Genomic DNA, 42,776 nt, shown 5'->3' with positions numbered 1-42,776 from the left:
TTGCGATACACGTAAGTCCAAAACTCATCAACCTCTAAGCGTTCATAATAGCGCTTCTTAGGCGCAATCTTATAAACAGATGAGCCTATGGTGCTAAGCACTTTACCAATGCTAACTGAGGCTATAATAGCAATGTCTCTGACGCCACAGCCTCTCACTGTCATTAGCCGTATTTTATCTTCTATTCTAGAGTGACAGCCGTTATAAGTTAGGGCATGATCGCCAATAAACTGGCGTTTGCAGTCCTTACATTGATAGTTCTGCTTGCCATAGCTTTTTTTGCCGTTTTTCTTTAAACTGGGACTGTGACAGTCGGGGCAATTGATCTGTATTTGTGTCTTCATAACCTCAAATATATCATCTTGCTTCGGCTGTCACCCTTCTTTTATTACTCCAGCATACTTTTTGATACACCACCTAATATTTATATTTACTTACCTCTCATTTATTTATTTTTTTCATCAATTTTAGGAGGTTTTATGTCATTACAACAAATCATCGAACAAGCCTTTGAAAGCCGCAATGAATATAGCCCCTCTACCATGCCGCCAGATATTCGTGATGCCATCGAGCAAGTGCTTGAGCAACTCGATAACGGTCGCTTACGTGTTGCGGAAAAAAAGGATGGCGAATGGGTCGTCAACCAGTGGGCAAAAAAAGCGGTATTACTATCGTTCCGTTTAAACGACAATTACGTACAAGCAGCTGGCGAACACCTGCAATTTTATGACAAAGTACCGACTAAGTTTGCTGACTGGACTGAAGCGCAATTTAAAGAAGCCGGCGTACGTGTTGTACCACCAGCTGTGGCTCGTAAAGGCTCATACATTGCAGCAGGCGCAGTATTGATGCCGTCGTATGTCAATATCGGTGCTTATATTGATCAAGGTGCCATGGTAGATACGTGGGCAACGGTTGGTTCGTGCGCTCAAATCGGTAAAAACGTCCATTTATCAGGTGGTGTTGGTATCGGCGGTGTTTTAGAGCCGCTACAAGCTAACCCGACGATTATCGAAGACAACTGCTTCATCGGCGCGCGCTCTGAAATCGTTGAAGGCGTTATCGTCGAAGAAGGTGCAGTCATCTCCATGGGTGTCTATATCGGCCAATCAACCCGTATTTATGACCGCGAAACAGGCGAAATTCATCGCGGCCGTGTACCAGCTGGTTCAGTCGTCGTTCCTGGTACTTTACCTTCAAAAGATGGCACCCATAGCTTGTATGCTGCTATTATTGTGAAAAAAGTTGATGCGCAAACGCGTGCGAAAACTGCAGTTAATGAGCTACTACGTTTAGACTAAACACTTCATAGTGACGCGAGGGCGTGTCTTCATTTTGAAAACATTGGGGACGCCCCCTAATCATGGTAAGAAAATAAGATGCTGGGGTTTATTCCAGCGTCTTTTTTGTCGCTTAATAGCAGCTTAATAACAGACATTACGTTATAATTCACTTTTTTATTTTCGCATCTTTTCGTATCGCTTAGCCTTCGCGCTATTCATACCATCACACTGTCTTTTATTTGATATATGCTTGTTCGCATTATCAATCTTCTAACTGTATTTGAAATATTATGAGTGAGTTATCTTTACGCAGCGCGGCCATTCCTGTCACTGACCCTGAAGCAGGGTTACGTTTGACTGAGATCTTTTATTCCCTACAAGGCGAAGCGCTTACCTCAGGCTTGCCGACGATATTTGTGCGCTTGACTGGTTGTCCGCTACGCTGTGTCTACTGCGATACTGAATATGCTTTTAGCGGTGGCGAGCGGCAGTCGCTTGAGACCATCATGGCAACCATCGCAAGTTTTCCCTGTAAGCGCATCTGCCTCACAGGTGGCGAACCTTTAGCACAGCCAAATGCTATCGAGTTGATGAAGCGTCTACTAAACGATGGTTATGAGATTTCGCTTGAAACGGCAGGCGCGCTCACGGTCGAAAACGTACCGACAGCGGTCAGTAAAGTCATGGATCTTAAAACCCCAAGCTCAGGTGAAGCCGATAAAAATCTTTGGTCGAATTTGGATTATTTGACTCAACATGACCAAATTAAATTTGTCATTATGAACCGCGAAGATTATGACTGGTCGAAGACAAAACTGATTGAGCATAATCTCAATGAATTGGTCGGTACAGTTTGGTTTTCACCGATGTTCAATGTCGCGGACGATATCGATGCAGATGCTAGTAAAGAGATGAGCATCTCCGATGTACCCGTACTGGCGCGTGAACTGGCTGAATGGATACTGGCCGATGCCCTACCGGTACGTTTTCAGTTGCAACTGCACAAAATCATTTGGGCGGATGCTAAAGGTAAATAAACAATCAAAATTCTAAAATAAAAAAATCAGATAGTCTGCACCAACCATTTGAAAAAACGAAACAAACAAATCGCAAGCTGACGGTAAGGACACAGGGATGGTCAAATTAATTTTATTGGGCTTATTGGCGGGCGCGTTTTTTAGCTCCACCTTTATTTTAAATGAGCTCATGAGTGACGCCGGTGGTCATTGGTTTTGGTCAGCGAGCCTGCGCTACATTTTTATGTGGCTCATCATTACCGTCATTATCACCATGCAGCATGGCTTTGGTCGTATCAAAGAATTGACGACTATTTTTCGGCAACACTGGGGCTTTTGGTGTGTCACCGGCAGTATCGGTTTTGGGCTATTTTATACCGGAATTTGTTATGCTGGTGACCATGTTGCAGGCTGGGTAGTCGCCGCGACCTTTATGTTTACCGTGGTTACCAGTTTATTGGTACTACTGGCATTTGGGCAACGCTTCGACAAAAAGTTCATTATTTATGCTTTTCTAGTCTTTATTGGGGTGGTATTGGTCAACCTCAGCGAGGGTTTACGTGCCTCTGCTCTAGCCGATGCCAATACTGTACCAATGAGAGATATGATACTATATGGTGCACTGCCTGCGCTGGTTGCTGCTTTTAGTTATCCAATCGGTAATCAGCTGGTTTGGCAAGTGTCTCACAACTCCCGTAAGCATAGCGCCGAGCAACAACAGGCGAGAGAAAATGCGGCTCATAAAAATGCAGCTCATAAAAACAGTATCGACGATCATAGCCAACCGCTCATATCAGAAGCTTACGATTTACCTGCCGCCAGCTATGATACAGCTAACACCAATGCTAACGACGTTAACAGTGAAACCAATGCAGCTATAGCTGAGCCGACATCCGCCTTACAAAACCTCATCGCTCGCATTCCTGCTATCGAAACCACACTACTGCAAAATGCCTTTAATAAAGTATGGCTTATGACCCTCGGTAGTTTGCCATTTTGGCTTATTTTAGGCGTGATAGTGCGCCCTGAGCAACCCGATACTGCCCAAATCTTTAACACCTTGCTAGTGGCTATACTGGCAGGGGTGGCAGCGACGAGTATATTCTTATATGCGCGTGAGAAAGCGGTTACTTCTAGTGAGGTGGCTGGGGTCGACTCTACCCAAGCCAGTGAGGTGATATTTGCGTTAATCGGTGGCATATTATTGCTTAATAATGCCGTACCTTCTGCCTTGGGATTGGTCGGTATCGGGCTGATTATGCTCGGGCTGATATTATTTGCGAAAGATGGTTGAGGCTAGCAGATAGCAATGATGAACAATTTTATCTTTCCTGATATTTTGCTATATCTCTTAGATATGGTTGGCGTCATTGCTTGCGCTATCGCCGGCACTTTGCTGGCGCAGCACAAAGGCTTTGATATTGCAGGCTGTATCTTGGTATCAATGGTCAACGCCATTGGTGGCGGTACACTACGTGACATGGCACTTGATCGCCATCCGCTATTTTGGATGACCGATCTCAACTATATTATCGTGATTACTGTCACCTCGCTTGTTTTACAGATATTCTTTCATCTGTACCATAAGATTGATAATGCGCTCAAACTCTTTGATGCCATTGGACTTGCGGCTTTCAGTGTTATTGGATTTAACGTCGCGCTGGCACAAGATATGTCACCGGTCATTGCTATGATGATGGCCGTTTGGACTGCCATTATTGGTGGGTTACTACGTGATATCATCTGCAATGAAATACCTTTATTGCTCCAGCGTGAGATTTATATTACCGCCAGTATTGTAGGATCGTTGACTTACCTAGTGCTCGATCACTGGGGTGTTGATACTGTTATTAATGAATTTATAATGCTGTTTGTCATTTTTACCGTGCGCATGTTGGCACTCAAATTTGACTGGCATCTTCCCTCCATACGCTTAGTGGATTAACAGGTGCCTAACCTCTTAGCTGCCTGAGCACATTTTCTATGTGAATCTTTATGATCAGTTTTATTAGCGTCGATGTTATTAGCGTCAGTGTCTATGCGTGGCTAAATGCCTGTTGTGTGACTTTATTTGGTCAACCTTTTGACATGTTATTCGCCTCATCTTTAAACGTTATGGCCTCCTCTAGCGTTGCTGCCTCTGTGAGTCCAGCTGTTGATACTGTGGTGCAGAGTCCACTCGTTCTAACGCCCGAGTTTGTGACGCGATTTGAGCCAACCTCGTTTATGTTTTGGCTTGAGATGTTTGGTATTTTTGCCTGTAGTGTCTCAGGAACCATTTTAGCCAAACATAAGAACTTTGATGTATTTGGCTGTATTTTAGTGGCGATGATTGCCGCTATCAGTGGCCCTACCGCGCGTGATATTATTCTTGATCGCTATCCACTATTTTGGATGGTGAATATGAACTACTTACTTATTATTACGATCACTTCAGTTGGCTTTCAGATGTTTTGTAATCCAAAAGCACGACATGTGGACGGCTTATTAAAGCTTTTTGATGGCTTGGCGCTGGCTATTTTCACCTTAATCGGTATCCAAGTCGCACAAGAAATGGGCGCAAATATTCCTGTTTGTATCCTACTTGGGGTGTTGAATATTTTGTTTGGAACAGTCATTCGTGACATGCTATGTAATGAGATTCCATTGGTATTGCAGCGCGAGATTTATGTGACCGCAGCGATTCTTGGCGGGATATTATATTTTGTCATGGAAGGTATGGGTTTTACGCCTTGGATAAAAGAATCCGTGACGATGATTACTATTTTCGTCATCCGCATGTTAGCAGTACGCTATGATTGGCATTTTCCAGATATTAGTTTGATGAAGAAAAATCATATTTAAGATCGAATATAAGCGTGCATTTTTATATTGAATTGGTACTACAATCGATAGTAAACACAACGTGTAAAATCAAAAAAAAGGGCGTCAATCATCAAGATTAACGCCCTTTTAAATCAATAATCATGAGCAATACTTTTAGGTCTCAGTAATAACCGCCAAATCCTTAACCATTAATTGCAGACTTTGTTTGCCATTCCATTCATTAATATCTAACTCAAATAGAATATGTACGTTTTCGGCGCGATAGTCCCAAGCGTTGCTATCAAAATTAAATTGAATGGCCTCAATCGGATACTGGACCTCAGGATAACGCAGCGACAGCTTAAGGTGCTTGTCTTTTAATATCTTAAAGCTTAGCACTTCAAATACGCCATCAAATATCGGTGGCGCAAAGCCATGACCCCAGATACTGGCATCGGCTAAATGCTCAGCGAACCATAAGCTAAAGTCACTCGCTTGTAATGCTCCATCGGTAAATTTTTGCTCAGCAAACACTTCATCATCCATTTGTGCCATGACTTCGTTAAATGCTGACACAAAACCCTCAAAGTTACGGCGTTTAATAGTCAAGCCAGCTGCCATGGCATGACCACCAAAATGGCTGATTAAATCAGGGTGCTGTTCGGCAACTTGTTCAATCGCATCACGAATATGCACGCCAGCGATAGAGCGAGCTGAGCCTTTAATCGCATCGTCGTCACCAGTACGCTCTGTATCTGCTGGGGCAAAGACGATACTCGGCAGATAATGGCTTTCTTTTAAACGTCCTGCGACGATACCGATAACGCCTTGATGCCAATCATCTTGATATAAAACGATGCTACGATTGCGATCGTCAATTATCTTTTTTTCAGGCTTATTCTGGACAATAAGCTCACTACTTTCATCACTATCACTATCTGTATTAGTAGTAGCTAGCGCTTGCACAATACTATCCGCTTGCGTACGCATCTCGCCTTCGACATGACGACGAGTACGATTAAGCTGCTCAAGCTCTTGCGCCAGTCGTTGTGCGGTTGGCCAATCATCCGTTAATAAGCACTCGATACCTATACGCATGTTATCCATACGCCCAGCGGCATTGATACGCGGTCCTAAGACAAAACCAAAGTCTTGCGCATGTAACTGCTTGGGGTCGCGTCCTGCCTGCTCAAGTAACGCTAATATTCCTAGCGAGCAGCGCCCTTGACGAATAGCTGCCAGTCCATGATGTACGAGAATACGATTGTTTTTATCGAGTACACCCACATCAGCAATCGTACCAAGTGCCACCAAATCCAAATACTGGCTGACTTGGACGGTAGACTTGCTTGCTTCACGGCGTAATTTTGCCAATCGACCGAGGACATAAAACGCTACTCCAACCCCTACTAAAGCCTTACTAGTAAAGTGGCAACCAAGCTGATTGGGATTGACCACAGCTTCAGCAGGTGGCGTTTCTTTAGTCGTGAGGTGATGGTCTGTAATAATGACGGTGATACCATCGGCTTGCGCGCGTGCCACACCTTCATGGCTTGAAATGCCATTGTCTACCGTGACAATCAAGTCAGGTCGATAGGTTTCGATACCCAATTCGACGATTTCTGGCGTCAAACCATAACCATATTTAAAGCGGTCAGGCACCAAGAAATCGACCACCGCGCCCATCGCTGTCAGTGCACGCATCATCAGCGCCGTGCTGGTCGCCCCATCACAATCAAAGTCACCAACGATAAGAATACGTTGCCCTTCATCAATAGCGACGTCCAATAAACGCACCGCTTCAGTGACACCCTGTAGCATCTCAGCAGGCAATAAACCGGACAGCTGAGTTTCAAGCTCATCAGGCTGCACGATTCCTCGACCCGCATATAGGCGAGCAAGGGTTAAGGATTGGGCGGCAAGCGGTTGCAACGCGGCGGGCAACTCGTCGATGCGAGTGCTGGTATAACGGGAGGTTAATTTTAGCATGCCAGTATTCTACTGACTTTGGTAAGCGGTCACAATGGTAATTTTTAATACTGCCGTATAAGGTTATCGATTGCTTACGGGCTCAGCATGACATAATTTATATTCAGGCGGGCTATTTACAAAAACGGTGCATAGCGACTGTATTTTTCTGCATTTTGCTACAAAGCAATGATTGTATGCCGCTTATAAATCCATAAAATAGGTAACAACTGAGATATTCGCTATCTATTGGCCTATTTATACTTGAGACGTTATATCGTTTTTAATAAATTTGTTAACTTATAAGGAAACTTTATGAAAACCACGCCAGTCGCTGAAAAACTACCCAACACTATTGATCCTAATCTAGACCTCGAAAAAGTCAAAAAAGAATGTCTGGGTCTGGTTAAAAAGCGCGCCAAGCTCTCAGCTGGTGTTGCTATCGTTCCTGTGCCATTTTTCGATGTGGCCGTTGATGCCGGTATGCTAACCATGCTGTTACCTGAAATCAGTGAACGCTTTGGGCTGTTAAAAGATCGTCAAGGCGCTGTTGATTTAGAGTCACGTGAAGTACATTGGGGTGCGCTAAAAGACCGTACTGTTGATTTTGCCGGTTTGATGGCGACACGTGGTATCGTTAAAAAAACGGTTCAAGGCTTTGGTGGTCGTATCGCGGCTAAGCAAGTCACTAAATTTATTCCACTTGGCGGGCAATTGGTCGCGGCAACTATGGGTTATATGATTTTTAAGAAAATCGCCACTGACCATATCAACGAATGCTATAAATTGGCCAAAGACATTCAAACCAAACAGCATGGTAAAAATGTTTAAAACCATTCAATATTAGATAATGCCATTTATTCGAGACAGTCGTCTATTACTAGCCAGCTAAACATATTTGTCTTAGCTGGTTTTTTATGTTTACTGATACAGTCTGAGCCAATCATGGTTAATGGTGTCATTGATAGGCTTTACTGATAATATACCGCTTGTTTGGCAAAAACACCTTTCGACTAGAGCCTGTCCTCATTTTGAAAATAGTGATAAAAATGAGATAAATAATAGCCAAACATAAACTTCAAAAATAAATAAAGACGTTAAAGGACTAACTTATGAAAAAACGCTTGGCTTCAACCATAATGCTTGCCACTTTTGCTTTGGCTGGATGCACAACCACTGGCGGTATGAATAATAATGCAGACAATGCGATAGGTACTGCAAATGAGATTGGCATGAATGTTTTTAAATCTGCCATCGATAATCAGTGCCGTAGCCAAATTGAAAAACAAAATGCTTGGCGTGTTGCGAGCATGGCGATGACTGAGACACAACAAGAGACTGTGAAGAGCAATGTTTGTGGCTGCGTTAGTGAGCAAGCGCCGCAGCAAGTCACTATCGTTGAACTGGGCAATGCCGCAATAGATGCACAATATCGCACCCAACTGGTCACCAGAGTCGTCGCCAAATCCCTACAAAGCTGCTATGCAAGTTTCGCCAAATAAAACCTGCATACTGTCTATAGCTGATACAGTTCAAACAATACAGCGCTGCTTGAATGCTTGCTTTTAAAAAACTAAGAAGGGTGCGTTATATATAACGCACCCTTCTTTATTATTGATTATTGATTTCTTGCAGTATTTTCTACAATCGCATTAATCTAAACTGGTTTACAGTTCATTTGTAGTATGCGGCTTGGACATTAAAGATGCGGTAGGCGCTAATGTTTTGTTATGCCGAAAGTACGTTGATTTACCATCAAGTATTTTACTTACCTCTTTGATTAAATCATGAATAATATCATCATAAACGCCATGATATAGCTCAGTTTCGAACGCCGTAAATGGATGCTTACGTGCTGCCGAGCTGACCTCTGTCACACCTTGCTTGGTATAAAAAATATCAACTCGACCATCGCTATTGAGTACACAATTTAATAGACCGCCTTCTAGCTCCATCTCTACACGCTCAGGCATGAAAATGTAGTCATCCACATTAATGAGCTTTTTTTCTACTTCTCGTTTAAAAAATGATTTGATATCAAACATAACTATAATCACAACCTTAAAATCATAAAATACGTTAGCATGCCTGACTCTACGACTATTACTCAGCCTTGTTTACCTACTTAATAGAGCCTACTTTGTTAGCTTATCCTATAAGATGTATAGCTGGTTTTTAAGATGGAATATGTAAAACTACGTTTGAGGTTGGTAAAAGCCTATATCAACCTTATACATCAGACTAGGGGCTGTATAGAATTCAGCTAAGGAACTGACAGAGACTATTTTTTAGGCAATTCGACGCCAAAAATAGTAAGTTTAGTTATTCTAAGCGCGATAGTTTTGGCTATGAAGTGGCAAAAAATAGTCCTGTTCCTTCGGACTGATGCTAAAATCGCCCCAGACGTTGTTGTAAATCTAGCTAAGGTCTCGACATTACCTTCGATTTACGCCTAGTCTGGAATTATTTTAGCGATCAGCAGTCCTAATAGATGAATTCTATACAGCCCCTAAACGAAAAAAACGAGTCACCCTCGTAACCCGTCCTTATTTTTTCAAACTTTAGCTTTATCCATTAAATCAAATGTGCTTTTAACTCCAACACTTTATCACGAGTCTTCGCGGCTTCTTCAAACTTAAGATCACGTGACATCTGTTGCATTTGCTTTTCTAAACGCTTGATTTCTTTGGCAAGTAAATCAGGACTGCGTAGGATATTGATATCTACATCGGGCAGATTACTTTTGACCGGAATCGCTTGATTGTCATTGGCATCAAGGTCATCGCCTGTATCAATTTTATCAGTGATACTACGGCGCGCGCCTTTTGGTGTGATGTTATGCTCGATATTAAAGGCAATTTGCTTTTCGCGGCGGCGATCGGTCTCATCAATCGCTTTTTGCATACTGTTGGTGATGCGATCGGCATAAAGGATGGCTTTACCATTCAAGTGACGCGCAGCACGACCAATGGTCTGAATCAACGCACGCTCAGAACGCAAAAAGCCCTCTTTATCAGCATCAAATATCGCCACCAATGACACCTCAGGCATATCCAAGCCTTCACGCAACAGATTAATACCGACTAACACATCATGCACGCCAGTACGCAATTCATGGATAATTTGCGTGCGTTCAACGGTGTCAATATCTGAATGCAAATACGCAACTTTGACATCGTACTCTTTCAAATAACTGGTCAAATCCTCTGACATACGCTTGGTCAAGGTGGTGATTAGTACGCGCTCATCTTTTTCACGGCGTTTGGTAATCTCTGATAGCACATCATCGACCTGCGTTAATACTGGACGAATCTCAATCTCAGGGTCAATCAGTCCGGTTGGACGCACGACTTGCTCGACCACTTGCTCGCTGTGTTCAAGCTCATATAGTGCAGGCGTGGCACTGACATAAATAGTCTTTGGCTTGATACGCTCCCACTCTTCAAACTTCATTGGCCGATTATTCATCGCGCTCGGTAGACGAAAGCCATAATTGACCAAGTTTTCTTTACGCGATCTATCGCCTTTATACATCGCCCCAATTTGCGAAACGGTCACATGTGATTCATCGAGGAACAATAAAGCATCTTCTGGAATATAATCAAACAAAGTCGGCGGCGCTTCCCCCGATGGACGTCCAGAGAGATGCTGTGAGTAGTTTTCGATACCGTTACAGTAGCCGAGCTGTTGAATCATCTCCAAATCATACTGCGTACGTTCTTTGAGACGCTGGGCTTCAACCAGTTTATTATTATCGCGGAAATACTCCAAGCGTGGCTCAAGCTCAGCGCGAATGGTATGACTAGCAGCTTCTAATTTATTACGCGGTGTTACGTAATGCGATTTTGGATAAATGGTAATACGCGGCACGCTACGCACCGTTTTTCCTGTTAACGGATCAAACCAAGTGATTTTCTCGACTTCATTATCAAATAGATGCACACGTACCGCCAACTGTTCAGACTCAGCAGGATAAATATCCAATAGCTCGCCGCGTAATCGATACGTACCGCGCCCAAAGTCTAGCTCATTACGGGTATATTGCATTTCGACCAGACGCTTAATCGTCGCGGTACGGTCTATTTTGTCACCAACGACGACATGCAGTAGCATTTTAAGATAGCTTTCTGGATCGCCCAAACCATAGATACACGATACCGACGCGACGATAATCGCATCACGACGCTCAAGGAGTGCACGCGTCGCTGACAAGCGCATCTGATCAATATGATCGTTAATGGCGCTGTCTTTTTCAATAAAGGTATCACTAGCAGCAACGTAGGCTTCTGGCTGATAATAGTCGTAATAACTGACGAAGTATTCCACCGCATTATTGGGGAAAAACGACTTAAACTCACCATATAGCTGGGCAGCTAGGGTTTTATTATGCGCCATAATAATAGTCGGACGTTGGCACTCAGAGATGACCTTTGCCATCGTATAGGTCTTACCAGAGCCCGTCACCCCCAATAGCAACTGTTCGTCCATACCAGTATTGATACCCTTGACCAGTTTTTCGATTGCTTGCGGCTGATCACCAGCGGGCTCAAAATCAGTGACCATCTCAAAGGCACGGCTTGATATTTGCGTTCCAGACGCATTGACACCACTAATTTCAGCTTCACCCTGTAGCTGAGTGGCCAATTGGTTTAACTGACGCGACGAGCGCGGTTCAGGCATTCGCATAATGGCTTTCTTCTTATTAAGGTTTATAACAATGTGGGGTCTAACCATCTACTTTTAAAGGACAATTAAGCGTTATTATCTAGCCTACCACTGGCGAAACATGCATTCCTAAATATGCTAACGCCTACTTTATTTTTGATAAAAACATTAAAATAGTTATAAAAAATGCACACAGCATCCGCTAAAATTACAAAGTCTTTCACGGTTAACAAAGTCATTACACGAGCACCCAATAAAGCCTAACACTCAATGCTACCAACATCGATTTAAGCTGCTACTATTGATCATGAATTAACAAGTAGTACATAAGCAAAACACCAATAACAACACGTTAAACATTCAAATCAATAAAACAAACTTAATAAATAACGGAGCAAAATATGAGAGAACGTTACGCGAGTGGAATAGATAATGAAACTGCAAAAAAAATGGTAGATTTGTTAAACTCTAATTTAGCCAATCTGATTGATTTAAGTATGGACAGTAAACAATGCCATTGGAATCTACAAGGTACTGGTTTCATTGGCGTTCATCAATTATTAGATGAGACCTATGATCGTTTGACTGAGGCTTTTGACACGGTCGCTGAACGCATTGTTATCCTCGGCGGTAAAGCCAATGGTATCTCAAAACGTGTCGTTGAAGACTCTATTTTAGAGACCTACCCTACTGATATCACTAAAGTAGATGAGCACGTTCGTGAGCTTACCAATCGTTATAAAACCATTGCAGCTTCATTGCGTGAAGGAATCGATACTGCTGGTGACGCCGGTGACGAAGATACTGCGGACCTATTGACAGAAGTGAGCCGCACTATTGATAAAGATGCTTGGTTCATCGGTGCCAATGCGCCAAAGAAATAAGACGATGACTCATCGCTTGAAATAAAAAAGTCTTGAAACAATAAAGCCTTGAAATAAAAAAGTTTAGTAAAAAAATGGTCGTCTAATTAGACGACCGTTTTTTTTACGCGGGTAGAAGCGGCACTTTATAACAAGCGCGTCTCTTTTACTTTTAACCAATCATATTAGTGTTACTGGCTTGGCTATTAGGCAAATGCAGAACTTCGGCATTGGGCACTGACAGCGTCAAAATAGCTTCTTGAAATATTGGATTGTCACGGAACTGGTTTTCGATATCTTCGATTTTTTGTGCGATCTTTTGCTCTTGTTGGTTACCAGCAATATCAACTGCTGCCACCATAAATATCTTTTTAGGCCCAACCCACTCTAAGTGTAGATAAGAGACACTATCGATATCCGGATGATCGAGCAGTTCGGTTAATACATAACAATGCATTTTGTCTGAGACTCTATGTCCTACCAAAAAGTCACGGTTACGACTGATTAAGAATATTGCAACCACACCTAGCAATATTCCTACAATGATCGACCCAAGTGCATCCCAAAACGGCTGTCCAGTATAAGCATGCATCCCCATCGCTACTGCCGCTATGACCAAGCCAATCACTGCTGCCAAATCCTCAAAAAACACGCCGCGTAAGGTTGGATTGGACGTATCAATGACATAACCGATAGCACTAACATTAAGCGCTTCGCCTTGCTTTTTACTCTGTCGATAAGCTTGCACCAAAGAGAAGCCTTCAAGCAAAAATGCAACCGCTAAAACAATAAAGCCAATGGTATAATTAGTCTCGGCTTCAGGCGCATTCCATTCAGTAATACCGGTATAAATAGAGACAACTGAGCCTGCCATAAAGACACCAAAGGCGGCAATCATCGACCACACATACGACTCTTTGCCATAGCCTAATGGATGGCTTTTATCGGCGGGCTTGACAGCTTTCTTTTCTGCCACAATGAGTAAAGTGCCGTTGCCTGCATCTGCCCACGAGTGTGCTGATTCCGCAATCATAGAAGCAGAGCCGGTCATAAATGCAGCCACTGTTTTGGCGATGGCAATAAGAAGATTGGCACCCACTGCAATCATCACAGTGATTAGTGAACCAGATTTTTTACTATTATTATTAGGCGTAGGATCCGTATGAGGGGGAGTTTTAGTAGATGTATCGACTACAGCACTGAGGCTAATATCAGATTGAGAAGCACCCGTACCGCGAGTATAGCTACCACGCGGTATGGGTTGAGGTTTTGAATCGGGTTTTGGTTTTTTTAAACTCATGTAAGTCTCAATCCATAGTGTATAGAATGGATAAACACAATTTAACTTTTTAACTTTAAGCGTTAACTGTCTTTATCCATCTTAATAACCATTAAATTTAGTCGAAAACCCGTTTATTATCAGTAAGGTTTTCGTGAGACTTTGTTTAAGTTTTGGTTGCTTTAACTATTACAAAATTTCTTCTTAAAGTGTATCTTTTTTACTATTAGATTGATGAGTTGTCAGCTCTCCAACCATATATCCGTCAGCTGTGTCATGGTCAGTTTTATTTTTGCCGCCTAGGTCTTCACTAATCATTTCGTCGATACCACAACTGGGGCGATGTGAGTCTTCCATGCGCATTTTTTTACGCTCTAGGCCTGCATCAAAGCGGCATTGCTGCATGGGGTTTTTAATCTCAAGCTCAGGTATTGGTGTTGGTTTGCCGTTATCATCAATGGCCACCATGGTAAAATAGCAGCTGTTGGTATGGCGCACAGTACGAGCGCGGACGTCTTCTGCCTCGACACGTATACCCACTTCCATCGAGGTTTTACCAACATAATTGACACTTGCCGCAAAAGTGACTAATTCGCCAACGTAAACTGGCTCACGAAACATCACTTGATCGACTGATAACGTCACCACATAACTACCGCTATACCGGCTGGCACAAGCATAGGCGACCTGATCCAGCATCTTTAGCAAATCACCGCCATGCACATTACCAATGAAGTTGGCCATATCGGGCGTCATTAGCACCGACATATATAGCTCATGGTTTAAAGGTGCTTTTTTAGCTGTGGAGCTGGTGTTGTATTGCGACATAATATTCCTTACCGTTATCAAAAACCTATTTATTCAGAACCTTATTTATACAGTAGCTTTTGAGATAGCGCAAATAAGTAGCCGATAAAAATAGTTTTTATGGGGTAAATATAGAGTGTTCTATCAGACGACATGCCCTCAACTTAACCAGTGAAAACGGTATGCAAGCCAAGCCACAATTGTACTGACCGTTCCCGTTAATAACCCACCCCAGACAAAATCAACCAAGGCTGTATCTAAGGTATAGCCTTTATACAACGCCAAACTGGTAAAGTCATAAGTACCATAAGCCATCAGTCCTATTAGGCCACCTAATAAGAAAATATGACCCAATGAAGCGTTGGCTTTGATTTGTGGATAGAGAATAATGATACACAGCACCAGTAGATAAAACATATAAAACACGCCAGCTGCAATCATGTTAGGCTCATCGGCAAGCAAATGTCCGATACGCTTTTCATAAAAAAGACCGGTCATAGTCTTGAGCCAAACTGCATCAATACCCAAAAATATGGCAACGGCTGCAATATAAATAAATACATAACCCATAATAATATCCCCTTTTATAATGGTCGCTAAACATTAGGCACAGCGATGTAGATGTTTGGCTCAATTTAACGACTCAATGAAGTGGTTATCTACAATAATTAAATTGCCAATGGCAAGTCAGAGAAATGCATAATATCAATATTATCTGGCTTCACCGCTGTCAATTGCACCACACCAATCGTCCGCTCCAAAAACCCACCTTCGCAGTAACAGAAGTAAAAATCCCACAAGCGGATAAACGTCTCATCATAACCAAGCGCGACTATCTCTTCGCGCTGCCCCATGAAGGCAGCACGCCAATCCCGCAGCGTATGCGCGTAGTCAAAACCGTAATCATGTAGCTGCTTAATAACCATATCGGTCTGCTCAGTAAACTGATTGTTTAGCTCTTGATTGGACAGTAAGCAACCACCAGGAAAGATGTGCGTTTGAATAAAATCAACCGAATTTATATAATCTTGGTAGTTTTGGTCATTAAAAGTAATCGCTTGCAATACCATCAATCCCGTGGGCTTTAGGAGACTATTACATTTAGCAAAAAAAGTCGGCAAATACTCATGCCCAACCGCCTCAATCATCTCGATACTGACCAATTTGTCATACTGTCCTGTCAGCTCGCGATAGTCTTGTTTCAGCAAGGTTATTTTATCTGATAAACCTGCCGCTTTAACACGACTCTGTGCCTCTTCGTATTGGGCATCCGAGATAGTTGTTGTCGTTATTTGACAGCCATAATGTGTGGCGGCATAAATCGCAAAACCACCCCAACCTGTACCGATTTCGATGACATGATCATCAGCAGAGAGTTGCAACCGCTGACAAATGAGCGCCAATTTATGCTGCTGCGCTTCAGCCAATGTTGCTTCAGTGTTTTTATAAACTGCTGATGAATACATCATGGTATCGTCTAAAAAACGCTGATACATATCATTGCCCAAATCGTAATGCGCTAAGATATTGGACTTAGATCCAGATTTATCATTTTTACGCAGTTGATGCTTGGCTTTTTCGAACGCCTTACTCACCCCCGCAAAGCGGCTCTCAAGTTTATTAAGTACCGCCAAGTTACGCGCCGCCAACCGAATCAATCCGGTCAAGTCATCTGTATCCCACTCACCATTGATATAGCTGTCTGCCAAAGCAATAGAGCCCCCAAGTAGCAACTGACGATAGACAGCACTATCATAAATCATCAAAGTGACATTTAACGAATGGCGGCCCACTGCTGAACTGCTTGCTGTGCTAGTAGAGACGCTTCCAAAGTTATTTGTCTTAGGTGCTTGCTCGCCAAACGCTTCGATTATAGTCAGGCTACCAAACTGAATATGCTGTAACGCACGAAATATCAATTTTCTTGCGACTTGATTGATCCCGTCACTGACAGGTTGTAAGATAGCGCTTTCATTGATTTTTTGGCTGATGCTGGTAGTCATCTTGGCTAGTGTTGAAGCGGGTGCTCTATCGGTCGGTCGTACTGACATTGTCTACTTATCCTTGTTTAAATGGCATGTATTTCAATCTTAGGTGCTTAAACTTAGGTGCTTAAAGTTTTTTGATTTAGTGTTTATTTTTTTCAACATCAGGTTTTTTATCAGCTTGCTGCTGACTATCGGCTAGCTTTTCATCATAATTAATGTAGGGTACTTTTTTAATCGCATAAAGCTTAAAAGCATGCCAGTAAATACGCGTTAACGAAGTCACATTCATCAATGGGTTTTTACGTAGGCTGTTGCGAATCATCCTCGCAGTCATTGGGACGCCTGACATCTTTATCCCTGTTTTTAACACCTTACCGCGCTCATCACTGATATCGATAGCAATACGAACTTGCAAGCCGTTATCTGGCTGGTTTTTTATCTTAACTTGCCAACGATATAGCTGGTCAATCGGATTAAAGGGTGAGACATGGAAGTCTTTATCGTGACAGAACTCAGTACTCTCCCCTGCTAATAAAAACCCATAATAATGCCGCTTATCCCATGGCGTATTAGACACCTCAGCCAATAAATGAGTCGGCGTCTGCTGCTTATCAAAACCCAAATAAAAATTGACGGGGCTAAAATAAATACCTGCATTGCGGCACACAACCATGCCAATGATATCGCCTGTTGGCTCACTACCTGTTTGTTCAGTAAATGCTTGGCTCAAACGATGATTAAGTGCTTGGATAGGATTTGAACGGCTATCGTCGTTTTCATTATTACTTAGGCTATTTGGTTGTTGTACATTTCGCCTTTGTGAATTTAACCCTTGTGAATTTAGTCCTTGTAAATAATCATCAGGACAGAATTGCTGCAAAGCTTTTTTCTTCGCTGAGAATAACGGTAGCTCTTTTAACCATCTATTTTTAACAACATTAGCCTTACCAAAAATGGCTATACCCACCTCAGGAAGTACCTGCCCCGCTGCCAACGCGCTGATATTGATGCCCCAATAACGATACGGGTAGGCAAATTTATGCACACTTGGTAGCAGGCGACTGTGCCATGTTGTCCCATGAAATAGCTGATGGGGTAAGCAACTGTCAGATAAACCGTCTTCAGTAGACACAGCTTTCTCCTTATTATTTACTTTAGTGCTCATTGGTTTTACACCCAAATAAACCGCGCTTTTTCTGTGGTTCGTAATCCTTATATGTTTCGTTATCGTTAATAGCAGACTGTAAATTCTCAACGTACTCAACCAACTCTTGATTAGTAGTGGCCATCGTGACCTTGCGTTTATTGAGTTTGCGCGGCTTGCTATCTGCTTTAACTGGCAAATCTCTATAGCGAAACGGCGTATGTGTACTATCGACATCAGGCAGATGGCTTGGATCAACCTCATCTTTTATATCAATGTCATGTCCTAATGCCTGACAGACACGCAGGCCGCTACGCACACCATCTTCATGAAAGCCATTGAACCAATACGCGCCGCAAAAATGGGTGTGCAGACCACTGCCCGAGATACTCGACCATTTGGTTTGCGCCTCAATCATTGCCTTATCAAAAACAGGGTGGCTATAATCAATCTGCTTAATAATTTGATTCTTATCCACCTTGTGATTAAGCGTCACCAAATAGTTATGCTTTTTGGTCAAGCGTTGCAAGATATTCATATGATAGGTCAATACTGGCTTTACTGCGGTTTGCTGCTCTTTAGCATTTTTAGTAGAGCTCTCAATAGAACCTTCATCCTCTATCAGGTAATTCCAACTGGCCCATGCCAAGGGCTTTTTAGGCAAAACGCTGCTATCGGTATGCAATACTGCGGTGTTTTTGGTAAAGCGGAAATGACTTAGCACCTCAGTTTCATCATAACCGGCATCTTGTAAAATCTTCAACGCGGTATCTGCATGACAAGCAAAAACAACTTCATCAAATATAAGGCTTTCAACCTCACCGTTGATATTGTTTTTATCCTGAAGCGTTAGTATCACTTTGTCTTTATCCTGTACGGCGTTACGAATAACTGACTGCACTGGGCAATTTACCTTTATCTTGCCGCCAGCTTTAACAAATCGAGTGACCAGTTTATTCACATACTGTTTTGAGCCGCCCTGAATCGTGAACCATTGCGGGCGATTGACCACATCGAGCAAGCCATGGTTATCAAAGAACTGGGCAAAAAACACCAATGGAAAATCTTCTACCTCGCCTATGCTGGTTGACCAAATAGCAGAAACCATTGGCAGCAGATAGTTATCCATAAAAAGCGTACTGTAGCTTTGTTTGCTGAGATAACTACCCAGTGTTTGCTCAGTGAATTTGCTGGTATCTTGTCCTTGCGCACGAGTTTCTTCATAATCCTGGCGTAGCTGTTTGATATGCTTATTGAACTGTAGGATATCTTTGATAAATTGCCAAAACTTTGGGTTGAGCACATTCTTTCGCTGCGACAATAAAGTATTGAGCGTATGACCATTGTATTCAAAATGACGCGCGGTATTTTTTACCGAAAAACTCATGTCTGTTGCTTGAAAAGGTACTTGCAGCTCATAAAGCAGACGAAAAAAATTGGGATAGGTGCGCTCATTGAAGACGATAAAGCCAGTATCTATCGCACTTCTCTCTACTTTACTAGGTTTCGCCTTTTTACCATCTTGTAATGTCACGTCGATGGTGTTTACATGACCGCCAATATAATCATTGGCTTCAAACACCGTCACCTCATGTTGCTTGACCAAATAATGCGCACAAGTTAAACCTGAAACGCCTGAACCGATAATGGCAATACGCTTTTTCTCTTGGACAACGCTAGGCTTTTTTGACACACTACTAGCCTCAGTAGAGGCGGCTTTTGCATTTTTACGTTTACGGCGGATAAACGACATAAAGGCGTTCCTTATTGTTTTTTTAAAGCGCTATTCTTTACTCTATTTTCGGAACTATCACGATTGGCTATTTTTATTGATTTTTTCACTGACCTGTTGCCAGATTAAATCTGGTAACGTCCCTAGCGCCTTTAATGGCAAGGTCAATTTTTTGGGAAATTCAATCACCTCATGACCGTGTTCAATACCATGACGAATGGCTTGACTTGCCTGTTTTGGGGTTTGTAAAAACGGCATCGGAAAGTCGTTTTGTTTGGTCATTGGCGTTTCAACAAAGCCGGGAACGACTAAGCTTACCGATACATCATGCGGTGCAAGACTAATCTGTAGGGTTTTCATTAAATAATGAATGGCGGCTTTTGAGCTGCCATAGGCTTCGGCACGAGCAAACGGCACATAAGCAGACGCCGAGCCAATACCGACCAAGCGACCCTTCGAGGCGATGAGCTTTGGTAATACTCCTTCGATAGCGTGCGATAACGTGCCCATATTTACTGACATGACTTTCATAAAGGCGGCGCTATCAAAGTTTGGCATATCCAGATACTCACACATGCCAGCACCGCAAATCGCCAAATCAACGTCAGCAATCTCATCAAATGCCTCTATCACTTTTTCTCGATCCATGAGGTCTAAGTCAATGGTTTCTGCGCCCAATGATTTAAGTTCAGCCAATGCATCATCATCGCGGCCAACGGCATAAACATGCTGGCCTTCGAGTAAATAGTCTTTTGCTAACTGCTTGCCAATACCAGACGTCGCTCCAGTAATGAGAATGTTTAATTTTCTGGTAGAATCTGTCATGATAAACGTCCTTTTAGTTATTATGAATTTTATTGAGTTTACAATTTATCTCATCTTTAAATCTTGATTATTGTTTTTATTTAACTATTTGCATTGACTGCATTTAATTAACGTATCATCCGTTTTATTTATAAAATCTAAACAATCATAGCGCAAGATTATCAGCCTATTGTTGTGGTTTCGCAATCAACCAGTGTTTCAAACTGCTCAATATTTGGTCATAGCGCGCATAGAACGGCTGTTTCTCTCGTTATTTTAAATTACGAGCTCTAATAAGTTACGAGCCCTATAAGACAGCGTAATAGCTGCATGCTACAATAAAGCCAAAAGCGCTTTTGGTTGAGCGTCAATTATCTCTAAAAAGGTTTAAAGTGGCAGGTTTTCAATCTGCCTGAACTGTTTTTAAACTGTCTGATACACATTCTGATAACATCTAAACGCTATATAGCGAATATTATATTTTACCCACCCCACTCCATAAGAAAGGATTTCTCATGAGCGAACTGCAACTGTCTGACCGCGTCAATAACATCAAACCATCTCCTACGCTAGCGATTACCAATAAAGCCACAGAGCTAAAAGCAGCAGGTAAAGATATCATCGGTTTGGGCGCTGGCGAACCTGATTTTGATACACCAGAACACATCAAAAAAGCGGCTATTGATGCCATTAATGATGGTTTTACCAAATACACCGCTGTCGATGGCACACCAGAACTCAAAAAAGCCATCATTAAAAAGTTCAAACGCGACAATGACATCAGCTATGAGCCAAATGAGGTTTTAGTATCGGTCGGCGGTAAACAATCATTCTTTAACCTTGCCCAAGCCTTTATCAACTCAGGTGATGAAGTTATCATTCCAGCACCTTATTGGGTCAGCTACCCTGACATGGTCAAAATCGCAGAAGGCGTGCCAGTCATCGTAAAATGTCCAGCTGAGCAAGACTTCAAAATCACTGCCGAGCAATTAGAAGCCGCTATCACCGATAAAACCAAAATGTTGGTACTGAATAGCCCATCGAATCCAACTGGCATGATCTATACCTTAGATGAGCTAACAGCCATCGCTGAAGTATTGAAAAAACATCCAAAAATCTACGTTGCCTCAGATGATATGTACGAGCACATTCGCTGGACAGGTGATAAATTCTATAATATCTTGAATGCAGCGCCTGAGCTGAAAGACCGCGCCATTATTTTGAATGGCGTCTCTAAGGCCTATGCGATGACCGGTTGGCGTATCGGTTATGCGGGTGGCCCTGCCAAATTGATCGGAGCGATGAAAAAAATACAATCGCAGTCCACTTCATGCCCCACGTCTATCAGCCAAGTCGCAGCAGAAGCCGCTATCGATGGCGACCAAAGCGTACTCGAGCCTATGGTAGAAGCTTTTGAAAAGCGTTGTGATTTGGTCGTTGATGGTTTAAATGCGATTAAAGGGATTACTTGCCTGCGTCCTGATGGCGCGTTTTATGTTTATCCTGACATCAAACCTTTAATTAAAGCGGCGGGTTTATCATCCTGTACTGAGTTCTCGGAATGGTTGCTCGATAAGGTTGGCGTGGCTGTTGTACCGGGTGATGCATTCGGTCTTGGCGGCTATATGCGTATCTCTTACGCTACTGATGAAGCCACACTAAAAGATGCTTTGTCACGTATCGAAAAGGCGGTTGTTGATTTGGACGTGGCTGAATAAGTCTTTAAAAAATCATTCTAAACAACCTCTCTATAACAAGACGCTCCATAATATTTATGTGGGCGTTTTTTTATTCACCTCGCCATTGCTAAATTTTTGGTGAAAAACCGCGGATTGTGTTATTAATACAATAATCTTTACTAATTATGCAAAAAAGGCTTGACGTATTTTTTATCTTTGCTAGAATACGCCCCACTTAGCAAGAACTCGTTAGAGACTTCTAAGGCTCGTTATAAGGTTTTAAACGCTTATAGCTTATTCTCCAATAGCTCAGTTGGTAGAGCAACGGACTGTTAATCCGTGTGTCCCTGGTTCGAGCCCAGGTTGGAGAGCCACATTTTAGTTGTAAATTTTTTGAATTATATTTAATTCAATTATGGCATTTGCCAAGACCCTCATCACTTTGATGGGGGTTTTTTTATGGCTGCTGTTTTTTTTCATTTGGAATGAATTTTTTTGGCTGGCAGTGTCTATGCAAACAGAAGCTGCGGAACCTATAGTCAGTGAAAAGTAAAATCGATACATCACGTACTGCAGGTACCGTTTTTTCTAGCTTGCTGTGCCTACGCAGACAGAGGCTACAAAAAAACTATACCAGCAGTATCGTAGCGTTTTTAAAGTATTTTAATTATATGTTTAAAAACAAACATCCCAGCAGCACGGTATTATTTTGCAAGTGGATTCGCGGTATGGTTATCAGCAAACGCTAGGGTAAAAATATTGAAATATGCGCTTGCTCTTTGTTTTCTTGAATAACATTGTCGTATGCCGAGAGCTGCTCATTTGAAAAGCTATTGGTAAACTGCCACATGGTGGCAAATATCACGGTCAATAACACTGCCATGACGGCAAGGATAACCCATAATGGCGTCTCGCTAGTAAGCGTGTGCTTGATTTGGTCAGGAATCGCCCAAAACGGTGAGAACGCGTTTTTATTGCCGCGTAGATGCTCAATCTCATCGCCCAAACGCGAGATAAGATAGCGAATTTTCTCTGGTGCTTCTAAACGATACTTACCTTGAAAGCCAAGCAGCATCGCATAATGATACACCTCTAAAGCAGGTAGGCGCTTCTCTCCTTGCTCACGCAAACCATCTAAACGCTCAAAGAACTCATTGCCCGCGATTTGCGAACCAAACAAATCCAGTTGCAAAGGATTCATCTCCCAAGCATCTTTTAGGGTTTGAAACTCTGGGTCCTGCGTGGTCATGATGGTCTCATCAATCAGCGCACAGTAAGCGTATTTTGCCTCATGAATGTCTTCTGACAAAAAACCTTTTTTGCGAGCATCAACTTCGAACTTGTCCAAAAATGCGTATATCTTTTGCCGAAAACTACGCGGCTCACTACTAAAATAATGATTACGCAGCAGGAATACCAAATAAAAGCCGTCATACATAATATCGACCAGCGACTGGCTGCTGATACGTTTATCCAGTCCCGCTGCTGAGACTTTTGATGCTACCTCACCCGAATCCAATAGTGAGGGCGCAGAGCCCACTGAATTATTCCCTGACATGATTGTTCCTAATGCTTATTGTTTCAAATACTATTTAGTGTCTATTGATCTTTCAACCTTAGCACCACTAGAGACGCGGCATAACTACTGTACGATGGCCATCAGCTCAATTTTTAAATCATCAAAGCCATTTGGTACATAAATACAAATAGATTCAGACTTTAGCATCTCGTCATACAGCTCACCTACTGGCTCGATGGTAAAGTAGCTAAAGCCTGGCCTCACCGGTATCGCGCTAGGTACTTGGGTGACGTGCGAAACAGGAGAGCCTGGCAGCGCTGAGAGAACACGTTTTTCTACTGAGTCAGGGGTCGCAACCTTGAAGCGGCGTGGCACGATGTCGATTAACTCGTGCATCGGTAGCGATGAGCTAACAGACAGATACAGCTGTGAGCCGCGCGTGATTTTGTCACTACTGAGATCACCTGTGTAGTAAGACGGTTTGGTCTGACGTAATGGGATTGAGATAAAGTTGCTGGCAATCACCGTATTGAGCAGCTCACGTATGATCGAGATAATACCGACAAACGATTCGTTGGCATTGTCATGATGATAAGAAGGCAAATCCCCTACTTTATATAATGAGCTAAAAGTAGCCAATTGACTGGCAACATTTAATAGCGCCTCATAAAGCCGCTCTGGGTGTAGTTTGGCATTATTATATAAATGGCTGATCTGAGAGTATGCGGTATTCAGCGTATGCAGCAGCCAAAAAGACGCAATATCTGAAGAGCGAAACTCTAACAAGTCATTGTTAGATTGACGATGATGGTCATACAATGAGGTGGACTTGGTATTAATCATGGTCATCAAACGATAGACTTGCCCAACGAGCGCAGCGTTACTGGTAATATGCACACTCGGGACGATATAATCATTATCGACTTGATAAACGCCTTGGGTGGTACGCACGAGCTTAGCGATCAATAAAGACACCGTATCTTGACTGGGCACTTGCGCAGAATGGCTTAATTGCAGACTTGGCGACAGCTTAATCACATCGATGACCGCTTCAGCGGCTTGACTATATAGGTCTTGCGCCTCAACAGCACCTTTGACATAGCGCGCTGGATTATCACTGTGATCCGTCTGAATATTACTGCCACCGCTATGGACAATTTCTAAGCTTAAAAATACAAAAACCTCATCGCCATTATCTTGAGTATCTAAGGTAACTGCTTTTGGCAATGCATCGGTGCGAGGTGCTTGGTATATTGTACCATCGGGCAATACTGCATAAATACTCTGAAAACTTAATAAATGACTTTCTAATAATTGCTCATCGATCTGAACCTCAGATACCCCATAAGCATAAGGGTGCGCCAGCATCATACTTAATGCTCGCTGCGAGTCATGATACGTGTCTTGAATTTGAAAATGCTGAGGACGCAAAAACAGCCCTTCGCCCCACAATACTCTATGTTTGCTCAAGACAATCTCCTACGAACAGCTGACTAATGGCTGCTGATAATATTTAAGTTTGGTACTAAATGTAGGCGCCAGCGCCGGGTCGATACCCTCAGTAATACTGACATCGCATGCACCTATATTCAGCGTAAATGGCGTATCAAAATTGAGACTGGCAAGTGGAATAAGAAACTGTGAGCGCTTTTTGGTATACCTTAACCCCACTTTAACGGCGATAAAACGTGCATCTTGTGGAATATTTACCGTCAGACTGGAATCACGATTTGGAATCACGCTGATTTCTTTGGCAGCCAATTCTTCAATATCACTGAACTCACTTTCTTCTTCTAAGAACGCAATATAAGCGGTGCTTGCTGTCCCTAGTTTGGCACGTCCAGCATTAGCGTTGGCAGCGGGTTTAATATGGAGTGTTATCTGCTGACGCGTTAGTTTTTCTTGTAGTGCTTGCTGCTCGGCACTCATGGTCGCAAGCTGCTGTTGCTGCTGCTCTAACTGCGCTTGCAAGCTTTGCAAATCGGCACTGTTTTTGCCACTACCAACGATATTACTCATGGCATTTCCAATAGGAGATTCGCCTGCCAGTGCCGACACCTTGTCATTTGATTTGCTCAATTTATCAGTGCTACATCCAGCGAGCACACCGCTTAGCAAACAACCAGTGGCTATTAATGCCATCGGCAATGTCATACATCTGTCCATATTTTAAATTTACCTTAAATCTTATTGTCATTATTGACTGGTCAAAATCTCTGCCATTTCTGGGCGACCAAGCACCCCTTTTTTACGCAGCTCGACATGGCCAAGATCCATCATACGCCAATCACCACCCCACACAAGTCCAGCAGATTTGGCTACTTTACCATATAATTTATAGCCTCGCATCGCCCAAGGATCCTTTTCACTGATGACAATCTTACCATTTCTAATAAAGGCACTATCGCCTGCCAAACCAAACTGATGATAGCTTTTATACGACCCCGCCTTGGTTACGTGAGAGCCTTTTCTGAGCAGCCTTGCTTGCCTTGCTGGGCTACGATAGCCTTCTAAAAGCACCATGTCATAGCCATACTGATCACTCATTACTTTATACACAGTCAACAGCCGTTGAACAAACTCTGAGTTCATTTTTTTCCAATTACGGTCAGCATTTTTGATATTGATATGGCCATTATTTAGATGTGAGGCCAGCATATCACCCGAATAACCCGTACTGTGATCTTGCGTATTTAGCTCAGACAAGTCAGGCTCAGGCAGCATCAGCGGTCTGCCAGCTTGAGGCACATTCGTTTGATTTTCAGGCCAATAGCCTTCCTCCGCTTTATCGGCCTGATAGCTTGCAACTTCGGCCTCTAACTCAGCGAACAACGCCTCAGGCGGCGCTGGCGGCGGTCTCAGGCGCTCTCCTATTAACAGCTGGCTGATTTGTGCGCTTGTAGTGCTGGGCCGCGTATCTTTTGCATGATACACCTCAAGTGAATGACTAGTAATCAAGGCATAACACAGCCCAGCCGTCGCCATGATAATCAACAGTGATAATGCCGATATCACTGGGAGTCGCGAAACATCTATTTTTGCAATAAACCGCCCAAACTGCTTGATACGATAACTAAATGGCTGCTTAGGTGGTTCTGTTGATGAATGCTTGGGTAATGAATGCTTAGTTCTGGGGCTGAATAATCGTTGAAAATAGATCGCAATCTTGCCCAATAATCGCGCGCACAGCTGCCGATCAAAGAGCATGACAATCATCATAATCGATAGCAACGTAAAGAAAGAAACGATCACATACATCATAAGACGATAAAACCAAAACGACGAAAAAAGACAAACAGGCGTTGGTAATTACTATTTTGTCAGTATTATATAGATAAAACATCTTCGTTGGAAATAAAGCCGACTTAATTATGCTATTTTCTTATTCTCCTGCCTTGGTTTTATTAATGCTGACGGGCTTTATACGAACGATTTATTATTAATATTGACTTAATAACGTGATAGACCTTATTAGTTCAGCTATTTATTAAAAAAATATAAAATTATCATTTCTACTTATTGTTGAATACGATCTTAGTAAAATAATATTAGTAAAATAAAGTCATTAAATTTAGTAGAAAGAACCTTGTAAATGCCATAGAATACTGCCTATAAATTTTGTAAACATAGTCATAAATACAATAAAAAACCAAACAAACAAGAGGTTTAAATAAGTGGGCGCAAAAAAAATACTGTCTTATGGCCGCTTTGTTGTCGTGATGCTCTTAGTGGCTTACCTGATTTTGGTCTGGATGTACTTTAAAGACAATGCTCGACAGCTTACCTCGTCCGGTTTGTTACTGTGGTTTGTTGCTATCCCCCTATTATTTGTTGGCGTTATCATGATGCTGTTGTGGTGGCAAAAAAGATTAAACAGCCAAGAAAGAGAAGCGTTAGATAGCACTGGGGCAAAATCTGATAAAAAAGCCCCCGTCAAACTGCCTGATACTTATCAGTTGTTTATCTATAGCCGTGTTTGTTTGCCCGAGGGGGATAGCTGGTCTGATGTGGTAGACAACGATGAAGACCTGACAGTATTAAGCGAAGATCTGATGGATATGGATGGGCTGCCAATACTGACCAAACCCATCGCCAGACTCACCGATGCTGCCTCCTTACCCTATGCTTACCTTTATGATGATTCTTTAGCAGACTCGGATTTTGATGATAACGAAGATACGCATACAGAGCACATGCCAGCGTTAAATGATGTAACTTTACGCTTATGCTCATTGGTTTATGAGCATCTTGCGTCAAGCGATGAGATATTGTATATCCTCGCCGAGCACTTCCATCAGTACCATAAAAATAACAATACCCAACCCAACTCAGCCATTGATGTCCATCCTGAGTGGCAGCAGCATTATTTAGCGAGCGCCAGTGAAGAAAACAGCCAACCAGATAATGAGTCAGCCAATGACTCAAGCAACGATGACACGCTTTCTGTCTCTGCAGGTACATCGCTCGCCAAGCTACCCATTTATTTGTGCCTCCCTGCCAGCGCCGACTCAGCGTTACTTATTGCAGCCATCAAAGAGCAACTAGCGACCTACGGTATTCCTGAAGCACTACTCTCTATTGAAGTCATTCCGACTGATGATGTCACTATAAAAAATAACGTAGAAGATAGTATAGAAGATAACGTTGAGCTTGATGGTAGTCATGGTATTCATGGACCTAGCAAGTTTATTAACCGATATCTGATCCCATTGTCTCAGTCATCCGCCCCTGAGCTTTGCTTAATGCTCATTGCTGACTCACAGATAAATGAAGAATGGTTAGATGCTCATATGTACTCAAACTCTGCTTTTAATGTCATTCCTACCGAAGCTGGTGCGCTGTTGGTGTTTTCTAATCAAGCGGCTCAAGATGTACTCAATATCGATTCCAGTGCCAGTATTTTATTGACTGAGATTTGCGCCCCAAGTCCTAAAGATAGTGACGTTAAAAACAACAATAAACGCAGCTATTTCCAACACCTAACGGCTATCAAAAATCTATTGATAAACAATAACCTCTCACTGTCACCGACCGATACGACCGCGCTAAAAACCACTGATAAACCGACAACAAAACCAAAAAAAGAATCGTCTGACATCAAAGACAAAACTAATAACAAGACTAATGTCTCTCTAGCAGATATGAGTATTACCACTATTTCAGACATTAATCCATTAAAACAACCTTATGACCTATCAACGTATATGAACTTTCTCGAAGCATTTATAGCAAAAGGCGCTCTAGTAAATGAACATCATTTAGGGCATTATATGCCATTAAATAATTGGTTATCACCGTTTATCAGCTTATCACTGTTTGTTAATATGGTGGAAAAAAATCAACAAGAGTCAGATGAGATATTTTTAGTTACCCAACATAAGCACTGCTCTATGCTTTGGTTAGCAGACTTTTCTCAGACGCCTGAATCATAGCTTTGACAACTCTTTATCGTTGTAAATACTCGCTTTATTATCTTAAGACCACACTAGGTAGCACGCATGTTTTCAAGGTTTTTTCATCTTATCTACAACCCAAGGGTATTATTAGCATTGGGTATCATAGTCGCTCTGGTCTTTTTGTATGACTATGTGAGCATCAAAACCTTTTTTATTATTGTTGGCATTTTAATCACATGCACGGTGTTGGGGCTGCTGACCTATTATCTGTGGAAAAAACGCAAGGCTGCTTCAGATGAGCTGGCAAATTTGGTCGAAGACAACGGCACTGAAAGTCAAAGTGAAGATAGCACGCACCTAGCAAAAGATGAAAACGCCCAAGAGGTGCAAGCGCTACGACAGCAAATGCAAGATGCCATTAAAACCATTCGCAAATCAAAGATAGGCGATCAAACCGGTAAGGCAGCATTATACGAGCTACCGTGGTATATGGTGATCGGTAATCCAGCGGCAGGCAAAAGCTCAGCAGTATTACACTCTGGCTTAAAATTTCCATTCATGGATCAAACCAATAAGCTATCCGTTAAAGGCGTTGGCGGTACACGTAATTGTGATTGGTTTTTCTCCACTGAAGGTATTTTACTCGATACCGCAGGACGCTACTCCGTTTATGAAGAAGATCGCTCAGAATGGTTGTCGTTTTTAAACTTGCTCAAAAAGAATCGACCTAAAGCACCGATTAACGGCATTATTATCGCGGTCAGTATCGCTGAGCTTACCAAAAACGACCCAAACTATGCCTTGGATTTGGCCAAAAACCTACGCAGTCGTGTGCAGGACTTAACCGAACAGTTAGAAGTCTATGCGCCTGTCTATGTGGTCTTTACCAAAATGGATTTGATTTCAGGCTTTCGTGACTTCTTTAATGACTATGAGCAAGAAGAGCGCAGCCAAGTATGGGGCGCGACCATTCCCTACCCCGAAGACCCAGAAGACATCAATATTACTGACGTATTCGAAGAGCATTTTGGCGTCTTAGTCAACGGTCTAAAAGATTTGAGCACTACTAAGCTATCTTTGCGTCATCAGCGCACCGTATCTCCCAGTCTCATGACCTTTCCCATGGAGTTTCAGTCATTACGTCCGATGATACGGACGCTGATGCATGCTTTATTTGAAGACAATCCTTTTCAATTTAAGCCCATATTGCGTGGATTTTACTTTACTAGCGCCTTGCAAGATGGCCAAGTTAGTAGCCAAATGACGTTGCAAATGGTACAAAATTACGATTTGCACCCACCAGCTATACCACTTAACGCCCAGCAGGAATCCGCTGACAAGCCTTACTTTTTACAAGACCTATTTTCCAAGGTTATTTTAAAAGACAAGCATCTGGTTAAGCAGCACAAAAATCGAAACAAACGCAGTCATCGCGCACTTGCTACCCTAGCTGCTGTTGTCACTTTGTGCACGGTTGTCGGATTGTGGACTTGGTCGTATGCCAATAATAAACAGCTCACTGAACGCGTCGTGGCCGACTTACAACAAGTCGCAGCGCTGCAAAAAAACTCTAATGGAGATCTACAGTCCCAGCTTGAGTCACTCAGTATTTTACAAAGTCGAATCGAGCAGCTCGAAGGCTATCAAGACGACAAGCCGCTGTCTCTGAGATTTGGCCTTTACCAAGGCGATAAACTGAAGCAAAAACTGTTAGCAGAATACTATAACGGTATCCGCATCATCGTCTTAACACCGACCAAACAAAACATCGAAACGTTTTTGACCGAAGTAAACACCAACGCCGACCAATTAGAAGTGCGTACAGAGGATTCGACCACTGACAACACCTCTGATGCTGCCGTTAATGATGCTTATATTCAGTCAGACCCTACGGACGTCGAAGATGCTTATAATGCGCTCAAAGCTTATCTCATGCTTGGCAATCATGACAATTTAGAGACCAGTCATTTAAGCGATCAGATGACCCGGTTTTGGCGTAACTGGCTCGACGCCAATCGCGCTGATATGCCACGTGACAAAATGATTCGCCAAGCTGAGCGTATCTTGAGTTTTACGTTGGCTCATGTCGGCGACCCCACTTTTCCATTGATTCAAAATGACTTAGGGTTGATAGACAAAACACGCGGTAATTTATCAAAAGTTAGCAAAGGCCAGCCTGCTCGTGAGCGTGTTTACTCTGAGATTAAAATGCGTTCATCGGCCCGTTTCCCATCTGTCACAGTCGCTCAAATCACCCAAGGTACAGCCAACGAAGCGCTACTTGGTAGCCATGTCATTTCAGGCACCTTTACCAAACAAGCGTGGGAGTCGTTCGTCAGTGATGAGATTGATAAAGCTGCCACTACTAGAATAGTCGCCGATGACTGGGTATTGGCAACCAGTAGCCAAGATGACCTCACCTTGACAGGTAGTCCTGAACAGATACGGCAGTATTTGGTCAGTCGCTATAAGCAAGAATATATCAGTGAATGGAAGCGGTTTTTATCTCAAGTTTATGTTCGCGATAGTAAAGACTTCGATGACCATGCGATCTTATTAAATCAGCTGTCTAATGCCACAGAATCACCGCTAAAAACATTATTTGAGACGGTCGATCGCCAAACTCAGTGGGATAACAAAGCGGCCAATCAAGCGGTTGGCAATGGCGGGGAATCTCGTCGTTCATTTGTGAATTGGTTTAAGCAAACCATTCTGCGTCAGAGCCCCGCTGAGCTGCGCCAAGCAGAAGCGACCATGAATAACGGTCGTAGTGCTAGTAACACCGCTGCTGTAGCACCAGCAAGCTCAGGTGTGATTGCTCAAGAATTCTCTTCTATACATGCTTTAGTAACGCCGCGAGAAGACAACCAAGACCTGTCATTATTAGACAATTATTTAGCAAGCTTAGGCGACATTAGAACGCGATTTAATAATATCGCTCGTAGTGATGATATCGGCCCTGATGCACTGTTGTTTGCCTCGCAAACCCTCAGCCCCGAAGGCTCAGAACTGACTAAATCTCTACAGATATTAGATGAGCAAATACTCAGCCAAGCCAATTCTGAAATTAAACAGCTGGTTCGCCCCTTATTAAGTGAGCCTTTGACACGCTCCTTCAATATGCTACTGACCCCCACTAAAGCAGAGATTAATAAAGTCTGGAAAGCACAAGTACATAAGCCTTTCCTAGATAATTTAGAAAAAAAGTATCCCTTTACCGCCAATGCTAACCTAGAGGCGACGCCTGCTGAGATTGGTCAATTCTTTGGCGAAGATGGCTACGTGGCGCGATTCGTCAACGAAACATTATCGCCCTTTATCATTCGCCGCGGTGATCAAATCTCCAGTAAAATCTGGAATGGCGCAGGCATAGGTCTTAACCCGAAATTTGTCGCTGATTTTGGGCGCTACTTTACCAATTATACTGGTAGTAATAGTACTGGTGGTGCTGGTAGTAGCGCGGCCAATCAAACCACCTTTCAAATCATGCCCTTACCCGTCAGCGGCTTGACCGAATATACGATTGTGGTCGATGGTCAACAGCTACGTTATCGCATGGGTAGCCAAGCTTGGACAACGTTTGTATGGCCCAATCCAAGCAGCCAGCCTGGCGCCAGTATACGAGCCAAGGATTATGATGGCAGAGACTTTACTGTCTTTGAGGAAGCAGGTAGCTTTGGTGTAGAACGCCTTATCAATAGTGCACGTCGTACTGAACTTGGCAATGATATCTTTGAGATGGCATGGTCAGGTGATGATGTCACTATCTCTGTGCGCTTTAGAATCATCAGTGGCAGTGGTAGCACCACCACCGATCAAGGGCGCTCAAACAATCCATTTACTGGTATGAAATTACCAGATGAGGTTATCGCTCTGGGCGTTACACGTACAGCAAGGCCAATTTCTGATAGTAATGCAGTCGATGGCGAGGCTCCTACTGCCAATACCGGTTCTGACACCAATCAGACAGTACCAACTGTCGAGCAAGATGCAACTAATGCTACGCCACCAGCCAATGCAACCACTGTAGCTCCTAGTACTAATAGCATTGCCAATAATGAGAGCCTTCTACAAGCGCAACCGCCTACTGATAACGCGACGACAACTAATGACAATTCAGCCGTCACTGAGCAGCAGGAGCAAACACCATGATTCCTGACTCCTTACCTTTAGTTTATTTTGGCAAACTGCCTGCTCGCGGCGACTTTGTACGGGCGCGTGCTCATATCTCAGAGACCAATGCCATTGACGAATGGGTCAGCCAAGCACTAGCGGTGTCGGAAAGCATATTTAGTGAAAGCCTCGTAGATAAAGAAAATTCCAATAACATCGCTTTTTTGAATTTCAGTCATATCGATACTAGATCTAATGAGATTATCACTGGTGTCCTCATTCCCAGCCATGATAGTAGCCATAGAAACTATCCACTGATAGGCTTTGGCGTGATTCATCTCGATAAACCAAAAAACTGGATGAAATATCTGCCCGTCAAGTCAGCAGCGCTTTGGGATGACACTTATGAAATCTTAAGCATGGCCAAGTCCAAAACTGACAACGCCGATCTTATGGAGTATCTCAATGATAGCCAGCTCACCATCAATAACAACGCCAGCACTCACTATTACGACTTTATCAACACCACTACGTTGCATGATATAGCGGTATTAATGAACATCGACAAATCGCAACTGATACAGCAAGTCATCGCCACTGGCTTATTATTTTTGCCTACCTTTACCAAGGGTTTTAACGGTTTAAATAAGGCCATCTGTTGGTCACTCACCTCTGATAGAGAAAGCTCGATACACATGGCGACCTTTTGGCACGATCTCATCAATGGTTTTTATCAGCCGCATCAGCTCTCCCTGAATACTTACTTATACCGCGTTGCTAATTGCTATCGCCTGTTATTGAGTTTCAACAAACCCGATGGACGTATACTCGAGCAAATATCAGAAAGTGAAAAAACTTATCCTGAAGATTGGGTGGTCATCGCTAATAGCGACTGGACAAAAGGCTATATCGATGAAGATATTGGGCTGACCCGTTTCAATAAAGTATTGTTACAAGATAACTTATACCTGTATGATACTAGGCAATTGTTTAAAAAGACCTTTTTGGCACAGTAGTGGTTCATAATATAGTCAGTGAGAAGTAATATCGCTACATCACGCACTGCAGGTACCGTTTTTTCTAGCTTGCTGTGCCTACGCAGACAGAGGCTACAAAAAAACCATACCCGCAGTATCGTAGCGTTTTTAAAGTATTTTAACTATAACTACTGATTCATAATAGCTAATAGTAATCGCCATGCATCATATCTTTGCCACTAGTCACCGCTCAATAATATCAAGATTAAAAAGGTACTTGAATGAAAGTCCTCTCCAAAATATCCAAACCTAGGCCAACAAATCGCATGAAAAACCTGCTATTAGCCGTCGCTATGACCCTTCCTATCAGCGCCGTTGTCTTTGCAGCACATAACGATGCTCATGTGACCAATGACGCACAAAATATCCCCGTGGTCATCAAAGGTGTGGTCGCCACTAGCTCGGACAAGCAGCAACTCCTGGAAAAGCTCAAAGCGCAATACCCTAATAAACCAGTTCGAGATGAAATTGAAGTGCGCTCAAGCATTAATATACCCACCAACTGGCAACAGATAGCCACGACTATCATCGACAGCGATATCTCTAACATTCGCCAAGGGCGTATTGATATTCATGGTACGACCATTAGCTTACATGGCAAAGTCAGCAGCATTGAACAAAAACAAGCCATTCAAAACCGTATTCACTCACGGCTAACCGATCTCTATCAATTAGAAAACCAGCTGGTCGTAGTAGAAGAGGAACAACGCCTCATTGATGATACTTTGGGCGATCGTATCGTCGAGTTCGAATCTGGCAGTGCTAACTTGACGCCAACGGGTCTGGGCATCTTAGACGATATCGCAGGCGTATTACAGGGCCTCGGTAATAAGGCAGTCACCATCACGGGCCATACTGATAATGTTGGCAATCCTACTGCCAACCTAGCCCTATCAAATGAGCGTGCAGAAGCGGTCAAAAAATACCTGATAGATCAAAATATACATGCGGCGCGGTTCAGTACCACTGGTAAAGGGGACACTGACCCCATCGCTAGTAACGATGACGAAGAAGGACGCACCCGTAACCGCCGTATCGAATTTACCCTTAACTAATAACATCACTATGTATGATGATAACGGCAAATAATCATCAATCGTCACCTGCTGATAGTTGTCATGAAATTGCTCAAAGAGATGCCATTGCTCAAAGAATAGGGATATGACTATGTTACGCTTGACCAATACCGTGCTGCCCATGCATCCAGATCGGCTTTATGCTAGCGAAGGTAGCACTCAAGCGCCCTATTCGAGCGCGCGCCAAGATATCGATGCTTATCGATTGTGGCAAGATAAGCTCATGCATAGCTTTGATGAAGCCGACATTATTGCTCAACTAAATCCCAATGGTAATCGCCAACATCAGCAGCACGGTATCGATATCTATGTGCTGCACGTTTATATCCATGAGCGGCATCATCCACCCTTTACGCCACTAACCTCTCTCATCGGTAGCCCTTTAACCTTGAGCTTTGACACTCCACGTGGCCTAAGCTTTCGTCACCTGTATATAACAGCGGTACATCAGCTAGACCATGATGGCAGCTACGGTTATTATCGTCTGCTCGCCCAGCCCATCAATTATCGCTTGCATCAGCATTTACGCAGTCATATTGATACTGATGTGACCGTACAAGCGATGGTAGCAGAGCGCACGGCTGCACTTGAGATAGAAATAATTGATGATAGTAGCAGCGATGAAGGTGGTGCTAGCTGGGCACCAGCGCGCATGACCCAATGGCAAATAAGCGACTGGACACATATCTGCGAGCGGCTCGCGCGTCAAGGGCTGACGGCTTACTTACGCCATGAGCAAACGGACGAGCACAGTCCACCAAAGCTTATTATTACATCGCATAGTCCAAGCGATAGCGATGGTATCAGCGTGAACATTGGCGCATTACGCTATCAACAAGTGTTACACGACCGTGTCCATGCGCCCATATTGGCATTGAGTGAGCAGGTCATCACCCAACCAAATTCAGTAACGATGCAGCGCTTCAATAGCGCCAGCGTCGCACAGCCAACCCAGTCCGCTGACGTTGCGATGAGCAGTAATACTGATGAAGAAAGCAGCCATGCCAATAACCACACACTCACATTAGATACGCCCGCTGCTTTTGCGCCAGTAACCGATACTGAAACCATAGATGAAGCGGCTATCGCAGCAGACAGTCATCAAAGTCAGTACAGCGTCTATCATGCCCTTGCCCATGCTACTGACCTAAACGTTGCTGATACCTTTATACTTGTCGATCACAGTGCGCTCAATCAGCACTACCGCACTACCCATATCGTGCATCTGGCACGCAATAGTCTGGCACATGTGACAGGGCTAACCCAAAGCTCACGCCACCAACAGCGTCATGCGTCAAGTCTAGAATCTGGCATTCATTTAACTCAACTGCGCCTCATTACCGCTGATACCCCGTGGGTCAGTCCTCTATACAGCAGACGTGCTCTCCCACCAATGACAGGGATTACAAACAGCCAAAGCGACACAGACAGCCGCAATCATATGACGCCGACCAAAAACTACTTACTGGATAGCCCAGCCCAGCCTATCAGTCGATTAGAAGCACAAGCGGGTGCTAACTATGGCACACACTTTACCCATAGAGCAGATGATCAAACCCTGATGCAGTCTATCGGTGATAGCGAGCATTTGATCAATACTGGCAGTCTGTTGTCATCGACTCGCCCTAGCCTATTTACCACAGACAACGAACAAGCGATTGAGAGTGGTTATCGCAACACCGACAACGGCTTATCAGAATGGGTCACTGATCACCGCAGCGAACAAGCGTACTCACAGCTCAACGTCGATGATGGACAAGTCACTGCCAGCATAAAAATGGGGGTTATCAATCCATTAGACACCGCCAAACGTCAAGGCATCAATGCGGCCACTAACGCCCAAATTAATATCAAATCAGGTGAAGCACTTGTCCTCTCCACTCAACCGCAAACTCATGCACAATCAGGACAGCACAACTACCAGCACTACACTCCAACTCTGACCCAAACCAGCCTTGGCGGTCAGCACTTAGCAGAACGCTTAACGCAACTGGCCACGGGACTTGGTAGACAAGTCAATGACCATAACGCGATTAAAACGCAACTTGAAACTATCGCCGAAGAACAGCAAACCAATACTCATCAAACCAATCCCTATACCCTGATAGACAGCGCAGCAGACAGCAGCTATGTCGGTACTGATACCCTGATTCACAGAAGCATGGGTGAGATGATTAATACTACGCAAACGGACATGATGATCAGTAGTGGCGGTAGTCATCATCAAGTCAGTAGCGAGTCACTGAATATAATAGCCGATGGTCAGTTTAGTATGACCAATGCCAAAGACAACATCACCCTCTCCGCCCATACGGGTAAGCTTGAAGCTACTGCTAAGCAAGATGTAAACATCGCCTCTTCGACTAAAGCCGTTGAAGTAGTAGCGACGAATAAGATTACGCTGACGGCTGGTGGGGCGAGTATTATGCTTGATGGCGGTGATATTACAATCACTGCTAAGCAGTTTACGGAGAAGGCAGGGAAACATAGTAAGGCTGGAGGCGGAACGGATGGGATGGGATTGGCGGGGTTGCCTAGCATCATTCCTGATAAAAAGACGCTAATGGATGGCGTTTATAGTTTGGCATATCAGTTTTTGGATGACGATGATGTGCCTTATGCAAATATTTTATATACCGCTGTTAATACAAAAACAGGCGAAGAATTCAAAGGCGTCACTAATGAAGACGGATGGTCAGAACGTTTTCACTCGAATAGTGAGGATGAGATTGAGGTACATTTAGAGCTTGATTGGCAGAATGATGAATTAAAAGGTGCAGAATAATGAGTAAAAACTCTAATGGTACTACTGGTCCTTCTGATCCTTTTAAAGTGCTTAGGATCAGCCGTCGTGAGTTTACGGTTCATTTTAGGCAGCCAAATGACATGGCTGGGCGTTATGGCTTTGACTATCCTAGAGATGCTGATAGGTATCCAATAGAAGAGGTAACAGAACCCACAACAGGTAAACGTACTCATAAAGCATTATTTATAGGTAATATTTCTAACTTTAAAGATATTTACCTTAAAGATGCTATGTACTCGCCATCATTACATAAATACAACTATTTACCTGCATGGTTGGTTATCTTCCCATATACAACCAACAGTGTTTATAGAGGTGGCTCATCTATGCACAAAGGTGGAGTAAAACTAGATATTGAGCTTCAGCAACTAATTGGGGACACCTCTAAACTATCAGCCAGTAAATATACGAAGCTAGAGTTTGTATCTTCGAATCCAAGTAAACTTACTGTTTCGCCTTCAAGTATTTCAATTAAAGACTTTATCAATCGAGGACATAAAACCACCATAGTTGATAATGCTAATAAGAAAACTCGGAAGGATTATATTCTTAAAAGAGCAGTATTGGTTAAGGGGGTAAAGAACCAACTACTTAGCAAACATGAAAGTATCGCTGTTTACGCTATTTCTGCTAACTCTAAAGACTTAGTAGGAGAGTTGATGGTACATAAAAACAATCAGACATACAAAGCTGATTTAGTATTGGTACCTACTAAAACATCTACCGGTATAAATAAAAAATCCTTAGAATCTATAGAGTGGTATTTAAAATACAAATCATTCAACCAAGCACTTATAAGAGCAGAGATTAAAACTGAAGAGCACTTCGATTTGAATAAATTTGATGCCGACACACATATAAAGTCTTATATAAGGCATGCAAAGACAAATAGCCATACTCCAGAATCAGTAAGTGACGGAATTATGAGAGCGTATGATAAATATGGACTGCGAAAGCATAAAGATAAAAAAGGTAATACCTTATCTATTAATCAAAAAGGTCATAAAAAGACTTATATCTTTCTATTAGATTTTGATGTAAAAGACTTGTACGGTAAAGCACCTGCTGATTTTTCTACTGGACAATTTGCAACAGGTAATGTTGCGCTCGTTTTAAAATCAGGTTTAGACGATTACGAGACATTAGTTCATGAAGTCGCCCATAGTCTAGGAGTACCACACGTATTTGAGCCTAATCTTGCTAACCAATATAAATTCTACCAAGGGTTTAGTGATAAAGTAATGGATTATAAATGGAAACTTGGTACTAGAGATGATAACCCAAATTCGCTTATTTCTTTTACAAAGTATCAATGGTATCTAATGCAAAAAGATCCCAGTGTATACAAACTATAAGAGGTCTATATGAAAACAATAAAGCTCGCACTTACTCTAGTGATTACTACATTACTTGCTGCCTGTGACGCCACCTCTTCTGACTCACTCACTCTCGATTCAGGTAAAGCAGTCAAATCTACTGTGCAACTGGATGAAAAGAGCAGCGCTGAGAGCGTATCATCCTCTAATATTGAAACCCAAATCCAAGAGGGTTTCAATACAACAGACCCGGTTCCTTTCATAACAAAAACCCCCGCAAAGCAAGCCCGGGAACCATTTTTTTTACCTGAAGAGAACGTAAAAAATATTAAAAATTTCTTTTTTAACAACTACAATGAAAACCAAATAAAAAACAAACAATATGATGAAACGGCATATGGTTTTTTTGGTGTCATTCAATATAATGATGGCACTATCTTAGATTACTCTTTGGATAAAGTGAATAATAAATATTTTGTAAAGATGTCTAATTTAAGAGGTAATTATCAATTACGCAATTCGTTTAATAACATCCATAAAGATACCGTATATAAAATGTTAGACATAAGCGGAGTAGATGACCCTGAAATATTTTTCCAAGAGCTCATAAGTAGCCCTAAGATTACTAAATACAAAGGATGTACTGTACAACAAAAGCAATCGAAGTATGCGATGGTAGACTTGACATCATGTGAATTTGACAATATAGCAGAATTAAATTTGTATTAACCTAACTCTTAGAATAAGGCAACATCATGCCAAGTTACCTAATCAATAATTAGGGTGAAGTGATTTGGCAGTTTGATAGTAAAAAAGGATAAGGATATAGCATCCTATTACCAAAGCAACTAAGGCAACTAAGGCAACTAAGGCAACTAAGGCAAGTTTAGTACTATGTTTAAACGAATTTTCACTACTCTTATTTGCTTTAGCTTTCTTTTTTTAACTACTGCCTGCCAAGCAGAAAAAGAGAGCACTATGCCTAATAAACCGTTAGAAATTTCTTTAAATGTGACTGCTCAAGATTTATATAACACTAACCCTGAATATAAAGCTTTTCAAGAAGGCGACGCTCAACCTATGGGCGTTACTTTCCAAGGTTACGATTTTCCAAGATATAAAGAGCCTACTGCCATTATTAAATACTCTAATGGTGAACTCTCTATCAATGGTGTTATGTCAGTCTTAGCTTACGAGGATAATAAGCAAGAAAACTATAAACTCTCTAAAATCAATCTTAGTTTTTTATTCAACCATAAAGTCAGCGGCATATCAGACGAAGATGCTTACAAAAAAATGATGTCTTTCTTTAAAGAGCTACAAGATAAAGGTTGGACACATGCTAAAACTTTAAGTGAACCCAGATTGACTCCTGAAGAGAGTTTTATATTTGCTACCACAGAAGACGGAAATACTTTCAGCCTTAACTATACTTATCCATTAAGTTTTGAACAATGGATGCAGCTTGATGATCTACAAACATGGCAGCTTCGACATGGTACAGATGTATTTATGAATATCAGAATGAATAGACAAACAGATCCATCCACGGGTAAGCGTCACTACCTGATTAGTTTAGAAGTTTTCAATGAAGTAGAGCTACTACAACAAATCGTTCCGAATGATTATGATGAGCCTTTGACTAAAGAATATAGTAAGCTTTATGGCGAATTACCTGAATTCAGACTCTTCTCCGAAACCGCTGCCACAAAAATGGGTCTAAAAATCCAACAAGATCAACCTGACTATACCCTACCACTCGTACTTAAAGAGACAGGCATCGATACCAGCAAGTTTGTTTCTATTGACCCTTACAAAATCACTTATGAAGAGTTTATGCAGCGTCAAGAGGCGGGCGAAGACATGACGCCTTACTATGAAAATAAAACCAAACCCAATAAACCTGAAATTACCAGTCAAGCCAAAGGACGTTGCCCTGCCAATCAGCCCTGTCCTAAATCAGGCTACTGGTTCACACAAGCAAAATCTGACCGTCGTGCTTACTTTAAGCAAGGCGACATCATGCCAGACTATCCAAACAATAACTGGGGTGAAGTGATTTGGCAGTTTGACGGTTTGACGGTTTGACGGTTTGACGGTTTGACGGTGAAAAAGGGTAGTTTTTAATATTTCGATCTAAGCCACCTTCGGGTGGTTTTTTATATTCATTATTTTCCACTCAACCACAAACCAACGCACAATCTGGACAGCATAACTATCAACAGCATACCCCGACTCTGACTCAAACTGGTCTAGGTGGTCAGCATCTAGCAGAGCGACTAACGCAACTGGCAACAGGACTTGGCAGACAAGTCAATGACCATAACGCGATTAAAACGCAACTTGAGACTATCGCAGAGGAACAGCAAACCAAGACTCATCAAACCACACCATTCACGCTGATCGATAGTGCAGCAGACACAAGCTATGTCAGTGACAATACGCTGATTCACAGAACTATGGGTGAGATGATCACCACCACTCAGCAAGATATGAATATCAGTAGTGGCGATAGTCATAGCCAAATCAGTAGTGAGTCACTCAATATAATAGCCGATGGTCAATTTAGTATGACCAATGCTAAGGACAACATCACCCTCTCCGCCCATACAGGAAAACTGGAAGCCACGGCTAAGCAGGATGTGAACATCGCCTCCTCGACTAAAGCCGTTGAAGTGGTAGCAACGAATAAAATTACCCTGACCGCTGGTGGTGCGAGTATTACTTTAGATGGCGCTAATATTACGATAGCGGCAAAGCAGTTTACGGAGAGGGCGGGTAAGCATAGTAAGGCTGGAGGCGGTGTAGATGGGCTGGGATTGGCGGGGTTGCCCAGCTTAATAGCTGGTGCAATGTACAAAGCACAGTTTAGATTTGCTGACGATGATGATATCGCCTACACCAACACCCCATATATTGCTATTAATGAGAATACAAAAGAGACGTTTGAAGGAATAACTGACGCTGAGGGGAATACTGAGACGTTCTATAGCTCTGATCCTGATGAAATTAAGGCTCATTTGAAACTAGACAATCACACTGCTCAATTCAGATTCGCTGACGATAATGATATTCCCTATAGTTTCGTTGATTATATTGCGCAGGCTGAAATAACGGGGGAAGTGTTTGAAGGTACGACTGACTTTAAGGGTTACACTGAAACTATACGTACCTCCATTAAACAAGAAATTAAGTTTCATTTGTTGAACGTTAATAGTGAGGAGAGTAAGTAATGGGCGTTCCTACAGGTGCATCAACAGCATCACAAAAATAGAGGCTAATTACAATAGCTATAGAATCTGGAAGATTTGGAGTGACACAGGCTAGCGTTGAACCGCTTGTGAAAGAAGTCAATATTAAAGATAGTGGCGAATTAATAGTTATAGAAAAGTTTGTAGAGAGATTCAAGTCAGGAATTACTCAATTATAGTCACTGCACTACAAAAGAGTTATAATTTGGATGAATATCATAAAACAATT

At 42.6% G+C, this 42,776-nt stretch carries 33 protein-coding genes, 1 tRNA gene and 1 pseudogene; 19 read left to right on the top strand and 16 right to left on the bottom strand.

The features are described from left to right. Positions 1–344 (bottom strand): IS1 family transposase (locus tag EI161_RS04545; protein ID WP_192529080.1); only part of this gene is annotated, 344 nt, incomplete at its 3' end. A gap of 135 nt (positions 345–479) precedes the next feature. Here EI161_RS04545 and dapD point away from each other — a divergent pair. The 5 genes from dapD (at position 480) to EI161_RS04520 (ending at position 5,143) form a co-directional block, all read left to right on the top strand. Beyond that, positions 480–1,301 carry a 2,3,4,5-tetrahydropyridine-2,6-dicarboxylate N-succinyltransferase gene (gene dapD / locus EI161_RS04540; RefSeq protein ID WP_192522613.1) on the top strand — a complete coding sequence of 274 codons (822 nt, stop codon included), beginning with the start codon at positions 480–482 and terminating at the stop codon, positions 1,299–1,301. A 272-nt stretch (positions 1,302–1,573) separates the two neighbouring features. After that, entirely contained in the window at positions 1,574–2,320 is a 747-nt protein-coding gene (gene queE, locus EI161_RS04535) for a 7-carboxy-7-deazaguanine synthase QueE (protein ID WP_192522614.1), read from the top strand. A gap of 97 nt (positions 2,321–2,417) precedes the next feature. Beyond that, complete coding sequence (locus EI161_RS04530; protein WP_192529079.1) at positions 2,418–3,593, top strand: multidrug resistance efflux transporter family protein; 1,176 nt, start codon at positions 2,418–2,420, stop codon at positions 3,591–3,593. A gap of 15 nt (positions 3,594–3,608) precedes the next feature. Then, positions 3,609–4,244 (top strand): trimeric intracellular cation channel family protein, encoded by a 636-nt coding sequence (locus EI161_RS04525; protein ID WP_192522616.1) that lies wholly within the window; start codon positions 3,609–3,611, stop codon positions 4,242–4,244. Between the two features lie 50 nt (positions 4,245–4,294). Beyond that, the gene (locus EI161_RS04520; protein WP_225735221.1) at positions 4,295–5,143 is read left to right on the top strand and encodes a trimeric intracellular cation channel family protein; all 849 of its coding nucleotides are present in this window, start codon (positions 4,295–4,297) and stop codon (positions 5,141–5,143) included. 135 nt (positions 5,144–5,278) lie between these two features. Here EI161_RS04520 and recJ read toward each other — a convergent pair whose 3' ends face one another. Beyond that, positions 5,279–7,093, bottom strand: coding sequence for a single-stranded-DNA-specific exonuclease RecJ (gene recJ / locus EI161_RS04515; protein ID WP_192522617.1), 1,815 nt, complete (start codon positions 7,091–7,093; stop codon positions 5,279–5,281). Positions 7,094–7,387: 294 nt separating this feature from the next. On the opposite strand from recJ, the gene EI161_RS04510 reads away from it, so the two are divergent. Further along, a complete protein-coding gene (locus EI161_RS04510) occupies positions 7,388–7,903 on the top strand; it encodes a hypothetical protein (RefSeq protein WP_192522618.1) in 516 nt (171 codons plus the stop codon). 281 nt (positions 7,904–8,184) lie between these two features. Further along, positions 8,185–8,574: a hypothetical protein gene (locus tag EI161_RS04505; RefSeq protein ID WP_192529078.1), complete on the top strand. Its 390-nt coding sequence runs from the start codon at positions 8,185–8,187 to the stop codon at positions 8,572–8,574. A gap of 165 nt (positions 8,575–8,739) precedes the next feature. Here EI161_RS04505 and EI161_RS04500 read toward each other — a convergent pair whose 3' ends face one another. After that, entirely contained in the window at positions 8,740–9,117 is a 378-nt protein-coding gene (locus EI161_RS04500; RefSeq protein WP_192529077.1) for a hypothetical protein, read from the bottom strand. 529 nt (positions 9,118–9,646) lie between these two features. Beyond that, entirely contained in the window at positions 9,647–11,758 is a 2,112-nt protein-coding gene (gene uvrB, locus EI161_RS04495) for an excinuclease ABC subunit UvrB (RefSeq protein WP_192522621.1), read from the bottom strand. 380 nt (positions 11,759–12,138) lie between these two features. On the opposite strand from uvrB, the gene dps reads away from it, so the two are divergent. Beyond that, on the top strand, positions 12,139–12,621 hold the full coding sequence (gene dps, locus EI161_RS04490) for a DNA starvation/stationary phase protection protein Dps (protein ID WP_192522622.1): 483 nt from the start codon (positions 12,139–12,141) through the stop codon (positions 12,619–12,621). A 151-nt stretch (positions 12,622–12,772) separates the two neighbouring features. Here dps and EI161_RS04485 read toward each other — a convergent pair whose 3' ends face one another. The 7 genes and pseudogenes from EI161_RS04485 to EI161_RS04455 form a co-directional block, all read right to left on the bottom strand. Continuing rightward, positions 12,773–13,900, bottom strand: a complete 1,128-nt coding sequence (locus tag EI161_RS04485) for a cation diffusion facilitator family transporter (protein ID WP_192529076.1) — start codon at positions 13,898–13,900, stop codon at positions 12,773–12,775. A 303-nt stretch (positions 13,901–14,203) separates the two neighbouring features. Beyond that, a pseudogene (locus EI161_RS04480) lies at positions 14,204–14,707 on the bottom strand (acyl-CoA thioesterase); the annotation flags it as partial. A gap of 138 nt (positions 14,708–14,845) precedes the next feature. Next, positions 14,846–15,256 (bottom strand): DUF2177 family protein, encoded by a 411-nt coding sequence (locus EI161_RS04475; RefSeq protein WP_192522624.1) that lies wholly within the window; start codon positions 15,254–15,256, stop codon positions 14,846–14,848. Positions 15,257–15,354: 98 nt separating this feature from the next. Beyond that, entirely contained in the window at positions 15,355–16,737 is a 1,383-nt protein-coding gene (locus EI161_RS04470) for an SAM-dependent methyltransferase (protein WP_192529075.1), read from the bottom strand. Between the two features lie 76 nt (positions 16,738–16,813). Then, positions 16,814–17,806 carry a DUF1365 domain-containing protein gene (locus tag EI161_RS04465; RefSeq protein ID WP_318779361.1) on the bottom strand — a complete coding sequence of 331 codons (993 nt, stop codon included), beginning with the start codon at positions 17,804–17,806 and terminating at the stop codon, positions 16,814–16,816. 22 nt (positions 17,807–17,828) lie between these two features. Beyond that, a complete protein-coding gene (locus EI161_RS04460) occupies positions 17,829–19,571 on the bottom strand; it encodes an NAD(P)/FAD-dependent oxidoreductase (protein ID WP_192529073.1) in 1,743 nt (580 codons plus the stop codon). Positions 19,572–19,628: 57 nt separating this feature from the next. Continuing rightward, positions 19,629–20,375, bottom strand: coding sequence for an SDR family NAD(P)-dependent oxidoreductase (locus EI161_RS04455; protein WP_192529072.1), 747 nt, complete (start codon positions 20,373–20,375; stop codon positions 19,629–19,631). Positions 20,376–20,869: 494 nt separating this feature from the next. On the opposite strand from EI161_RS04455, the gene EI161_RS04450 reads away from it, so the two are divergent. Then, positions 20,870–22,072, top strand: a complete 1,203-nt coding sequence (locus EI161_RS04450) for a pyridoxal phosphate-dependent aminotransferase (protein ID WP_192529071.1) — start codon at positions 20,870–20,872, stop codon at positions 22,070–22,072. 259 nt (positions 22,073–22,331) lie between these two features. Continuing rightward, positions 22,332–22,407: transfer RNA gene (locus EI161_RS04445), tRNA-Asn, on the top strand. Between the two features lie 371 nt (positions 22,408–22,778). Here the strand turns inward: EI161_RS04445 and icmH are convergent. From icmH to EI161_RS04425, 4 genes are all read right to left on the bottom strand, one after another. After that, positions 22,779–23,591, bottom strand: a complete 813-nt coding sequence (icmH, locus tag EI161_RS04440) for a type IVB secretion system protein IcmH/DotU (RefSeq protein WP_192529070.1) — start codon at positions 23,589–23,591, stop codon at positions 22,779–22,781. Positions 23,592–23,675: 84 nt separating this feature from the next. Continuing rightward, positions 23,676–25,022 (bottom strand): type VI secretion system baseplate subunit TssK, encoded by a 1,347-nt coding sequence (tssK, locus tag EI161_RS04435; protein WP_192529069.1) that lies wholly within the window; start codon positions 25,020–25,022, stop codon positions 23,676–23,678. Between the two features lie 9 nt (positions 25,023–25,031). Beyond that, positions 25,032–25,706 (bottom strand): hypothetical protein, encoded by a 675-nt coding sequence (locus EI161_RS04430; RefSeq protein ID WP_192529068.1) that lies wholly within the window; start codon positions 25,704–25,706, stop codon positions 25,032–25,034. A 42-nt stretch (positions 25,707–25,748) separates the two neighbouring features. Next, the gene (locus EI161_RS04425; RefSeq protein ID WP_225735220.1) at positions 25,749–26,813 is read right to left on the bottom strand and encodes a M15 family metallopeptidase; all 1,065 of its coding nucleotides are present in this window, start codon (positions 26,811–26,813) and stop codon (positions 25,749–25,751) included. A 413-nt stretch (positions 26,814–27,226) separates the two neighbouring features. Here EI161_RS04425 and EI161_RS04420 point away from each other — a divergent pair, with 413 nt between their 5' ends. The 8 genes from EI161_RS04420 to EI161_RS04385 all read left to right on the top strand — a co-directional run bounded on the left by EI161_RS04420 (position 27,227) and on the right by EI161_RS04385 (position 41,384). Further along, a complete protein-coding gene (locus EI161_RS04420) occupies positions 27,227–28,984 on the top strand; it encodes a hypothetical protein (RefSeq protein ID WP_192529067.1) in 1,758 nt (585 codons plus the stop codon). Positions 28,985–29,050: 66 nt separating this feature from the next. Beyond that, positions 29,051–33,100: a type VI secretion system membrane subunit TssM gene (gene tssM / locus EI161_RS04415; protein WP_192529066.1), complete on the top strand. Its 4,050-nt coding sequence runs from the start codon at positions 29,051–29,053 to the stop codon at positions 33,098–33,100. Beyond that, on the top strand, positions 33,097–34,077 hold the full coding sequence (tagF, locus tag EI161_RS04410) for a type VI secretion system-associated protein TagF (protein WP_192529065.1): 981 nt from the start codon (positions 33,097–33,099) through the stop codon (positions 34,075–34,077). Before tssM ends, tagF begins: the two co-directional genes overlap by 4 nt. 287 nt (positions 34,078–34,364) lie before the next feature. Continuing rightward, positions 34,365–35,153 carry an OmpA family protein gene (locus tag EI161_RS04405; RefSeq protein ID WP_192529064.1) on the top strand — a complete coding sequence of 263 codons (789 nt, stop codon included), beginning with the start codon at positions 34,365–34,367 and terminating at the stop codon, positions 35,151–35,153. A 106-nt stretch (positions 35,154–35,259) separates the two neighbouring features. Continuing rightward, positions 35,260–37,959: a DUF2345 domain-containing protein gene (locus EI161_RS04400; protein WP_192529063.1), complete on the top strand. Its 2,700-nt coding sequence runs from the start codon at positions 35,260–35,262 to the stop codon at positions 37,957–37,959. After that, entirely contained in the window at positions 37,959–39,335 is a 1,377-nt protein-coding gene (locus tag EI161_RS04395) for a hypothetical protein (protein WP_192529062.1), read from the top strand. The genes EI161_RS04400 and EI161_RS04395 overlap by 1 nt, the downstream gene beginning before the upstream one ends. 9 nt (positions 39,336–39,344) lie before the next feature. After that, on the top strand, positions 39,345–40,025 hold the full coding sequence (locus EI161_RS04390; RefSeq protein WP_192529061.1) for a hypothetical protein: 681 nt from the start codon (positions 39,345–39,347) through the stop codon (positions 40,023–40,025). Positions 40,026–40,274: 249 nt separating this feature from the next. After that, positions 40,275–41,384, top strand: a complete 1,110-nt coding sequence (locus tag EI161_RS04385) for a hypothetical protein (protein ID WP_192529060.1) — start codon at positions 40,275–40,277, stop codon at positions 41,382–41,384. 191 nt (positions 41,385–41,575) lie between these two features. On the opposite strand, the gene EI161_RS14945 is transcribed toward EI161_RS04385, so the two are convergent. After that, positions 41,576–41,815 (bottom strand): hypothetical protein, encoded by a 240-nt coding sequence (locus EI161_RS14945; RefSeq protein ID WP_263973706.1) that lies wholly within the window; start codon positions 41,813–41,815, stop codon positions 41,576–41,578. Here EI161_RS14945 and EI161_RS04380 point away from each other — a divergent pair. Beyond that, the gene (locus tag EI161_RS04380) at positions 41,699–42,529 is read left to right on the top strand and encodes a DUF2345 domain-containing protein (RefSeq protein WP_318779362.1); all 831 of its coding nucleotides are present in this window, start codon (positions 41,699–41,701) and stop codon (positions 42,527–42,529) included. The two genes, EI161_RS14945 and EI161_RS04380, sit on opposite strands and share 117 nt — an antisense overlap. Positions 42,530–42,776 lie beyond the last annotated feature (247 nt).

It is taken from the genome of Psychrobacter sp. FME5, assembly GCF_014861375.1.
Taxonomy (GTDB): domain Bacteria; phylum Pseudomonadota; class Gammaproteobacteria; order Pseudomonadales; family Moraxellaceae; genus Psychrobacter.
This window is presented reverse-complemented; position numbering and strand designations above follow the sequence as displayed.

Coding starts and splice junctions, on each gene's coding strand:
- EI161_RS04475 (WP_192522624.1), bottom strand. CDS start 15,256: ATGGGTTATGTATTTATTTATATTGCAGCCGTTGCCATATTTTTGGGT.
- EI161_RS04460 (WP_192529073.1), bottom strand. CDS start 19,571: ATGTCGTTTATCCGCCGTAAACGTAAAAATGCAAAAGCCGCCTCTACT.
- EI161_RS04395 (WP_192529062.1), top strand. CDS start 37,959: ATGAGTAAAAACTCTAATGGTACTACTGGTCCTTCTGATCCTTTTAAA.
- EI161_RS04385 (WP_192529060.1), top strand. CDS start 40,275: ATGCCTAATAAACCGTTAGAAATTTCTTTAAATGTGACTGCTCAAGAT.
- EI161_RS04505 (WP_192529078.1), top strand. CDS start 8,185: ATGAAAAAACGCTTGGCTTCAACCATAATGCTTGCCACTTTTGCTTTG.
- recJ (WP_192522617.1), bottom strand. CDS start 7,093: ATGCTAAAATTAACCTCCCGTTATACCAGCACTCGCATCGACGAGTTG.
- EI161_RS04455 (WP_192529072.1), bottom strand. CDS start 20,375: ATGACAGATTCTACCAGAAAATTAAACATTCTCATTACTGGAGCGACG.
- EI161_RS04390 (WP_192529061.1), top strand. CDS start 39,345: ATGAAAACAATAAAGCTCGCACTTACTCTAGTGATTACTACATTACTT.
- EI161_RS04530 (WP_192529079.1), top strand. CDS start 2,418: ATGGTCAAATTAATTTTATTGGGCTTATTGGCGGGCGCGTTTTTTAGC.
- EI161_RS04430 (WP_192529068.1), bottom strand. CDS start 25,706: ATGACATTGCCGATGGCATTAATAGCCACTGGTTGTTTGCTAAGCGGT.
- EI161_RS04450 (WP_192529071.1), top strand. CDS start 20,870: ATGAGCGAACTGCAACTGTCTGACCGCGTCAATAACATCAAACCATCT.
- EI161_RS04485 (WP_192529076.1), bottom strand. CDS start 13,900: ATGAGTTTAAAAAAACCAAAACCCGATTCAAAACCTCAACCCATACCG.
- EI161_RS04500 (WP_192529077.1), bottom strand. CDS start 9,117: ATGTTTGATATCAAATCATTTTTTAAACGAGAAGTAGAAAAAAAGCTC.
- EI161_RS04400 (WP_192529063.1), top strand. CDS start 35,260: ATGACTATGTTACGCTTGACCAATACCGTGCTGCCCATGCATCCAGAT.
- dps (WP_192522622.1), top strand. CDS start 12,139: ATGAGAGAACGTTACGCGAGTGGAATAGATAATGAAACTGCAAAAAAA.
- EI161_RS04405 (WP_192529064.1), top strand. CDS start 34,365: ATGAAAAACCTGCTATTAGCCGTCGCTATGACCCTTCCTATCAGCGCC.
- EI161_RS04470 (WP_192529075.1), bottom strand. CDS start 16,737: ATGTCAGTACGACCGACCGATAGAGCACCCGCTTCAACACTAGCCAAG.
- icmH (WP_192529070.1), bottom strand. CDS start 23,591: ATGTCAGGGAATAATTCAGTGGGCTCTGCGCCCTCACTATTGGATTCG.
- tagF (WP_192529065.1), top strand. CDS start 33,097: ATGATTCCTGACTCCTTACCTTTAGTTTATTTTGGCAAACTGCCTGCT.
- EI161_RS04520 (WP_225735221.1), top strand. CDS start 4,295: ATGATCAGTTTTATTAGCGTCGATGTTATTAGCGTCAGTGTCTATGCG.
- EI161_RS14945 (WP_263973706.1), bottom strand. CDS start 41,815: ATGACTATCGCCACTACTGATATTCATATCTTGCTGAGTGGTGGTGAT.
- EI161_RS04525 (WP_192522616.1), top strand. CDS start 3,609: ATGATGAACAATTTTATCTTTCCTGATATTTTGCTATATCTCTTAGAT.
- queE (WP_192522614.1), top strand. CDS start 1,574: ATGAGTGAGTTATCTTTACGCAGCGCGGCCATTCCTGTCACTGACCCT.
- EI161_RS04425 (WP_225735220.1), bottom strand. CDS start 26,813: ATGATGTATGTGATCGTTTCTTTCTTTACGTTGCTATCGATTATGATG.
- dapD (WP_192522613.1), top strand. CDS start 480: ATGTCATTACAACAAATCATCGAACAAGCCTTTGAAAGCCGCAATGAA.
- uvrB (WP_192522621.1), bottom strand. CDS start 11,758: ATGCGAATGCCTGAACCGCGCTCGTCGCGTCAGTTAAACCAATTGGCC.
- EI161_RS04510 (WP_192522618.1), top strand. CDS start 7,388: ATGAAAACCACGCCAGTCGCTGAAAAACTACCCAACACTATTGATCCT.
- tssM (WP_192529066.1), top strand. CDS start 29,051: ATGTTTTCAAGGTTTTTTCATCTTATCTACAACCCAAGGGTATTATTA.